General features: G+C 38.9%; 45 protein-coding genes and 2 pseudogenes. 17 read left to right on the top strand and 30 right to left on the bottom strand.

The window, feature by feature from the left end; translation table 11 throughout:
- Positions 1 to 1,561, bottom strand: a 1,561-nt coding sequence (locus AC1DDX_RS06935) for a glycoside hydrolase (protein ID WP_477621892.1), incomplete at its 3' end; no start/stop codon positions are given.
- A gap of 66 nt (positions 1,562 to 1,627) precedes the next feature.
- Between AC1DDX_RS06935 and AC1DDX_RS06930 the strand changes: the two genes are divergently transcribed.
- Complete coding sequence (locus AC1DDX_RS06930; protein WP_477621891.1) at positions 1,628 to 2,824, top strand: DUF4185 domain-containing protein; 1,197 nt, start codon at positions 1,628 to 1,630, stop codon at positions 2,822 to 2,824.
- Positions 2,825 to 2,845: 21 nt separating this feature from the next.
- A complete protein-coding gene (locus AC1DDX_RS06925; RefSeq protein WP_337717916.1) occupies positions 2,846 to 3,814 on the top strand; it encodes a FecR family protein in 969 nt (322 codons plus the stop codon).
- 209 nt (positions 3,815 to 4,023) lie between these two features.
- On the opposite strand, the gene cdaA is transcribed toward AC1DDX_RS06925, so the two are convergent.
- Positions 4,024 to 4,815: a diadenylate cyclase CdaA gene (gene cdaA, locus AC1DDX_RS06920; RefSeq protein ID WP_172659354.1), complete on the bottom strand. Its 792-nt coding sequence runs from the start codon at positions 4,813 to 4,815 to the stop codon at positions 4,024 to 4,026.
- A gap of 20 nt (positions 4,816 to 4,835) precedes the next feature.
- Positions 4,836 to 5,693 (bottom strand): dihydropteroate synthase, encoded by an 858-nt coding sequence (folP, locus tag AC1DDX_RS06915; protein WP_337717914.1) that lies wholly within the window; start codon positions 5,691 to 5,693, stop codon positions 4,836 to 4,838.
- Positions 5,694 to 5,786: 93 nt separating this feature from the next.
- Between folP and AC1DDX_RS06910 the strand changes: the two genes are divergently transcribed.
- Genes AC1DDX_RS06910 through AC1DDX_RS06895 form a run of 4 tightly spaced genes read left to right on the top strand, consistent with a single transcriptional unit; the run spans position 5,787 to position 9,057 of the window.
- On the top strand, positions 5,787 to 6,329 hold the full coding sequence (locus tag AC1DDX_RS06910) for a DUF1599 domain-containing protein (protein WP_477621890.1): 543 nt from the start codon (positions 5,787 to 5,789) through the stop codon (positions 6,327 to 6,329).
- A gap of 10 nt (positions 6,330 to 6,339) precedes the next feature.
- On the top strand, positions 6,340 to 7,491 hold the full coding sequence (locus AC1DDX_RS06905; RefSeq protein ID WP_337717912.1) for a BT_3928 family protein: 1,152 nt from the start codon (positions 6,340 to 6,342) through the stop codon (positions 7,489 to 7,491).
- Positions 7,492 to 7,493: 2 nt separating this feature from the next.
- Complete coding sequence (locus AC1DDX_RS06900) at positions 7,494 to 8,549, top strand: ABC transporter permease (protein ID WP_337717910.1); 1,056 nt, start codon at positions 7,494 to 7,496, stop codon at positions 8,547 to 8,549.
- 1 nt (position 8,550) lies between these two features.
- Positions 8,551 to 9,057, top strand: a complete 507-nt coding sequence (locus AC1DDX_RS06895) for a shikimate kinase (protein ID WP_288882546.1) — start codon at positions 8,551 to 8,553, stop codon at positions 9,055 to 9,057.
- Here AC1DDX_RS06895 and AC1DDX_RS06890 read toward each other — a convergent pair.
- The 16 genes and pseudogenes from AC1DDX_RS06890 to AC1DDX_RS06815 all read right to left on the bottom strand — a co-directional run bounded on the left by AC1DDX_RS06890 (position 9,040) and on the right by AC1DDX_RS06815 (position 26,972).
- The gene (locus AC1DDX_RS06890) at positions 9,040 to 10,749 is read right to left on the bottom strand and encodes a M28 family peptidase (protein ID WP_337717908.1); all 1,710 of its coding nucleotides are present in this window, start codon (positions 10,747 to 10,749) and stop codon (positions 9,040 to 9,042) included. The genes AC1DDX_RS06895 and AC1DDX_RS06890 overlap by 18 nt on opposite strands.
- 53 nt (positions 10,750 to 10,802) lie before the next feature.
- The gene (locus AC1DDX_RS06885; RefSeq protein WP_048903699.1) at positions 10,803 to 11,258 is read right to left on the bottom strand and encodes a DoxX family protein; all 456 of its coding nucleotides are present in this window, start codon (positions 11,256 to 11,258) and stop codon (positions 10,803 to 10,805) included.
- An 86-nt stretch (positions 11,259 to 11,344) separates the two neighbouring features.
- A complete protein-coding gene (locus tag AC1DDX_RS06880) occupies positions 11,345 to 12,154 on the bottom strand; it encodes a tRNA pseudouridine synthase A (protein ID WP_288882544.1) in 810 nt (269 codons plus the stop codon).
- 4 nt (positions 12,155 to 12,158) lie between these two features.
- Complete coding sequence (locus AC1DDX_RS06875; protein ID WP_337717906.1) at positions 12,159 to 14,120, bottom strand: beta-N-acetylhexosaminidase; 1,962 nt, start codon at positions 14,118 to 14,120, stop codon at positions 12,159 to 12,161.
- Between the two features lie 21 nt (positions 14,121 to 14,141).
- Positions 14,142 to 15,411 (bottom strand): annotated as a pseudogene (locus AC1DDX_RS06870) (D-alanyl-D-alanine carboxypeptidase/D-alanyl-D-alanine-endopeptidase).
- Between the two features lie 76 nt (positions 15,412 to 15,487).
- A pseudogene (locus tag AC1DDX_RS06865) lies at positions 15,488 to 16,377 on the bottom strand (aspartate-semialdehyde dehydrogenase).
- Positions 16,378 to 16,559: 182 nt separating this feature from the next.
- Positions 16,560 to 17,444 carry a sugar phosphate isomerase/epimerase family protein gene (locus AC1DDX_RS06860; protein ID WP_172659364.1) on the bottom strand — a complete coding sequence of 295 codons (885 nt, stop codon included), beginning with the start codon at positions 17,442 to 17,444 and terminating at the stop codon, positions 16,560 to 16,562.
- A 10-nt stretch (positions 17,445 to 17,454) separates the two neighbouring features.
- Positions 17,455 to 18,336: a hydroxypyruvate isomerase family protein gene (locus AC1DDX_RS06855; RefSeq protein WP_172659365.1), complete on the bottom strand. Its 882-nt coding sequence runs from the start codon at positions 18,334 to 18,336 to the stop codon at positions 17,455 to 17,457.
- Positions 18,337 to 18,374: 38 nt separating this feature from the next.
- Positions 18,375 to 19,616: an MFS transporter gene (locus tag AC1DDX_RS06850; protein WP_048903704.1), complete on the bottom strand. Its 1,242-nt coding sequence runs from the start codon at positions 19,614 to 19,616 to the stop codon at positions 18,375 to 18,377.
- A 32-nt stretch (positions 19,617 to 19,648) separates the two neighbouring features.
- Positions 19,649 to 20,341, bottom strand: a complete 693-nt coding sequence (locus AC1DDX_RS06845; protein ID WP_172659366.1) for a 3-keto-disaccharide hydrolase — start codon at positions 20,339 to 20,341, stop codon at positions 19,649 to 19,651.
- Between the two features lie 28 nt (positions 20,342 to 20,369).
- Positions 20,370 to 21,827 carry a Gfo/Idh/MocA family protein gene (locus AC1DDX_RS06840; protein WP_477621889.1) on the bottom strand — a complete coding sequence of 486 codons (1,458 nt, stop codon included), beginning with the start codon at positions 21,825 to 21,827 and terminating at the stop codon, positions 20,370 to 20,372.
- A gap of 26 nt (positions 21,828 to 21,853) precedes the next feature.
- Positions 21,854 to 22,339, bottom strand: coding sequence for a c-type cytochrome (locus AC1DDX_RS06835; RefSeq protein WP_288882541.1), 486 nt, complete (start codon positions 22,337 to 22,339; stop codon positions 21,854 to 21,856).
- Between the two features lie 12 nt (positions 22,340 to 22,351).
- Positions 22,352 to 23,410, bottom strand: a complete 1,059-nt coding sequence (locus AC1DDX_RS06830; protein ID WP_288882539.1) for a sugar phosphate isomerase/epimerase family protein — start codon at positions 23,408 to 23,410, stop codon at positions 22,352 to 22,354.
- An 8-nt stretch (positions 23,411 to 23,418) separates the two neighbouring features.
- Positions 23,419 to 24,579 (bottom strand): Gfo/Idh/MocA family protein, encoded by a 1,161-nt coding sequence (locus AC1DDX_RS06825; protein ID WP_172659370.1) that lies wholly within the window; start codon positions 24,577 to 24,579, stop codon positions 23,419 to 23,421.
- Positions 24,579 to 26,282, bottom strand: a complete 1,704-nt coding sequence (locus tag AC1DDX_RS06820) for a GMC family oxidoreductase (RefSeq protein WP_337717902.1) — start codon at positions 26,280 to 26,282, stop codon at positions 24,579 to 24,581. The genes AC1DDX_RS06825 and AC1DDX_RS06820 overlap by 1 nt, the downstream gene beginning before the upstream one ends.
- 18 nt (positions 26,283 to 26,300) lie before the next feature.
- Complete coding sequence (locus AC1DDX_RS06815) at positions 26,301 to 26,972, bottom strand: gluconate 2-dehydrogenase subunit 3 family protein (RefSeq protein WP_048903711.1); 672 nt, start codon at positions 26,970 to 26,972, stop codon at positions 26,301 to 26,303.
- 98 nt (positions 26,973 to 27,070) lie between these two features.
- On the opposite strand from AC1DDX_RS06815, the gene AC1DDX_RS06810 reads away from it, so the two are divergent.
- Positions 27,071 to 28,015 carry an NAD-dependent epimerase/dehydratase family protein gene (locus tag AC1DDX_RS06810; protein WP_172659372.1) on the top strand — a complete coding sequence of 315 codons (945 nt, stop codon included), beginning with the start codon at positions 27,071 to 27,073 and terminating at the stop codon, positions 28,013 to 28,015.
- 38 nt (positions 28,016 to 28,053) lie between these two features.
- Positions 28,054 to 28,779, top strand: coding sequence for a YebC/PmpR family DNA-binding transcriptional regulator (locus tag AC1DDX_RS06805; RefSeq protein ID WP_172659373.1), 726 nt, complete (start codon positions 28,054 to 28,056; stop codon positions 28,777 to 28,779).
- 21 nt (positions 28,780 to 28,800) lie between these two features.
- Here the strand turns inward: AC1DDX_RS06805 and AC1DDX_RS06800 are convergent, their stop codons facing one another.
- The 10 genes from AC1DDX_RS06800 to trhO form a co-directional block, all read right to left on the bottom strand.
- Positions 28,801 to 29,583: a carboxylesterase family protein gene (locus AC1DDX_RS06800; RefSeq protein ID WP_172659374.1), complete on the bottom strand. Its 783-nt coding sequence runs from the start codon at positions 29,581 to 29,583 to the stop codon at positions 28,801 to 28,803.
- Between the two features lie 229 nt (positions 29,584 to 29,812).
- Complete coding sequence (bglX, locus tag AC1DDX_RS06795) at positions 29,813 to 32,110, bottom strand: beta-glucosidase BglX (RefSeq protein WP_172659375.1); 2,298 nt, start codon at positions 32,108 to 32,110, stop codon at positions 29,813 to 29,815.
- 8 nt (positions 32,111 to 32,118) lie between these two features.
- Positions 32,119 to 32,781 carry a GDSL-type esterase/lipase family protein gene (locus tag AC1DDX_RS06790; RefSeq protein WP_288882533.1) on the bottom strand — a complete coding sequence of 221 codons (663 nt, stop codon included), beginning with the start codon at positions 32,779 to 32,781 and terminating at the stop codon, positions 32,119 to 32,121.
- A gap of 14 nt (positions 32,782 to 32,795) precedes the next feature.
- Positions 32,796 to 34,544, bottom strand: a complete 1,749-nt coding sequence (locus AC1DDX_RS06785; RefSeq protein WP_477621888.1) for a family 43 glycosylhydrolase — start codon at positions 34,542 to 34,544, stop codon at positions 32,796 to 32,798.
- Positions 34,545 to 34,547: 3 nt separating this feature from the next.
- Positions 34,548 to 35,828 carry a glucoamylase family protein gene (locus tag AC1DDX_RS06780; RefSeq protein WP_337717898.1) on the bottom strand — a complete coding sequence of 427 codons (1,281 nt, stop codon included), beginning with the start codon at positions 35,826 to 35,828 and terminating at the stop codon, positions 34,548 to 34,550.
- A 129-nt stretch (positions 35,829 to 35,957) separates the two neighbouring features.
- Positions 35,958 to 36,293 (bottom strand): RagB/SusD family nutrient uptake outer membrane protein, encoded by a 336-nt coding sequence (locus tag AC1DDX_RS06775; protein WP_477621887.1) that lies wholly within the window; start codon positions 36,291 to 36,293, stop codon positions 35,958 to 35,960.
- A 20-nt stretch (positions 36,294 to 36,313) separates the two neighbouring features.
- Positions 36,314 to 37,396 (bottom strand): RagB/SusD family nutrient uptake outer membrane protein, encoded by a 1,083-nt coding sequence (locus tag AC1DDX_RS06770; RefSeq protein ID WP_477621886.1) that lies wholly within the window; start codon positions 37,394 to 37,396, stop codon positions 36,314 to 36,316.
- A gap of 12 nt (positions 37,397 to 37,408) precedes the next feature.
- Positions 37,409 to 40,423 carry a SusC/RagA family TonB-linked outer membrane protein gene (locus tag AC1DDX_RS06765; RefSeq protein ID WP_337717896.1) on the bottom strand — a complete coding sequence of 1,005 codons (3,015 nt, stop codon included), beginning with the start codon at positions 40,421 to 40,423 and terminating at the stop codon, positions 37,409 to 37,411.
- 249 nt (positions 40,424 to 40,672) lie between these two features.
- Positions 40,673 to 43,564: a ligand-binding sensor domain-containing protein gene (locus AC1DDX_RS06760; RefSeq protein ID WP_337717894.1), complete on the bottom strand. Its 2,892-nt coding sequence runs from the start codon at positions 43,562 to 43,564 to the stop codon at positions 40,673 to 40,675.
- Between the two features lie 6 nt (positions 43,565 to 43,570).
- A complete protein-coding gene (gene trhO, locus AC1DDX_RS06755) occupies positions 43,571 to 44,518 on the bottom strand; it encodes an oxygen-dependent tRNA uridine(34) hydroxylase TrhO (protein WP_337717892.1) in 948 nt (315 codons plus the stop codon).
- Positions 44,519 to 44,825: 307 nt separating this feature from the next.
- On the opposite strand from trhO, the gene AC1DDX_RS06750 reads away from it, so the two are divergent.
- The 3 genes from AC1DDX_RS06750 to AC1DDX_RS06740 all read left to right on the top strand — a co-directional run bounded on the left by AC1DDX_RS06750 (position 44,826) and on the right by AC1DDX_RS06740 (position 47,349).
- Positions 44,826 to 46,004 (top strand): C1 family peptidase, encoded by a 1,179-nt coding sequence (locus AC1DDX_RS06750; protein WP_337717940.1) that lies wholly within the window; start codon positions 44,826 to 44,828, stop codon positions 46,002 to 46,004.
- 174 nt (positions 46,005 to 46,178) lie between these two features.
- Positions 46,179 to 46,691 (top strand): RNA polymerase sigma factor, encoded by a 513-nt coding sequence (locus AC1DDX_RS06745; protein WP_172659384.1) that lies wholly within the window; start codon positions 46,179 to 46,181, stop codon positions 46,689 to 46,691.
- Positions 46,692 to 46,701: 10 nt separating this feature from the next.
- Complete coding sequence (locus tag AC1DDX_RS06740) at positions 46,702 to 47,349, top strand: hypothetical protein (RefSeq protein WP_172659385.1); 648 nt, start codon at positions 46,702 to 46,704, stop codon at positions 47,347 to 47,349.
- 4 nt (positions 47,350 to 47,353) lie between these two features.
- Here AC1DDX_RS06740 and AC1DDX_RS06735 read toward each other — a convergent pair whose 3' ends face one another.
- Entirely contained in the window at positions 47,354 to 49,801 is a 2,448-nt protein-coding gene (locus tag AC1DDX_RS06735; protein ID WP_337717890.1) for a DUF5686 and carboxypeptidase regulatory-like domain-containing protein, read from the bottom strand.
- Between the two features lie 142 nt (positions 49,802 to 49,943).
- Between AC1DDX_RS06735 and kbl the strand changes: the two genes are divergently transcribed.
- The 6 genes from kbl to AC1DDX_RS06705 all read left to right on the top strand — a co-directional run.
- Positions 49,944 to 51,131 (top strand): glycine C-acetyltransferase, encoded by a 1,188-nt coding sequence (gene kbl / locus AC1DDX_RS06730; protein WP_337717888.1) that lies wholly within the window; start codon positions 49,944 to 49,946, stop codon positions 51,129 to 51,131.
- Positions 51,132 to 51,235: 104 nt separating this feature from the next.
- Positions 51,236 to 52,273 carry a phenylalanine--tRNA ligase subunit alpha gene (gene pheS / locus AC1DDX_RS06725; RefSeq protein WP_172659388.1) on the top strand — a complete coding sequence of 346 codons (1,038 nt, stop codon included), beginning with the start codon at positions 51,236 to 51,238 and terminating at the stop codon, positions 52,271 to 52,273.
- Positions 52,273 to 52,683, top strand: coding sequence for a hypothetical protein (locus tag AC1DDX_RS06720; RefSeq protein WP_172659389.1), 411 nt, complete (start codon positions 52,273 to 52,275; stop codon positions 52,681 to 52,683). The genes pheS and AC1DDX_RS06720 overlap by 1 nt, the downstream gene beginning before the upstream one ends.
- Complete coding sequence (locus AC1DDX_RS06715) at positions 52,683 to 53,258, top strand: TetR/AcrR family transcriptional regulator (RefSeq protein WP_048903726.1); 576 nt, start codon at positions 52,683 to 52,685, stop codon at positions 53,256 to 53,258. The genes AC1DDX_RS06720 and AC1DDX_RS06715 overlap by 1 nt, the downstream gene beginning before the upstream one ends.
- Before the next feature lie 82 nt (positions 53,259 to 53,340).
- The gene (locus tag AC1DDX_RS06710) at positions 53,341 to 53,451 is read left to right on the top strand and encodes a phenylalanyl-tRNA synthetase subunit alpha (RefSeq protein WP_172659390.1); all 111 of its coding nucleotides are present in this window, start codon (positions 53,341 to 53,343) and stop codon (positions 53,449 to 53,451) included.
- Between the two features lie 92 nt (positions 53,452 to 53,543).
- Positions 53,544 to 54,243, top strand: a 700-nt coding sequence (locus AC1DDX_RS06705) for a class I SAM-dependent RNA methyltransferase (protein WP_477621885.1), incomplete at its 3' end; no start/stop codon positions are given.

Raw genomic sequence — 54,243 nt, 5'->3', positions numbered from 1 at the left:
GTGGTAGGGCAGTATCTCCAATTGGATAAGGGCGAATATTGTCATCCTGCTTTTCAGAGGTTATATAATGCTTTTTAAGCTTTAAGGCCTGTCCTTTAAGTAGCCCTTTCAATACAAAATCAGTTTTTTTAGTTTCACTTGTGTAGTTAATTACATTTATTACAAGACTTTTTCCATTCGGGTCTTTAAATGCAGAAACCATTACCTGCTGGGCAACCTCCATGTCATTTAAGCTGTCGCTTCTTTGTGTTTCTATACGAACCATACCAGGGCGGATAAAAAGACTGTAATGTCCTAAGGCCCACAGATTTTTAGTAATGGTGTACTTGTTTTCAGGTTTGCTTGCTCTTTGCGGATTTAATGCGATAAGAAAGTAACGTGGATTTAACGGATTCCCGGGCTCGTATGCATTCCAGAAATGCCAGGCAGATGCATCCCCTACGGTAAAATCATGATTAATTACCTTTGCAAGGAATAATGCATGATCCATCTCGCTTGGCTTGCCTTCGATTTTATCTTTATAACCATTACCAAGCATAGAGTATTCTGATTGCCAATATTCCAGACCATTATATTTCTTTAAAGTATCTCTTAAAGATCTTCTTGTGTTTATTAGCGTACTGTCGCCGTTTTCTGTAAAATATCCATGGCCTTCAACAAACTTTGTACTATTGCTAAAACCGCCTATGTATAAAGGGCTTTTTGGATTCCAGAAGCTGTCTATCTGGCGTGATGTCCGTCCCTTGTCAGCATACAAAAAATCAAGCTGACCGGCTTCGGTGGTCAGGATTTTTGTACTAAGCTTTTGCTTCTGTAAACTGATATTTAAAGATTTAATGGTTTGATACATTTCCTCATTTGTCCATGGACTGCCTTCCTGATTAGATTGCTTTAACCAATCCCATTGGGGCTCATTTATTGGACTTATGTAGTTAAAACGAAGGCCCTCTTTATCATAATGCTTTATTACTTCGGTCAGGAAGTTTGCATAAGCATCATATTTATCGGGCCTTAAATTTGTAGAGCCATCTTTTTGCGACTTGTACCCACGGCCATTCTTGTTAAACTGTACCGGAGGGCTGTTTACAAATGCAATCAGGTCTTTTACTCCATAATTTTTTGCCTGCCGTAACATCCAGGTGTATCCTTGCTGTTTGCTCCAGTCGTAAGTTCCATCAGGAGATAAAAAACACTCTACTCTGCGCGAAGGATCTGCAATTCCACTGCTGTCGCCTTGTTCAGCAGTACCCCCGCCAATATTAAACCTCCAAGCAGATAAGCCGATCCCCTTTGGCCTGCCATCTTTTTCAAATCCCCTGCTAAATAACAATTCTGCAATGTGTTGTTTTTCGGCCAATGGCCATTGCTTGCCAATTTCCTCGGTATACCAGCAACCAGAACCGCCGATGTTGTGTATTTGTTGTGCAGTTTTGTTGAGCAGAAGGGTAAATTTAATTGGTTTCTGATCTTGCGAGAATGAACTTAGGGCACTGGCTAAAAGAAAAGTGCACAGGGTAATTTTCCTAATAAAGACACTGGAAAGGAGTAGCTTAATTTTCATAGATACAATATTAATAATTGACAGCTTAATATACATATAACTCTACTTTTAATATATTTATACCTGATGAATAGACTTAAATTTACCTCAGGCATAAAAGAAATCGTTTTGTTATGTTGTTTGGCCGGCTTTTTTAGCAATTCCAATGCTCAGGATTTGACGAATATAAAATTTACGKCTACGGAGGCTACAGAGTGGACAAATTTATTTGTAAGAAATAATGGATGGTTTGGCGGTGATGGTATCTATACTATTCCATTAAATGGGGTAGAATCAGGTAAACCAGAAGCTAAGAAAACCCTCTTCATTTTTAGTGATAGTATGATTGGGAACATTAAAGATGATAAAATGGAGCCCGGAGCTAAAATGATCCATAATAGCATAGCGATATTAAAAGGTACAAAACCTGTAAAGGACAACATAACTTTTTTTTGGAAAAACGACCAGAAGGATAACCCGGAAACTGTATTTGTGCCGAAAACTCCCCTAACAGGCCCTACAGATTATTATTGGCTTGGCGATGGTTTTGTAAACCAGGAGCAAAATAATGCCATCTATATTTTTGGTTACAGGGTTAAACAGGTAAGTGATGGCGCTTTTGGCTTTTCTGAGGTAGGTAATACGCTAATCAAAATCGCCGAAAAAGAAGAGCCTCCTTATAAAACCTTTGAACAGAAAGATACTCCATTTTATTTAAGCAGTAATGAAACCGAAAAGGAAATGGCATCTTTTGGTGCAGGTATATTCGTAAACACAGCCAAGGCCGGAGCGCCTGGGCCTGATGGATATGTTTACGTTTATGGGGTAAAAGGGATGGCTAAAAAATTGCTGGTAGCAAGGGTAAAACCTAAAGAATTTGATGATTACGCTAAGTGGAACTTCTGGGATGGGGCAACGTGGAATGCAGATATTAAGAAGGCTGAAGCAATAACAGATCAGGTTTCAAATGAGCTTAGTTTATCGGTATTGCCAGATGGGAGATATGCGTTAATTTTTCAGCAGGGTGGCATGGGAAGAGCAGTAGGGATGCGTTTAGGGAAAAGCCCTATCGGGCCTTTTGGGCCAATAATAAAATTGTGGGACAGCTCTGATGCGTTAAAAAAGAAAAGTTATTTTTCTTATAATGCTAAGGCTCATCCAGGTTTATCTGAAAAAGGAGAACTTTTAATTAGTTATAATGTTAATTCTTTTGATTTCTTTAAAGATCTTGAAACGGATCCTCAGTTGTACAGGCCCCGGTTCATTAAGATAAAATTTAACTAAAACTGAAAAGGAAGTGTAAAAATGAGTGAAGAACCAGAAAAGAAGCCAATATTTTACGACAGGTGGGCATTCAGATATTTAGCAATAGCCTGTTTGGCGTTAATAGCATGTGCGATTGGGGCAATTTTTTATAACCATCATCCAAAACCCTTAAAAGAAAACAGGTTTGCTAAGAGAGACATTCATGCAGGCAGCAGCAGGGCTATATTAACTTTGGCAAGCGGTAAAAAGATTAGTCTTGATGAAGCGCCTAATGGAGTTCTGGCTGAGGAGTCTGGAGCAAGTATTGTGAGGACAGGAAGCGGACAAATTACCTATGCTGTTCATGAAAAAGCGCTTAATTCTGATACGGTCAAAAATGCAGGGATTAATAGTCTTGAGACTCCCTTGGGTGGCCAATATCAGGTTCGTTTACCAGACGGCACTAAAGTGTGGTTAAATGCGGCCTCTAAATTAACTTATCCGGCATCATTTGATCCAGGTGCTGAGCGTAAAGTAGAGCTAAAGGGTGAAGCTTATTTTGAGATCGCTCAGATTGCCAATACGCCATTTGTGGTATTTTCTGGAAAGCAGCGCATTGAGGTTGAGGCTGCGCGACTTAACATTAGTAGCTATGTTAATGATGAGGCCATAAAAACTACGCTGTTGGAGGGGATGGGCAGAATTAATTCCGATAATATCATAAAGTCGGGCCAGCAGGCTATAAATAAAAAAGGCAATTTGGAAATCATTCCTGCAAATACCAAGGAAGCAGTTGCATGGAAAAACGAGCTCTTCTTATTTGAAGATGAAAGCCTGGAAACCATAATGAAAAGTATTTCCAGATGGTACAACGTTGAAATAATTTATGCTAACGAAAACGCACCTAAGGAATTATTTAGTTTATCTGTTTCAAGGTTTGATAACATCTCTTCTACTTTAAAATCTTTAGAGAATACAGGTTTTGTACGGTTCAAAATAAAGGGGAGAAAAATAACCGTTCTTCGCTAAGTCTGGCATATGTTGCGAAAAACAACAGCTGCTAGGCCTCATCGAAGAAGGTGATTTTTAAGGAAAGTAGGGGGCTATCTAGTATTGCCAGTTGAACAGACAGTATTAATTATCATCAATTTATATTAACATAAGAAGGTGGTTTGCCATGCTATTTTCCTTAAATTCAGTGTCAGAGATGGGGCCTAGGAACCATCTCTGACACTGAATTAAAAATCTTTATTTAGAAGTTTCTCCAACTCTCCAAAAGATACATTCATTCTTACACGGCCTTGTTTAGCATAGGCAATCTCTCCGGTTTCTTCTGAAACAATTACTGCAACGGCATCCGTAGTTTCAGACACGCCAATCCCGGCTCTATGACGAAGACCAAACTGAGGTGGTAATTTATCATTATCAGTTAAAGGGAGGATACAACTTGCACTTTTGATTTTGTTTTCGGCAATAACAACAGCTCCATCATGTAATGGGCTGTATTTTTGAAAGATGCTCTCCAGCAATCGTTTTGATATTTTTGAATCTATTAGCTCACAACTGTTGGCAAAAAGCTGATCGTCGTAAAACTTTACAAATACAATTAGTGCTCCGGTTCTTGATTTTTTCATGCTCTTGCAAGCGTCAATGATAGGTTTTATCCTTACTAAATTGTCGCGCTCAATATTTTTACTTCCAAATAAATAGCCCCACCAGGCTTTGTTTTGCTGTAGAAAAGTATTTTTCCCGATGAGTAATAAGAAGCGCCTGATCTCTGGCTGGAAAATAACAATTAGGGCTATTATCCCCACACTCATAAATTGGTTAATGATAGTGGATAGTAAATTCATTTTTAATGCATCTACAACCCAATGTATTACCAATATGATTACCATACCTAACAACAGGTTTACTGCGAGGGTGTTCTTAATCAGGTTGTAGATGTAATAGATAATTAAAGCGACAAGAATAATATCTACCGCATCTGTTACTGTTACCTTTAAGAAATCAAATTCTAAGCCTTTCATCACTGCCAAGTTATGGATTTTTATTGTTGCTGCGTCTTTTGAACTAAAGCTATACACTCTACTGCAGCTTTTACATCGTGAACACGCAATATGCTTGCTCCTTTTAATAGCGCTATAGTATTCAATACCGATGTTCCGTTAAGGGCTTCCTGCGGAGTTAAACCCAGAAATTTATAGATCATAGATTTTCTGGAAAAGCCGACAAGTAGGGGAAGCTCAAAAATGTTAAAGTCCTGAAGTTGATTTAGCAGCTGATAATTCTGGTCTAAAGTTTTTGCAAAACCGAAGCCGGGATCTAAAATAATATCTTTTACCCCCAGTTTCTGTAGTTCGGCAACTTTAAGGGAGAAGTAGTCCGTTATGTCCAATGCAAGATCTTTATATTCTGTTTGTTGTTGCATGGTTTGTGGCGTTCCCTTCATATGCATCGTAATGTAGGGAACCTGAAGGGCCGCAACTGTTTCAAACATGGCTTCATCCATGTCGCCCGAAGCGATATCATTTATGATATGAGCGCCGGCTTCTATGCTTTCTTTTGCTACTCTTGCTCTAAAAGTGTCTATAGAAATGATTACTTCAGGTAACTTTTTTGTGATAGCCTCTACAATCGGAACTATCCTTTTTAATTCTTCATCCGGACTCACTTCTGCTGCACCCGGACGAGAGGAGTATGCTCCTATATCTATAAACTTAGCCCCATCTTTCAGAAAGGCTTCCGTTCTTTGCAATGCATCGTCTAAAGAGCCGGCCCGGCTGTTACTGTAAAAGGAGTCTGGGGTCAGATTTAGGATGCCCATTACACATGGGGCACTGATATCTGTCAGTTTGCCTTTGACGTTTAGTGTAGTCTTTCGGTTTAAAAATGTATCTTTAGCCATTGTTTGAATACAAACTTAGATAAAATCTTTAAATGATTTTACTCAATTAGGATACAGTATTAAAACGGATGTAAACTTATTATTTTAATCGTTTTGGCAACAAACACTTCACAAGAATTTGACTCAGTAATAGCGGTTTGCAAATCGCTTTTTTTAAAKAAAACAAACGACTATGGAACAGCGTGGCGAATATTAAGGCCGGCTTCTATAACAGACCAGATCTTCATTAAAGCACAGCGGATCCGCACGCTTGAGGAAAAGAAAGTATCTAAAGTAGGAGAAGACATTGTTTCTGAGTATATAGGAATTATTAATTATTGTGCAATTGCCATGATGCAGCTTGAGCTTGGAGAAGATGATCCGTATGAGCTGGGTGTGGAAAGAGTAGAGAAGCTTTTTGACGAGAAGGTAAATGGGACTAAAGAACTTATGTTTGCCAAAAATCACGATTATGGTGAGGCCTGGAGAGACATGCGCATTAGCTCTTTAACAGATCTGATTTTAATGAAAATTTTAAGAGTAAAACAAATAGAAGACAATTCGGGGCACACCCTGGCCTCCGAAGGTGTAAATGCAAATTATCAGGATATGCTAAACTATGCTGTTTTTGCTTTAATTAAGTTGGGCGTAAAATAGCTGGTAAACAATGAAGAAAGCCGCATTAAACTTTTCCAGGATATTTGTTGGTATCCTCTTTATATTTTCAGGATTAATAAAAGCCAATGATCCGCTTGGATTTGGTTATAAATTGCAGGAGTACTTTGAAGTGTTCCATATGCCGTTTCTTAGTGGCATGGCTACAGGAATTGCCATATTGCTTTGTGTATTTGAAATTGTATTGGGTGCTTTACTGCTTTTTGGTTTTTGGCGCAAACAGGTAACAACTGGTTTACTGGTGGTTATTATTTTCTTTACATTTCTAACCTTTGTTTCGGCAGCGTTTAAAGTAGTAACCTCATGCGGATGTTTTGGAGATGCCATTCCTTTAACCCCTTGGCAATCTTTTTCTAAAGATCTGGTTTTATTGGCAATGATCGTTTACCTGTTCAAAAACAGGGATAGGATACACCCGGTTACTGAAAATGCCAGATGGCAAAGCGCTTTGTTTGCTATTGTACTTACTTTTTCATTAATGTTTAGTCAGTTCACCTATAGCAGATTGCCTGTGCTAGATTTTCTGCCTTATAAAGTTGGGGCTAGCTTGCCCGATTTGATGAAGATACCTGCCGGGGCACCGCCTGATGAGTATTTAATCATGTACAACATGAAGAATAAGGAAACAGGTGAAACCAAGGTGATGAGTGATAAAGATTATCTGAAAACTGAGATCTGGAAAGATGACAACTGGGAAATTATAGGTGATCCGGAGAGCAAGCTGATTAAAAAAGGCTATGAGCCTAAAATTAAAGATTTACAAATAACCGATGCTTCGGGCACCGATTATACAAAAGAACTAATAGAAAATCCATATTACAATCTGGTAATTGTAGCATACAATTTAAAAGACTCCAATGAGGAAGGTATAGCTAAGTTAAATGCGCTGGCATTAAATGCAACGGAACAATTTAATATCAGGTCCATAATGTTAACCTCCAGTTCAGCACAAGATGCAGATGCCTATAGCAAAAAAATGAAACTGTTTAGTGAAGTCTTTTATGCTGATGCTGTGCCTTTAAAAAGTATGGTGAGGGCAAATCCAGGTGTGCTTTTACTTAAGAACGGTGTTGTTATTAATAAATGGCATTATAATAATGTTCCTTCTTTTGACGAACTTACTAAAATGTATTTTGCTAAATAATCATGTTACAATACGCTTTTAAAAAATTCATCTATGGATTTGCCGTAATGGCAGGCGTAATTGTAGTCGTGTTTGTATTATTTAATGTATTGCCCGGAGATCCCGCAAGGATGACTTTAGGACAACGTTCTGATGTACAATCTTTAGAGGCTGTACGCAAAGAGTTTGGGTTAGATAGATCAAGACCTGTACAATTCTTCCTTTATTTAAATGACCTTTCGCCAATAGGGCTCCACGATAATAATAAGGAGACGAAGGACAAGTACCATTATGTAAAACTGTTTTCTGTTGGCAAAGATGTTATAGCGCTTAAATGGCCTTATTTACGCCGTTCTTATCAAACTAAACGCGATGTAACCACAATTCTTACTGAAACGGTTCCCAATACTTTCATTCTGGCACTTACAGCTATGATATTTGCTACTATAATAGGTGTTTTTTTAGGGGTACTGTCGGCTGTTCATAAAGATAGCTGGATTGATAAGACTGCAAATGCTTTTGCTATTTTGGGTATATCTGCACCTTCTTTTTTCGCCGGGATCATTATAGCATGGTTTTTTGGCTTTGTACTTAGCGATTACACCGGGTTAAATATGTCTGGCAGTTTGTATAGCTATGATCCTTTTGAGGGTGAGGTAACCACCTGGAAAAATCTGTGGTTACCAATGGTAACCCTGGGCTTAAGGCCACTGGCTATTATTGTACAGTTAACGCGCAGTGCGATGTTAGATGTTCTTGCACAGGATTACATTAGAACTGCACGGGCAAAAGGATTAGGGAGAAATGCAATAATTTACAAGCATGCACTTAGAAATGCCCTAAATCCCGTTATCACCGCTATTTCGGGATGGTTTGCTTCACTGCTGGCTGGTTCGTTTTTTGTAGAGTATATTTTTGGTTATAATGGTTTAGGGCGCACTACTGTAACTGCACTGGAGATGTCAGATTTTCCGGTAGTTATGGGGTCTATACTTTTTATTGCCTTTGTTTTTGTAGTAATTAATATTTTTGTAGATATTTTATATGCCTTTGTTGATCCAAGGGTAAAGTTGGCTTAAAATGATGATATTCCTGATTGGATTTATGGGTTGCGGCAAAAGTACTTTAGGTAAAAAATTAGCCACTAAATTAGGTTACGATTTTATAGATCTGGACCATGTACTGGAAGACAAGGTGGGTTCCAATATCGGAGACTATTTTGCGGCTAATGGAGAAGATGCTTTTAGAAGATTGGAAAGCAAATTACTGAAAGAACATAATTACCCTGCAAACTGTGTAGTAGCAACCGGTGGAGGCGCTCCATGTTATTTTGATAATATGGAATGGATGAACGACAACGGGGTTACCATGTATGTCGAAATGTCTCCAATTGCCCTGGCTAAGAGACTGGAAAAAGGTAAAGAAAAACGCCCCTTAATTAAAGATATGAATCATGAGCAGCTGATTGATTTTATTGAAACCAGGTTGGTTGAAAGGAACCGTTTCTATAAACGTGCTATTTTAAGTGTTGATGGAATAAACCTTACACCAGATAAGGCATTGGAGCATTTATCTCAGTTCATCTAAATACTGGTTGGTTTGTTTTTCTACTTCCAGAACTGCAAATTTAATTGCTGAACTTACTCGTTTTGTTTCTGTCTTTACCGGGATTGAAGAAATGGTTGCAAGGGCATCGGCATAGTATTTTCCCCAGGTTGATAGGATGTGCTTTTCCTGCTCGATAGTAGACTTTCCGCTCATAATGGCTTGTTTGCTCAAGCTAAATTCTGTTTTTAATCGAATTAAAGCAGCCGCTTTTACTTCATTAACGGTAAATAATGCGGTGTTTTCATCTGCCGTTACCAGTGTGTAGGCAGTGGTTAGGGCGCTGATACCAACGTTTTTCATAGTTGTTGCTGATACTTTGTCTAGCCGGTCATTATCGGTATGGTAAAAAACATCTGTAAAATGCCACATTAATAAACCCGGGATTTTGTTTTTCAGGAAAGGTGTATGATCGCTACCTCCTTCAAAGGGGTTATAGTTAACCTTCCAGTTTGCATGTTTGCCCTGGTCATTACAAATTTTCATGACCAGATCGTTATAGTAATGAGGGAAAAGATTCTCCTCCTTTACATCTCCGGATCCCCATTCTGAATGTTTATCTGTACCTCTTGTCCATATGGCCGAAGGATCGGGCATTTTTTCTATGAGGAAAGATCCTCCGGTTTTCTCTGTGTTTTCTCCAACCATATCCAGGCTCATTCCCCACATAATTCCCTTTGCCCTTTCGTTATTCTCTTTGATGTACCGCTGGGTAGAAACAATTTCATCACCCCATAAAAAGGTTAGTGTTCTTTGAGGTATAAGTTTCCCTGATTTTACCAGCGATGCAGTAAGTCTTGCCATTTCAGCTAAGGTACCTACCCCAGATGCATTGTCGTTTGCACCAGGTTCCTGTACATGAGCACTATATACAAAACGCTCATTAGGCTTAATGTTCCCTTTTATGTTGGCAATTATAGTTAATTCTTCTGAAGGATAGGTGTTTGTTGCTACAGTAACATTTAGTTTAACAGGACCTTTTGCTATTGCTTTCTTTAGGCGCTCTTTGGCCTTGTATGAAAGATTGATTGCCCAGCCCTTACCATCTGGATTATTAATTCCAGAAAATTGAATAGATGTTTGATACTTCTCGGGTTGGGTATAATCAGGCATTGCATATCCTAAAACTCCCAGAGCCCCCGCATTGATGGCAACATTGAAAAGCCTCCCTGTTCCAATTTCTGAAAATACAATTTTGCCTTTGATGTCCTTATCATCTATGGTGCTGATATCTGCTGGATTTACGTAAATCACCTCAGCTGTAGTACCTCCTATAGGGGTTGAAGAAGAGTTTATCGTAATCATATTGCGATTTGTTTTAAACTCTAATAGAGGCTCATGCTCAACTTCAATGCCTACTGTGGCATTAACCGGCTCCCATGTATTTTGTTTCATCGGACGTTTTTCGATGCGGTAGGTTAATAGGCCTTCCGATTCATCTTTCTGTTCCGCTACGAACCCTGCTTTTTTTAATAGACCTTCTACATAATAAATGCTCTCATTAAAACCCTTGTTGCCAGGCAAACGCCAGTGCTGTTCCACAAAAGATGTAGTTTCAAAGGCGTTTTTTTCATTGAACCCATTGCGGGTAATGTCGAAATAGGATAACGTAGGGTCTTGCGCAAAACTATGCGAAGCATATAATAGCAATCCGGCAAGCAACAGTTTTTTCATGCATATAAAATATGCCGAAAGATACTAAGAATCGCAGAATCGTTATAGGCTATCTACCTGTTAATATCTTGCCTTTTTTTCATAGAGTAATCTACCGAGTATGGTCCAGATCCAATAACCCAAAATAAGACTAATAACAGCAGTACAATAATTGAAAGCCACAATTCAGAATTCAAAGCTGAAAAGCCATGTGACAGGTTGACGAAAAAAACAGCACACAATAATATTGGAATCTGTATCACAGATGCAAACCGTGTAAGCAAGCCTATAGCAATTAAAAGACCTCCTACCAGATGTACAAATCCGACAATGTGAACGGCTACGCTTGCCATCATTCCAGAAAAACCAAATACATTATTCTGTAATAATAGATCTTGAAGCACTGCCGTGTTGCTAACTATTGCAATACCCTTGCTAAAAATGAGAATACCTAAAGCAATACGGATGATGTCTAGCCATTTGGCATGATGTAGATCGCCCCAACGCTCGATTTTTTGAATAACAGTCATGATAATGCCTCCTATTTTATAATGGTCTATTAAAGCTAACTAATTTTGATTAAATAACCAATAGCAAGATATTAACAATCAATATATTATAATGTTTTCCAGGAAAGGTCTGTTTGCTTCTGAAGTATAGATGAAAAAGCGGTTCTGGGAGGTAAATTTAAATATGGATAAGTCACTTTTGACAGGTATAATCCTTGAGGGTGCGCAGGTGTAATTAATGCCGGGGTCTGTTTGTTGACCAGGTAACTCTCAAATTCGTCTACACTTAAAACTCCTTTCCCGATTTTTAAAACCTGACCCATGATAATCCTGATCATCTTGCTTAGGAAGCGATTTGAAGCGATTTGGAAGCGTAACTTGTCGCCGGTGGAGTCTACCGCCAGATTTGCAGACATGACATTACAGATGGTGTGTTCGTATTTATCAGGGCTGGTACAAAAGGGTCTGTAATCTTTATAATTCGGAAGTATTTCAACCGCCTGTTTCATTCTATCAAAATGAAGGTCTTCAAGCAAATAAAAGGAACTGAGGCCACTTAGAAAAGGATCTTTATAAGTGTGGATAAAGTAGTCATAGGACCTTTGTACGGCGTCAAATCGGGCATGTTGCAAGCCATCCATTGCAATGATATCAAATATGGCAATGTTTGCAGGCAAGAGCTTATTTAACCTGAACAAGAGATCAAAATCCCAGGTTTGTTCTATATCCATGTGAAAAAAGAACTGACTGGCGTGTACATGTGCATCAGTACGCCCGCAACCGATAATAAATACAGGAGTCTTTAATACTTGAGTAAGTGCTTTCTCAAGCACACCTTGTACGTTTAGTACTCCGGGTTGTTTTTGCCATCCGTTATAGTGTAAGCCGTTGTAGCCAATGTGAACAAAGTATCTCAATGTCTTATTTTCTAGATCTTCTGCTTAACTCGTCTACAGGCATAGACAACATTCTGCCTACTGGTTGTTTTCCTTTGTAAGTAATCACTTTAAGTGTAGTAGCGTCTTTTGGCGGTGCTAACTTTTCTGTGTACTTAGGGTAAAAACGATCGGGAAATGAATTATCGAAACTGTAATAAATATCAAGCCCAGGTACCTCTGTACTCAATTCGATCATAAGCTGCTTATCTGCCGATCTGCTTACACTAAATATAGGGTCATAAACACTTGGGGCATATTTTGTTTCAGCTACGTCGAGCCTTTTAAAATGCTGCTCAACCCGATTAAAGAAATTGTTCCAGTTTTTCTTTTCAATAGGCGACCATACGGACTCCGCTATGGCCAGCCCTCTTGGCCAGGTCATATATTCTGCCTGGCGGATATTGTAAACTTGTTCAGTCCATAAGTTGGCCTGTCCGCCTTTAATGTATTTTTTGTCAACACCAGCCGGGATAGGATCGAACTCATATGATTTACTTAGTCTTAATGAGGCATATACCTTGGGTTCTGTAATGGGGTCAGCCTGCATATAATCTAGGTAAGCATAAGTAGTTGGACTCATCACTACTTCGTGTTTTCTTTTGGCTGCTTCAATCCCGTATTTCATACCCCGCCAGCTCATCACGCTAGTGTTTGGTGGCATATCTCCATCCAGAATCTCATCCCAACCCATAAATTTCTTACCTTTTGATTCAACGATCTTTTGTGCCCGCTTTTCAAAATAGCCCTGAACCTGATGCATATTTTTTAAGCCTTCCTTTTTCATTAGGGCTTTAATGCTATCACTCTTTTCCCAAAAGTTAAACGGAGCCTCATCACCACCCATATGAATGTATTCGAATGGGAATAATTGGGCTACCTGTGTAATTACAGTATCTAAAAAAGTGTACACTTTTTCATTGGCAGGACAAAGCGTGTTGTCTACTAGAGCAATAGGAGGGGCGCCTCTCGACCAATCCATAATTCGTTCACCAGAACGTACACGGTAGTTCTCGGCACCAGGGGTACATGATAATTCGGGATACGAAGCAATCGCAGCTAAACTATGACCGGGAACATCTATTTCTGGTAGTATATCTACAAATCTTTCTTTAGCATATTGCACCAGATCTCTTATGTCATCCTGGGTGTAAAAACCTCCATAGTTTCGGGGCTCATCAGCGGCAGGAGGGAAGAAGTTTCCGAATTCACCTATCTTTTTAACATTCCATGCACCTACTTCAGTTAATTTTGGCAAACCTTTTATTTCTATTCTCCATCCCTCATCATCAGTTAGATGTAGATGCAGGATATTGTATTTGTATCTTACCATTGCATCTATGTATTGTTTCACTTCTGCTTTGGTGAAAAAATGACGTGCGACATCAAACATTAATCCTCTCCACCCCACTCGTGGATAATCTATTATTTCTACACAAGGAGCTTTCCATTCTATATTTTCAACAGCTTCTTTACTTTCAATTTCTTTAGGAAACAACTGGATAAGACTCTGAACACCATAAAATAAGCCTGCTGGTTTGTTTGCTTTAATGGTAATATGATTAGGTGTTACCGACAATTGATACCCCTCTTTACCTAACGCCGAATTTGCTTTTTCATTTAGGATGAGGTTAATGGTTGATTTTGCAGACGGAGTGCTCACCTCAGCAACGTAACTTCCTGTTGGAATAGAAAGTCTTTCTTGTAAAAAAGCCACCACCTGCTTAATTTCTGCCACTGCCGGAGCTTGTATAACCACATTTGAAGGAAGCAAAAAATACCCCTCACTTTTTATAACTGATACCGGTTCTGGTATAATTGCAATATCCGGTGCATTGTTTACTATAGCAACAGTTTCTGTTGTAGCTTCGGTATTGGGAATAGCATACTGACCGAAGGCAGGAATACTTAAAAGACTTAAACAGAGCAGGTAAAAGGTGTTTTTCATAATTGCCGCAATTTATCAATTTTACTTAAGGGCATCCAAAACCCGGAACAGTTTTTTGCTGATCCCGGAACCAGAATAGTTGTTTATGTTAATTACTATGATATATTTATTGCCGTTCTTGTCGGTGTAATAGCCGGCATAGGCTGATACGTCATTAATACTTCCGCTTTTAAGTCTCATGCCATTGTTTTCCGGCAGGGATTCGTAATAAGCAGGGAACCAGCTTTCCTTTTGACTTTGAAAAAGAACGCTTGCCATTGCTGCGGTTGTTACTCGGGTGCCAGGCGATAAGCCACTGCCATCCAAAATGTTTAACGCGCGACTATCTATGCCTTTTGCGGACCAGTAATTAATTACAGTAGCAGCTCCGTTTTGTGTGGTAGCTTCTTTTCCCGATTTCCAGGCAATGGTTTTTAATAAGTGTTCTCCATATAGGTTCACACTTTTTTTATTGAACCAGTATACAATTTCGCTAAGAGCAGGGGAGCTTATTGTTGTTAATTTTTGGGTTACTACCGGCATTGGTTTTTGTTCTGCCGTCAACTGTCTGGCTGTAGTAGGTGTTTCTGTAGCGCTTATGCCTATACGATGTAAAGTGTCTTGTAATCTAAATGCCGCATCAAAAGCCGGATCAGGCAGTGCTGCCGAAACTCCCGATTTTGAAATGCCAATAGCCCAGCTTCCTCTTAAATACGCAGTAGTGCCAAGTGGAGGTAAATAGGCATAAACCCTGTCTCCTGTGCCCTCAGCGCCCGCCTTCAATTCATTTACAAACTTAATGTAAGGCATTTCAGGGACGGCTTTTAATACTGTTACAGTCCGCTCAGCTTTATTTGCCTTTAAATGAAGATCAAATTGGTTCTCTCTCCAACTCAGTGCCGAAGCCCCTGCACCATAGTAATTACCTATATCTTGCCAAATCCAACCAACCCAATGTAGGGTCTCCGCCGCCAACAATAATCAGGTTTCCTTTTAATGTCCCTTCTGAATTGATGGTGCCGCTGTAGGCTAATGTTGTCTGGTATTGAAAATCTTTACCTAGTAATCCAAATGCAGTTGCTGAGGTGATGGTTTTCAATGTCGACGCAGTAGCCACGCCTATATTCTCATTTTTGGCGAAGATCGTTTGTCCAGTTTTTGCATCCAGTACACATAAAGAGGTTAGTGCATATTTTGCCTGCGGGTCGGCAAGTAAATTATTAAAGGCCTGTTCCAGTTTCTGCACAGGCGCCTGTGCGTAAACAAGACTTTGAGACAATAAGAACAGTAAAAGGAAAAATTTCTTTAACATAGGCATTTTAAAAAAAAAGTGATGTAAAAATAGCAATCGAGCTATTTCTACATCACTAACGTTTTTTACAGATATTTTATATCAGCTCATTTCTTACCAGGAACTCTGCAATCTGTACAGCGTTGGTAGCAGCACCTTTACGCAGGTTATCGGCAACAATCCACATGTTTAATGTGTTTGGCAACGATTCATCACGTCTGATCCTTCCTACAAATACTTCATCTTTTTCATGAGCATCTTTAGGCATCGGGTATTTAAGGTTCGCTGTATCATCAACAACAATGATTCCTTCAGTTTTAGTAAGCAAATCTCTTACATCAGCAAGGTCAAAATCATTCTCAAACTCTATGTTCACTGATTCAGAGTGCCCCCCCATAACCGGGATACGTACTGTAGTAGCAGTAACCCTGATGCTGTCATCGCCCATGATCTTGCGTGTTTCAAGTATCATTTTCATTTCCTCTTTAGTATATCCGTTTTCAGTGAATACATCAATTTGAGGAATAACATTTAAATCAATAGGATATGCGTAAGCCATAGGGCCGTCTGTAATACCTTTACGCTCATTCATTAGTTGTTCTACAGCTTTTACACCAGTACCGGTAACAGACTGGTAGGTAGAAACCACAACGCGTTTGATTCTATATTTATCGTGAAGTGGTTTTAAAGCCACTACCATTTGTATGGTTGAACAGTTAGGGTTTGCAATGATCTTATCATCGATAGATAATTCATTTGCATTAACTTCAGGAACGATCAGTTTTTTTGAAGGATCCATACGCCATGCCGACGAATTATCGATTACTGTTGTACCAGCCTCTGCAAAAAGAGGAGCATATGTTAATGAGGTACCACCACCTGCAATGCTACAGGGATCAATTCAGTTAACGGGAAGTTACGCTCTTCTAATACTTTTAACATTACGGTGCCTACCAGACCGGTGGCGCCAACTACTGCAATTTTCATTTTTTTCTAATTGTTTTTTACTTGTTTTTAATTAATTATAAAGGTTTTATGTTTAATAAGTCCCCAAAGATGTGAAATATTTCAGCATTAAGTAAATGTTTCTGCAAACCAGGGTACTTATAAACAAAAAAGGGAAGTGATTTTTGTAAACCACTTCCCTTTTGTTGTTAAGATATATCTTCTTAAACCAGTTCGCGATTTACGTAATCAAAGCTTTGCTTAATGCTTACAAAAGGATCCTTTGAGAAATTCTCCTGCTCAACAATTAAGTGTTTAAGGCCTGATTCCTTGGCGTGCTTATAAATGCTCTTAAAGTCGATTTTTCCACTTCCTACTTCTGTATTAATCGTATTGTTCGCTTTATCCATATCCTTCACATGCCACATCACAAAACGACCAGGATGTTTCGCAAATAATGCAAGTGGATCGTTCCCGGATCTTACAACCCAGTATAAATCCATCTCAAACTGAACATTTTTCTTGTCGGTTTCCTGAAGCAATATGTCGTATCCGGTAGTATCTCCGTATTTTTTAAACTCAAAATCGTGATTATGGTATGCTAGCTGTAATCCAGATTTAGCACACAGTTCTGCTGCTTCATTTAATCTTGCCGCTACCTTTTTAAAAGCATCAAGATCGGGTCTTAATGATTCATCAAGATATGGACAGGTTAGATATTCCATATTTAAAGTTAAAGCACCTTCAATTAAAGGTTTAACTTCGTCCAGATTGCCGCTTTTAATAAAGCCATCTAAGCCAAAGTGGCCACTAGGAGCTTTTAATCCATTCGCATCAAGCAAACCTTTAAATGTTTTGGCATCTAAACCCCAAAATCCTGCATCAGCAGTATAACCATAGGTTTCAACTTCTTTGTAACCGGCTTTTGCTACCTTTTCTATTACACCTTTAACATCTTTAGGTAGTAATTCTCTTAAGGTATAAAGTTGTAGCCCAATTGGATGCGCACCACCTGCAGCAGGCGTGCTGCTGCAGGCAAAAGATGGTAATAACGCTGCACCTGCAACGGCAATACCTGCCTGCTTAATAAAATTTCTTCTAGAATTCATAGTTTTTGAATTATACATCACAAATATTTACTGCTTCTCTTAATGACTTCATACCGTCTTTACTCTTTGGAATAAATTCCTGGGCAAGATAGCCTTTGAAACCAGTTGCTACAATAGCTTTAATAATAGCAGGATAAAATAGTTCCTGAGTATCATCAATCTCATTTCTTCCGGGTACTCCGGCCGTGTGATAATGAGAAATGTATTGGTGGTTATTTGTTATTGTACTGATAACATTCCCCTCGTCAATTTGCATATGGTAAATGTCATAAAGCAATTTAAAGTTTTCAGAGCCTAACCTTTTACATAGTTCGACACCCCAAGGGGTATTATCGCACTGATAATCTCCATGGTTAACTTTACTGTTAAGTAGCTCCATAACCACTACTACATTATGCTTTTCAGCAATTGGAAGTATTTGTTTTAAGCCTTCAACACAGTTTTTTAATCCTGTCTCATCGTCTTTACCCCTACGGTTTCCGCTGAAGCAGATCAATTGCTTGTAGCCCGCTTCGGCAACCTTCGGAATCATTTCTGAATAGTTTTTAATCAGTGTTGCATGAAATTTAGGATCATTCCACCCGTCCGGGATACTGATTTCTGCACCATTACACATTGAAGAGTATAAGCCATGTTTCTTTAACGTAGCCCAATCATTAGGGCCAACAAGGTCTATCGCTTTAATGCCGATTTTTTTTGCCTCAATACATAAAGTATCAAGATCTACGCTTCCAAAGCACCAACGGCAAACAGAATGATTTACATTTCCTTTTAACATAGTTGACTTATATGGGTCAAGAGCAAAAGCGGGCAAAGCTGCCGAAACACCTAATGCGGCGGTTCCGGCAACGATATTTTTCAGTGCAGTTCTCCTGCTTAATTCTGATTCCATTTTTTTAAATATCTAAATTTTGATTTGGTTCAAATAGATTAATGGGCAATAGCTTCTTCTTCAATTTTCTTCTTGTCATTGAAAGTTAGTGCAAACAATAAGAAAACTACAAATGCAATACCAGATGGGATTAGCCACACCATTTTCCAGTCGGCAGCTCCGTTGGCACCTTTGTAAGTATCTGTAATCCATCCTGCAACTTCAAATCCAATAAGCATACCAACACCATATGTTGCTAACGTGATTAATCCCTGAGCAGCACTTTTATATCTTTCACCAGCTTTTGAATTGGTGTAGATCTGTCCTGATACAAAAAAGAAATCATAGCAAATACCATGTAATGCAATGCCAATCAGAATCATAAAGCTAAGCTCTCCTGCATTTCCATAGGCAAATAATAAATACCTAACAGACCATGCCAGCATACCCACAAGAATGGTTTTTTTGAATCCATATTTTTTGAAAAAGAATGGAATCAATAGTAAAAATAGCGCCTCTGAAATTTGTCCTATTGCCATTTTACCGGTAGGCCCTTCAACACCGATATTAGATAAGAAAGGGTGGGCATTTTGGTAATAGAATGCCAGAGGGATACAGATTAGGATAGCAGAAACAAAGAATATAGCAAAGTTTTTATCCTTTAATAGTTTCAAAGCGTCAAGACCTAAAATATCACCGATCTTTACTTTTTCACCTGCAGCTACTTTTGGTGGCGTTTTAGGTAATGTGAAACTAAATAAGCCTAAGCCTAATGAGGCAATACCAGCCATAAGGAAAGTATTTTTCAATAAACCTGCAGACAAGGCCTCAGGTGAATCCCAAATGAATACATAACTGATAATTAGTCCAGCTGTAATCCAACCGATAGTTCCCCAAATCCTGATAGGAGAGAACTCTTTCTCCGGATCTTTCATCTGGTTAAAGGATACTGAATTCACCAATGCAAGTGTTGGCATATAAAGGATCATATAGCCTAATACGTATGGATAAAAAACAGATATATCTGCAGCAGTATACATTTGGTACATTAAAGCAGCACCAAGAAGGTGTAAAACACCAAGGATTTTTTCTGCATTGAAAAATCTATCGGCAATTAAGCCGATAATAAAAGGGGCAACTATTGCTCCCCATGATTGGGTTGAAAAAACAGCGGCAGTTTCTGAGCCAGAAGCAGAAAGGTTCTTGTCCAGAAAAGTACCTAAGGTAACAAACCATGATCCCCAGATAAAAAATTCTAGGAACATCATGATTGATAATTTAACACGGTTAGTCGTATTCATATTCGGGTTTTCGTTATTCTTTAAAAGTTAAATTATAGTTCTTTAATCATAATGTTACGGTACCAAACAGCATCTCCATGATCCTGAAGAGCTATTTTGCCTGATTTAAAAGTTCCAAATCCTTCCCAGCCAGCAAACTTGCTTTTTGAAACAAGATTTTTCCAGTTTTCATCCCAGAGTGTAGTAGTTACCACTTTAACGCCATTTAATCTTAATTCAAGGGCTCCATTGTTACTGATTACTTCAGCTGTATTCCATTCTCCAACAGGTTTTACCGGTTCAGAGTTACTTTTAACAAGATCATACAAATCTCCCGCTCTGTGCTTGGTTATCTTTCCGTCCGGATGACCATCGTTGTCCAGCACCTGCATTTCTAAACCTGTACTGTATGTAGCACCATATTTCGGGTCTTCGTGTACATAGAAAATTATACCGCTATTCGCTTTAGGAGCTACTTTCCATTCCAGTTTTAAATGGAAATTGCTGTATTCCTTATCTGTCACTAAATCACCTCCACCATCATTTTGGCCGTTTGGATCAAAGTGGAGTGTTCCATCTTCTACTTTCCATTTACTGCCGGCGGTTGTTTTTCCATATGTATGCCATCCGGCAGTGGATTCACCATTAAATAGTTTGGTGAATCCTTTGGTGCCTTTTTGACTTTTTGTACTACTGCAGCTCATTATTGTTGTTAAGATCAGCGCAGAGAAAATGTATTTTTTCATTATGTGGTTTAAAATTGTTCTTTATTTTTTATGCGCCCAAAGTCCAGCCTTTGYGATACTCACGTTTCACATATTGGTTCACATCATCAAGGTTAGTAACCTTCATCAGGTCGTTATCCCAAAGTAATTTAATATTACGGCCAGGATAAGAGATTTTTCCTTCACTGTTTTTACGTTGAACATCTACACCACGTATAGCAAGGTTTGCCATTAACAAGGCTTCTGTAAGCGGGCCTGCAATTTCAAAAGGAGAACTTACTTCCTGCTTGCCATAACCGGCAATAGCAGCTTCAACCCATTGTTTGTAGTGGCCACCTGCGCCACCTTGTACGCGGGCAAATTTTTGCGCTACCTTGATGTCTTTGTTTTTAGTTAAAGGAAGTAATTTCGGATTTGCGCTATAAGTTTCGCTCATCATTTTACCTTTTGTACCAATAAATAAGGTACCATTACCACCGTCTCCAAAGGTTTCGTTTGCTTGTAATTCTTCTGGTCTTTCAGGTTGGATACCACCATCCATCCAGTGTACAGTAACATCGCCCTTGGTCTTAGTTGTTTTAGGGAATTTTAATGTAACGTGACTTGATGGAGGACAACTATCAGGGAAATATCCTCTTTTGAATTCATCAACATATACAGAACCAACACTCGCCTGAACTTCGCTTGCATATTTTAAATTCAATACGCTAAACGGAGCTTCTAGTAGGTGACAGCCCATATCTCCAAGAGCACCAGTACCATAATCCCACCAGCCACGCCAGTTAAACGGAACCAATTTATCTACATAGTCTTTGTATGGGGCAGTACCTAACCAAAGATCCCAATCAAGATCTGATGGCACCTGAGCTTTGTTAGCCGACCATGGAATACCTTGAGGCCATACCGGACGATCTGTCCATGCATAAACCGTGTGTACATCTCCAATCAATCCTGCGTCATACCATTCTTTCATTTGTCTTGGGCCATCATTTGAAGCACCCTGATTTCCCATTTGGGTAACCACTTTATATTTTTTAGCAGCAGCTGTTAAAGCTCTTGCCTCATAAATATCATGAGTTAAAGGTTTTTGCACATACACATGCTTACCCAATTGCATTGCTGCAAGGGCAATAATGGCATGGTTATGATCTGGAGTAGAAACAGAAACAGCATCAAAATTTTTAGCTTCTTTATCCATCAATTCGCGCCAATCTCTATAATATTTAGCTTTAGGGAAAGCTTTTACACTATTCGCAGCTCTTGAATCATGCACATCGCATAAAAAACCAATATCGGCTTTTCCACTTTTTGCAAATTCAGCAATATCAGATTGACCTTTTCCGCCTGCACCAATTCCCGCTACAATTAATCTGTCGCTAGGAGCTAAAAATCCTTTTCCGCCCAAAACGTGACGCGGAACTATCATAAATGCAGATGCAGCAATAGCTGATGTTTTTAGAAAACTACGTCTGTTGGTAGCATTCTGATCTTTTTTTGTTTCTTCCATGGTTCTATTTGGTTAGGTAGGTTGAATTATTTTTTAAGTGATAAAATATATTTTACCATTTCTTTTGCATCGTCTTTACTTAATGTTGGGTGCGGAGTCATTGGAATTGCACCCCAAACACCTTGTCCACCTGCAATGATCTTATCAGCCAGATGGTCAATGTTCTCTTCAGTTGCAGGATATTTACCAGCCACATTTACATAAGCAGGTCCAACAAGTTTTTGAGTTTTGCTATGACATGCAAGGCAGTCAGACTTAGAAATAAGTGCTTCGCCTTTTCCCTTTTCTGCAGTGGCAGCTGGAGCTGCCGGTGTAGTTGCAGCTGGTGCAGGTGCTGCTGCTTCCTTTGCAGCCGTATCAGTAGCGGCAGGGGTTGTAGCTTCAGTTGCAGGAGTCGATGCTGATGTGTTAGCTGAATCTGCAGCTTTATTTGCTGCGGCTCTTTCTTCCGGACTTGCACATGAGGCCATAAAGATTGCTAAACAGCCTAAAACTAATAATGTTCTTTTCATTGTTGTGTTGTATTATTTATCTAAACCTAAAATTCTGTTATTGAAATCATCGTCACCACCAGAAGCAGCAAAATCATCGAATGCTTTAGTGGTTACTTTAATGATATTCTTTTTAATGAATTCCGCGCCTTCTCTGGCGCCAACTTCAGCATCCTTAATGCAGCATTCCCATTCCATTACCGCCCATCCTTTGTAATCATATTGCGCAAGCTTACTGAATATGGTTTTGAAATCTACTTGTCCATCACCAGGAGAACGATATCTTCCGGCACGATTCGCCCAGCTTTGGTAACCACCAAATGTTCCTTGTTTACCTGTTGCATTAAATTCAGAATCTTTAACATGGAATGCCTTTATGCGCTCATGATAAAAATCAATATACTGAATATAATCAAGCTGTTGTAAAACAAAGTGTGAAGGATCGTAAAGCAAGCACGCACGAGGGTGATTGTTTACTTTTTCAAGGAACATCTCATAAGTGATGCCATCAAAGAGGTCTTCGCCTGGGTGTATCTCGTAACATACATCTACACCACAGGTATCAAACTCATTTAATATTGGAGTCCATCTTTTTGCAAGCTCGGTAAAAGCTGCATCAACAAGTCCTTCCGGACGTTGAGGCCACGGATGGAACATATGCCATAACAATGAACCACTAAATGTAGCATGTGCATTTAAACCAAGATTCTGAGAAGCTTTTGCAGCATATTTTAATTGCTGTACTGCCCATTCTGTTCTTGCTTTTGGATTGTTTTTATACTGATCAGGAGCAAAGGCATCAAATGCAAGGTCATATGCCGGATGTACAGCAACCAGCTGACCTTGTAAATGTGTCGACAATTCCGTGATTTCCAAACCGTATGATCTAACCTTACCGGTTAATTCATCAGCATAAGTTTTGCTTTCTGCTGCTTTTTGAAGGTCAATAAACCTTGCGTCAAGCGTGGGTACCTGGATACCCTTAAAGCCTAAGCTTGCCGCCCATTCACAAATAGCATCTAAAGAATTAAAAGGAGCCTCATCACCAATAAATTGAGCAAGGAAAACTCCGGGACCTTTAAGTGTTGTCATGATATTTTTTATATTTTAAAATCTGTCCATTTTTGATCAGACTGACTTGAAGCTACTACTGTATCAATAAATGCCATACCTCTTACACCATCTTCAACCCTTGGGAAATCCAGCATGGCTTCTGTAGGAGTTGTTCCATGGATTTTAGCCGAAACCGTAAGTGCAAAATTTCTATAAATGTTTGCAAAAGCTTCCAGGTAGCCTTCCGGATGTCCGCCTGGAACACGTAAGTTGTGTTTTGCAATATCTGAAAGATAAGCTTGTCCTGCGCGGTAAATCTGAGCTGGTTCATTAAGCCATTTTAAAGTAAGCGTATTTGGCTCTTGCTGGTTCCACTCTAATCCGCCTTTTTCTCCATATACTCTAATTTTTAAAGCATTTTCTTCACCTGCAGCTACCTGAGATGCTGATAATACACCGCTTGCGCCATTGTCAAATTTCAAAAGTACGTTACCGTCGTCATCAAGTGCCCTTCCCTGAACTACAACGTTCAGATCGGCACATAGCTTAGTGATTTTTAAGCCTGAAATATACTCTGCTAATTGCGCAGCGTGTGTTCCTATATCTCCCATACAACCGCTTTTTCCACTTTTGGTTGGGTCAGTGCGCCATGCGGCCTGGGCATTTCCTTCTCTTTCGGTAAGGGTGCTTAGCCATCCCTGAGGATACTCAACCATGATTTTTCTAATGGCACCAAGTTTTCCTTCTTTTACCATTTGTCTGGCTTGTTTTACCATTGGATAACCAGAGTAGGTATGAGTTAAGCATAGAATTAAGCCAGTTTCCTGTACTTTTTGCTGTAATAACTTAGCTTCTTCAAGAGATAATGCAATTGGTTTTTCAATTACCACGTTAAACCCATGATCCAAGGCCATCATTGCAGGAGCAAAGTGGGCAAAATTTGGGGTAACAATAGTTACAAAGTCGATACGTTTGTCAGCAGGTAATTTGCTTTCTTTCTCAATCATTTCCTCAAAGTTCATATAAACCCTGTCTTCCGGAAGGAATAACATTTCACCAGATTCTCTGGCAATTTCGGGGTGTATACTCAATGCTCCGCAGCAAAACTCTACCTGGCCGTCAATGTTAGCGGCAATACGATGAACTGCACCGATAAACGCGTCTTTACCGCCGCCTACCATGCCCATTCTAATTTTTCTTGTCTTCATTAAATGTTACCTTTTTTTAATTCACTAACTGCAAAATCACAAGCTCTTGCTGTTAAAGCCATATATGTTAATGATGGATTCTGGCATGCAGCTGAAGTCATGCAAGAACCATCTGTTACAAATACATTTTTTACTTCATGCATCTGATTCCATTTATTTAATACCGAAGTTTTAGGGTCATGTCCCATGCGGGCAGTTCCCATTTCGTGTATTGCCATACCTGGAGCAGATCCGTTGTCATAAGTTTTTACGTCTTTAATTCCTGATGCTTCAAGCATTTCTGCAGCATCATTCATCATGTCAACGCGCATTTTTTGTTCATTATCTTTAAACTCACAATCAATAGCCAATACAGGTTGACCCCATTTGTCTTTTTTGCTTTTGTCTATATAAACACGGTTTTCGAAATATGGGAGAGACTCACCGAAACCTCCTAATCCCATGTTCCATGCACCTGGTGTAGTCATTTGATCTTTAAATTCAGCACCAAATGCCATTTCAGCAACATCAGCATGCCAGTTACCTCTGCTTGCACCACCCTGATAGCCGAAACCTCTTACGTAGTCGCGTTTATCATTGCCCATGTTCCTATATCTAGGTATATAGATTCCGTTTGCTCTGCGGCCATAAGTATATTTGTCGTCAAAACCTTCAGCTCTTCCAGATGCACCACAACGGAAGTGGTGATCCATTAAGTTATGTCCCAATTGTCCACTGCCATTACCTAATCCATCAGGGAACTCAGCAGATGTAGAGTTAAGCAATAGGAAAGTTGAGCCTAAAGTTGATCCGTTTACAAAAACGATCTTTGCAAAATATTCTATAGTTTCTTTTGTTTCTGAGTCTATTACTACAACACCTTTTGCTTTTTTGGTTTCTTTATCATAGATAATGGTGTTTACTAATGAAAAAGGACGTAAAGTAAGGTTTCCTGTAGCTACAGCTGCAGGTAGGGTAGATGACTGAGTGCTAAAATAAGCTCCAAACGGACAACCTCTGCTGCAAAGATTACGGTATTGGCAAGATCCTCTTCCTCCATGAGGGACAGTTAAATTGGCTGTACGGCCAATTGTCATGATTCTCGATTTTTTCCACTTATCTTCAATACGTTTCTTTACATCTTTTTCAACGCAGTTCATCTCCATTGGGGGTAGGAATTGACCATCAGGTAATGCCGGCCAGCCTTCTACTTGTCCGCTGATACCTGCAAATTTCTCTACATAGTCATACCATGGAGCAATATCTTTATATCTGATTGGCCAGTCAACACCATGCCCATCTTTAAGGTTGTCTTCAAAGTTAAGATCGCTAAAACGGTAACTCTGTCTGCCCCACATCAGTGATTTTCCACCAACATGAAATCCGCGGTACCAGTCAAAACGTTTAATTTCTGTATACGGGCAATCGTGGTCATTTACCCAATAACTCTCGTTGAATTCCGAGTATGGATAATCTCTCTTTTGCACCGGATGCGCTTCTTTTTGTGCTTCGGTTATTCTTCCACGGTGTTCAAACTCCCATGGTTTCTTTGTAGCGGTAGTATAGTCTTTTATGTGCTCAATGTTTCTTCCTCTTTCAAGTAATAGAACTTTTAAGCCCTTTTCTGTTAGTTCCTTTGCTGCCCAGCCACCACTAATTCCAGATCCTACAACAATGGCGTCATATGTATTGTTAGCTGTCGCTTTCGTATTTAAATTGCTCATTTTAATGCTATAAAAGGTTTATGCCCAAACTTTTTGACCAGGTTTCAAATCCACACAGCCATCATAGCGGCCAGGGATATCAACATAAGCCATTGCTTTTGTTGCTCCAATCTCAGAGGTGAAATAACCTAGTAAGGTTAGATCTCTAATGATAGAAAAGAAACGTGGTTCTGTTTTCGGCTTGTCCTTTGGTAGTATTGATGCGAAGCCGGCATTTTCGGTTTGAGACTTTGCCTTATCAGGGTCAGTTTTTTGAGCGTCTGCCTCTTTTTGTTTATCCTGTTCAGCTTTGGTAGCAGCAATAGTCTCTTCTCTGAGTTTACTAAGCAATTGTGTGCGCTCGGCCGGAGAAATTTCCAGGAAAGATTTTTTAAACTGGTCTTTAGATTGCTCTTCAAGAGCATCAAGTCCTTTCACAAATGCCTTTTGAGCATCCTCGGGATAACAATCTTTTACCATTAAGGCTATAAACGGGCCTACTCCTGCAGCCTTTGCACCCGGCGAGCTCGTTGTAGGGATAATGATGTCGGCAACTTCGGTAATCAGTTTAAGCTGGTTATCATCAAATAATTTGCCATTGGTTTTAGTAGATGGTGAGTTACAACTATCAAGAAATACTCCTATCGTAGTTGCAGATAAAGCTCCTCCCATTAGGAAGGCCATATTCCTCACTGCTTCTCGTCTGTCCATATTTGGTGTTTTAGGTGTTTTGGTGTATTGTTGGTTGCACTAAAGATTTTTGAATAGGTTCGTTCATTTATTTATTTTTGTGGAAATCCAAATCAGTCATGATTGAGAATATAGTAGTTTTAGGCTCTAACGGCCAGATAGGCACAGAGCTGGTAACGGCTTTACGTAAAGTGTATGGAGAGTCAAATGTTATTGCGTGTGACATTCGCCGGCCCGATTATGACATCAAGAATTCGGGGCCTTTTGAATTTGTAAATGTTCTGGAAAAAGATACTTTAAACAGTATTTTTCAGAAATATCAGCCAACACAGGTTTATTTACTGGCTGCCTTATTATCTGCAACAGGCGAGCAAAATCCTAAGCTTGCCTGGGACCTTAACATGAATGGCTTACTTAATATCTTAGATTTGGCAATTACTTATAAAACAGCAAAAGTATACTGGCCAAGTTCCATAGCTGTTTTTGGTCCAAATTCGCCTAAAGATCATACCCCTCAGTTTTGTGTGATGGATCCCAATACCGTTTATGGAATTAGTAAACTGGCAGGTGAACGTTGGTGTGAATATTATAACCAAAAGTACAATTTAGATGTACGAAGTATCCGTTACCCAGGCCTAATAAGCTGGAAAGCTGCACCGGGTGGAGGAACTACAGATTATGCCATCCATATTTTTCATGATGCGTTAAAAAAAGGAACGTATGCATCGTTTTTAAATGCCGCAACAGAATTACCAATGATGTATATGGATGATGCCATCCGTGGTACTATAGAATTGATGGATGCTGAGGCATCAAAAATTACTATCCGTTCCAGTTATAATTTTGCGGGGGTAAGCTTTACTCCGGAGATTTTAGCAGCGGAGATCAGAAAGCATATTCCGGAATTTACATTAACTTACACCGAAAATGACCCCCGCCAAAACATCGCAGATAGTTGGCCAAGGTCCATTGACGACAGTTTCGCTGTGAAAGAATGGGGATGGAAGCCAGAGTTTGACCTTTCAAAACTTACGCTTGACATGATTAAGAATTTAAAGAAATAGTATTTACTAACTACTAAATAACCACCAAAGAGAATAAAATGGGAAGAGCATTTGAGTTCAGAAAAGAAAGAAAATTTAAACGTTGGGCCAAAATGGCCGTACAATTTACCAGGATAGGTAAAGAGATAGTAATGGCCGTTAAAGATGGCGGACCAAGTCCTGATACCAACTCTCGTTTGCGTACAGCTATACAAAATGCCAAGGCAGTAAACATGCCTAAAGATAGAGTTGATGCGGCAATTAAACGTGCTTCAAATAAAGATGAGAATGGGTATGAAGAGTATGTTTACGAAGGCTATGCACAGCATGGTGTTGCTGTTTTAATTGAAACTGCAACAGACAATACAAACAGAACTGTTGCTAACGTACGTAGTTATTTTAATAAAACAGGTGGTACTTTAGGCAAAACGGGATCTCTTGATTTTATTTTTAATCGTAAATCAATATTCAGATTCTTACCTGGAGAAAAAGACCTGGAAGAACTGGAATTTGAATTAATTGATTCAGGACTGGAAGAACTATATCTTGAGGCTGATGAAGAAGGGAACGATATTGCTGTAGTTCAAACCGCTTTCGAAGATTTCGGTAAAATGCAGAAAGCACTTGAAGATCTGGCTGTTGAAATGAAAAGTGCTAAGCTTGAGCGCATTTCTCTTTCAACTACCGCAGTTACAGAAGAGCAGGCTGCAGATGTATTTAAACTAATAGATAAGCTTGAAGAGGACGACGACGTTCAGGCGGTTTATCACAATATGGCAGAATAAGTTCTGCCATATAAAAACCCATTATTTCTGATTGGAAAATAGCCATGGCAACAGTTCCGGCTCTGCAAAGGCAGAGTCCCAGCTGTTGTGATTGGCTTCGGGATAAAGCGTTATTTTCGGAGTTTTTCCCAATACTTGAAGCTGATCAGCAATGGATGTAGAAAGCACTACAGGCACTACATCATCTTTTTCTCCATGAAAAATCCATAGTGGAACCTTTTTATACTTCTGAACATTTGCAATGTTATCGCCACCGCAGATAGCAAAAGCAGCTGCAAATGTTTTGCGCTTACGTCGTAATAATTCATAAGTACCCATTCCTCCCATAGATAAGCCACCTATGTAAACTTTTTTCTTATCCACAAAGGGCTTATCCAAAAAATTATCTATCATACCCAGTAGTGCATGCATGGCTTTTGTGGGTTTACCTCCTGTTTGGAAATTAAATTCCCGCTTGCCATCTTCATTATTTTTGAATTCGACATTTGCCCAGAAACTATCATTGCTACATTGTGGGAATACGATTATTGCCGGAAATTTTTTACGAACACTGTCTTTTAAAAACAACTTGCCTCCATGGGTAAGCTGTTTCTCATTATCGTTTCCTCTTTCTCCACTTCCATGTAAGAAAAACAGTATTGGATATTTTTGATTTGGATCAAAGTTTTCGGGAAACAGAACCCTGTAATAAATGCTGTCTTTTCCTTCAATGAAATTCCCTGAATCATATTTCTTGAAGTCCTGGGCCATACCATTTAATCCTAATAGCAAGACCATAAAAGCCGTTAATTTAATCCTGTTCATATTACTAAACTAAACAAAATTGTAATCTTTTAAAAATGAGGGGATATAGGAATGACGATTGCTTTAAGCAGTCGTCCTCTCGACGATAGGAGAGATCTCTTGAACTGGCATAACCAAGGGATCTCTCACGATGCTCGAGATGACGAGGCGTGCTATAGGATGGCGATCAATTACATAAAAAAGGCTGATCATGTTATGATACAGCCTTATATACTCTAAACTTAATCTGCTAAAGCAGCGTAAACTGATTAGTCTTAACATCTCTTGAATTTGTACCAATGAACACTTTAAAATCTCCTGGTTCTGCTACATATTTAAGTTCCGAGTTGAAGAATTTTAAATCATCAACAGTGATTTTGAAATTAACTGTTTTGCTTTCTCCCGCCTTTAAATCAATTTTTTCAAAGTGTTTTAATTCTTTAACAGGACGTGTAGAACTGCCTACAAGATCTCTGATGTAAAGCTGAACTACTTCTTTGCCTTCCCTTGATCCGGTATTCTTTACAATAACACTCGCATTGATCGTTTCGCCGGATTTAAATTTATCCTTGTCTAGCTTTATATCACTATAATCAAAGGTTGTATAGCTTAATCCGTATCCAAATGGATACAAGGGATCGTTGCTTACATCAATGTAATTAGAACGGAATTTAGAAAACCATTTGCCATCTTCTAATGGACGGCCTGTATTTTTATGACTGTAATACAATGGTATCTGACCCACATTTTGTGGGAATGTTGTGGTTAGTTTTCCTGATGGATTTACATCGCCGAATAATACATCAGTAATTGCTTTTGCCGCTTCGGTACCACCAAACCAAACATTAAGTATCGCCGGAACATTCTCGTTTTCCCAATTTAAAACTAATGGCCTACCACTAAACAAAACTAAAACAACTGGTTTGCCAGTTTTAAGTAAGGCCTGTAATAAGCGTTTTTGAACTTCAGGGATTTCCAGATTGGTACGGCTTGAGCTTTCACCACTCATTTCAGAACCTTCTCCCAAAGCTGCAATAACTACATCCGACTGTTTTGCAATGTCTACTGCTTCTTTGATCACTTCTTCTTCCGGGCGATTATCTCTTGGAATATCACGAGCAAACATAGTTGCTCTTTTTTGATACGCTTCATCCGCCAATAAGTTCGAACCTAAGCTATGTAATACTTTAACGTTTGATCCTAAAGCAGCTTTCATACCTGCAAGAAGAGAAGATGTATTGGCTAAATCACTATTTACACTCCATGTGCCCGGCATATTGGATCCAGTGTTGGCCAAAGGGCCTATCAATGCAACGGTGCCTGTTTTTTTGAGTGGTAATGTCTGTTTGTCGTTTTTTAACAAGACAAAAGATTGAGTTGCCGCTTCACGCGCAAATTGTAAATGTTCAGGTTTAAGTATTTCAGTTTTTGCACGTTCTTCATTGCAATAACGATATGGATCCTCAAACAAACCTAGCTTATATTTAGCCTCCAACACAAGGCGGCAGGCATTGTCAATTTGTTGTGTTTTTACTTTACCTTCCTGTACCGATTTTTTTAGGGTGGTTAGAAACCCTTCACCCACCATATCCATATCAACTCCGGCATTCAATGATAAGGCAGAGACTGTCTGCAAATCGCCCAGGCCATGATCGATCAGTTCGTTCACAGCGGTGTAGTCAGTAACAACGAAACCCTTAAAGCCCCATTGTTTACGTAGCAAATCTGTCATTAACCATTTGTTAGCGGTGGCAGGAACACCATTAATATCATTAAAAGATGTCATTACACTTCCGGCACCGGCATCAATAGCAGCCTTGTAAGGAGGCAGGTATTCATTATACATCCTGTCCAGACTCATATCTGTAGTGTTATAGTCTCTTCCAGCTTCGGCAGCGCCATATAACGCAAAGTGTTTAACGCAGGCCATCATGGTGTTGTATTTAGAAAGATCATCGCCCTGGTAACCTTTAATCATTGCTTTGGCAATTTGACTTCCTAAATAAGTATCTTCTCCTGATCCTTCAGATATTCTTCCCCACCTCGGGTCTCTTGATATATCAACCATTGGAGAGAAAGTCCAGTTAAGTCCGTCAGCAGTAGCTTCAACCGCTGCTATACGTGCCGTTTTCTGGATAAGAGACATATCCCATGTACAAGATAAGGCCAATGGAATAGGGAAGGTGGTTTTATACCCATGGATTACATCCTGCCCAAAAATGATAGGGATTTTAAGTCTGCTTTCGTTTACAGCGATTTCTTGTGCCTTACGGATTTTTTGAGGTGTTGTAAAGCTAAACATGCCGCCTACCTGACCTTTTTTGATCTTACTTTCAACATCTGTACTTACTACCGATCCTGTAGTTGCTTCGCCGCCGGTTAGCAAATTGAGTTGCCCTATCTTTTCATCTAAAGTCATTTTAGATAATAGGTTGCCGATAAAAGCATTCATCTTTTGATCAGCTGCGGGAACTTTTTTTTTCTGTTGCGCAGATGTTGCGCCGATGCAGAAAAACATAGACAAGAATAGTAAGTGAGATATTTTCATTTTTTGTGTTATTTTTTTAAATAGGGTGTTATTTCTTTGATCCAGATGGCATAGCCTTCTGGCTTCATATGTAGCATATCTTCTACAAACAGTTCTGGTCTTGGAGCACCGTTGCTGTCGAGCATTTTGGAGTTTACATCAATAAAAACTGCATTTTTTTGCTTACTGATATACTCTTTTATCATGGTGTTTGCTTTGGTCACATTATCAGCAAACTTCATTCTTGAAGGACTCTGCTTCATAGAGATATACACTATGTTTGCTTTGGGAAGACCTTTACGAAGGTTATTATAAAACGTTACAAATCTGTTGTACGTTTGCTCTGCACTTGTGCCTGTTGCAATGTCGTTTTCTCCACTGTAAATTACAACCTGCTTAGGCTTATAAGCAAACACAAGCTCGTTGATATACTCATTCGCCTGTTCAAGCGTAGAGCCTCCAAAACCACGGTTAATGGCATGATAATCTTTAAAAACTGTCTCCAGTTCATTCCAGCGTGTGAATGAAGAACTGCCCACAAATACAACTTTGTTTTTGGCAGGCATTGATACACTATCCTGATGTTTAAATTTCTGGATATCGTTCCAGAAAGGTTTCTCCTGCGCATGTGAGTTAACAGACAGACTTACCAGTAATACAAAAAGCAGACGGAAATAGAAGTGATGTTTCATGATTTTTTAAATTTCTAATTAACTTTGGCAACCTCTGTTTTAGGAGCGACTCCGCTCTCATTGATTGCTTCTATGCTAAAATAGTAAGTTTTATTTTTGTCCATCCCTTTATACCAGTATTCATTAGTATTATACACCATAATGCAGTTGTACAACTTGTCGGGTTCAGTGCCTATGTAAATGTTGTAAGCATAAGCATCTTCTACAGGTGCCCATTTTAACCATGCACTGCGTTTGTCTTTTTCGGTTCTTAGTACTACAAAATCTTTGACGCTTTTTGGTGTCGACTGATTGCCATTACCAAAAACCCGTAGGCCGCTAATAGCGAACTTACCTGTAGGCATATGTATGTTTTCCAGTTTTATAAATCGTGCCTTAACCGGTTGTTCAAGCTCAATATAATCATGAGGAACATCAGTTTTATTTGTGCCTTTATCCTTTAAGATTTTCCATTTAACACCATCTGTAGAATACCACAGCTTGTATTGATGATAAATATCCTGGCGTTTGCCAAGGAACTCGGCATCCTGATCTGCATAGTTAATCTGTACTGCATTTACTGTCGACACGCCACCGAGATCAGTTTGGATCCATTCGCCTTTATTTCCTGTTTTTGCACTCCAATAAGTTTTAATGCTTTCATCAACAGCATTGTTGGCATAGTATGATCCAAGTGTCGATGATACAGCTACAGGCTTGTTATAATTTAACAACATCCATCCGGTAAAACCGCTTTTTAAGTGATCCTGGGCTTCAGTAGGTAAGTAATGAGGATAATCGCCGAAGGCAGCATCCATATACATTACATCGTCATTATCGAATCCGGCTGGCCAAATACCAAGGCGACGTTCAAAGTTGTTTTTTACGGAGATGGCTATTGTAGAAACATGCCAGTAGTTCTTCCATTTATCCTGATAAGTAGCACCATGGCCTGCACCACGGGCAAAGCCACCTGGTTTCCATGAAAAAGGATTAGACTGGTGTTCAAATGGTCCCAAAGGAGTAGGCCCAACAGCAACACCATCGGCATAGCCGCTAAATTCCGTGCCTGGTGCGCCATATTGAAGGTAGTACTTACTGTTGTGCTTTGTTACCCAGGCACCCTCCATAAATGGATCTAAAAAGGTGTTGTCCAAATATTCTCCAAACCGTTGCCATCCATAGCGCTCCGGATTTAACAGGAGTAATTCTTTACGGGTGCCTATGGGATCAAAAGTTTTTCGGTTTAACTCAATACCATATAGCGGGTAGCTATTGCTGCTACCATTGTACATGTACAATTTGCCGTCGTCATCAACAAAATGAGCAGGATCCCATCCACCAATCTCAAATTCATGAACAGCTTCTTTCCATTCATTGTTTTTAGGATCTGTGCTCATCCATATCGGGAAATTTTTAGAATAAGTAGAGCCGAAAACAAGCATCGTGTCTCCCTGCACCCATACAGACGGGGCGCAAAGATCATCGTAAACCTTATGCTCAGGTCTTAAGAAGTTTTTAGAAACGAATTTCCAGTTATACATATCGCTGCTCCACCAATAACCCCATTGGTTGGTAGAAAACAGATAATAATCACCTTTGTAGGTTACAATAACAGGATCGGCTGTAGCCCTGTGTTTTCCTTGCTCCGCAAAATTAGGAATAGGAGTATAGCCGTAATCCAGATTAATTGGATTACAATAAGTAAGTTGTTTTTTTTGAGCAAATGCGCCCATGCTTACAATAAGCATTAACAACATTGAAATATATATATTCTTCGTCATCATCTACAAATTGGGACTCGTGAATCCTAAGGTTTTAAGACCTCTTTTTACATCAGGGCTGCTCATAAATAATTTCCACAATAAGCCGCTGCGGTAGTTTTCAATCATTACAATGATTGGCCCCTGATCTATAGCAAGGTGAGATTTTGCATACCAGTTTTTTTCTTCACTAAAAGCATCCACAAAACCATATTCACTCCATAGTTTGTCTCCTTTATCATAATAAAAATGTTTTAGCGCTTCCATTGAATATTCTGGGGTATAAGGGAAGGCAGATAAAGCTGCAGTTGGTGTAATTACACCAAGGTCTTCGCTTGGCGAATGGGCAGCATAACCACCCCAGCTATCACTGGCAGTTAAGCCCCAGCTGTTGGCACCATAGCCTTTATATTTTTTTGGGTTTTCTATACAATAAGCCCTATTAATAAGTGTATGATTTTTATTTTGTTCCCAATAATCTGCATTGTTGTCTTTTAAACCACGTGGATCTAAGCCCATGAATGAGTAATGCGAAAAGAATAACGGGCCTCCGTAATCAAAGCCTAATGGTAGCGTAATGCCATTAAATTTACGACCATTGAAGTAGGTGTTGTTATTTGCGTAACCATCGTCGTAAACGCGTTTGTTGATAGGGAATTTTGGAGATGATGCTGCCATCACATAGGTAATCAAACACTCGTTCCATCCTTTAATCTGATGGTTCATGCTCCAGCCGTTGTTTGGACTCCAGTGCCAGTAAAGAACATTTTGATTTTGAGTGAACCAATTCCATTCAATACCTTCCCACATCCATAATATTTTATTTCTGATGTCGTTTTCGACAGGATTATCTTCAGTATAATACTGACGGGCAGTTAATAAACCTTGAAACAATAAAGAAGTTTCAACGATATCTGCACCATCATCTTTTGGGCTAAAGCGGATTACTTTTCCGGTTTCGCCATTTAACCAATGAGGGAAAGCACCATGAAACATATCGGCCTTCCATAAAAAGTCTACTATTTTTTTTGTGCGTTCAGCAGCTTGTTCACGAGTGATAAATTTACGCTCTGAGGCTACTATCATAGCCATAACACCAAAGCCGGTACCTCCCGTTGTAACTACCTCATCGCCGTAGTCAAAAGATCGGTTACTTCGTTCGCGTGCCATGCCGCTAACAGGGTGTCCAAAATCCCAGAAGTATCTGAAAGTTTGTTTTTGTACCAGATCAAGAAGCTGATCGTCGGTAAGGTTTTTTTTAATGGAGAGGTCAGCCGTTATTTTATTGCTTTTTTTTTGCCCCATTACAAGATTTGTAAATAGAACAAAAACTAATGAAAATATTAGGAGTATTGAAGAATGACTGATTTTTATCATGTGCTTGTTAACTAAAAAAGGTTGCTGCTTTAACAGGAGCAACCTTTTAAAAGTGAATTAATTATAGCCGGGGTTTTGCTTTAATAAACCACCACTTTGGTCTATCTCTGTTGAAGGAATTGGCCAAACTTCATTTTTGTTAGCTTTCCATCCTTTTGGACCAAACACTTGAAGTGCACGGCCCTGACGAATTACGTCGAAGTAACGATCACTTTCCATTGCCAACTCCACTTGTCGTTCGTGCCAGATTGCTTCTTTTAATGCTGCCTTATCGCTGGTTGTCACGTCTGGTAGAATCGCCGCATTAGTTCCTCGCGCACGTTTTCTTACACGATTTAATGATGTCTTGGCAAGTGTTGGGTTTCCAAGTTCATTGGCGGCTTCTGCGTTCATCAAGAGTATGTCTGCAAATCTCAGCACACGAATATTCTGCTGGATGATTTTTGATTATATCTCTCATTTGGTACTGTGTTAGGAATCACATCTCCCTGAGGAGTAGTCTCGCCTTTAAAAATAATGGTTGCATCTCTTCTTGGATCGCCGGTTTCAAAGGCATTAGCCAAAACTTCTGAAGGCGTATTGAATCCCCATCCGCCCCCGGCAACACCGGCAACACCCTGTACCTGACTGTATTGTGAATTTGATGCTGCAGAGTTGCCAGGCAACAATTCACATTGGATCTCAAATAGAGATTCAACGTTGTTCTCGTTTTGTGTTCTGAATCCTTTTTCAAAATCTGGAAAAAGATCATAGCCTAATCCCATAACCTGGTTGGTTAGCGATAACACCTGATCCCATTTTTGCTGGTACATTGCTGCTTTGGCCATCATTCCTAAAGCGGCACCCTTTGTTGCTCTGCCAAGCTCGGCTGCCCCGTAAGTAGTTGGCAGAACTGCAGCCGCTTCTGTCAGATCTTTTTCGATTTGAGCATATACCTCTTCTTTGGTGGATTGAGGCATGTTGTATTCCGTAGCGTCTTTAGGAACATGAAGCCTTAAAACCACATTTCCATAGGCACGTACAAGTCTGAAATAAGAGTATGCCCGTATAAATTTGGCTTCGGCCAGATAACGTTCTTTTAAGTTAGCGTCCATTTCTATGTTTGGCACATTGTCTAATACCTGATTGCATAGATTGATGTTTTGATACTGCCCAGTCCAGAAATCCTGTAGGGAACCTTGTGTAGAGGTTACGGTAAAATTATCATAAAGATTAAAAAACGTTGCATCAGTAGGTGTACTTCCTTTATCAGCTTCATCAGAGCCAGTGCTCTCTATAACAATGGCATTAAATGCCACGCTGTTCCAGCTGCGCAATTGTGCATAAATCGCATTTACCCCTTTTAAGGCATCTTCCGATGTTTTCCAGAATTGAATAGCCGGCTGCTGAGCCTGTGGCGGAACATTTAGGAACTCTTTTTTACAGGAGGCCGTAAACAGCATTACACTTAAAGCTGCCGCTGCGAAGCAGGACTGTATATTTATATGTGTTTTCATATTCAAAGTCAGTTAGAATGTTAAATTAACACCGAAATTATAAGTAGCAAATAATGGATAGACATTGGTGTCTATTCCTGCATTTGTAGGGGTGCCGCCTACCTCAGGACTGAATCCTTTGTAACCAAATAGGTTTACAGCATTTTGTGCATTTATAAAGACCCTTAGACTCCTTGCTTTCCATTTAGTAGTTAAAGATTGAGGTAGGGTATAGCCCAGCTGTATGTTTCTCAAGCGGATATAATCACCACTTTCCACATAAAAAGAGCTGGGAGCTTTGTTAAGCTCATTAGCAAGATTTGCTGATGGATAAGTGTTGGATGATCCAGGACCAGTCCAACGGTGGTCAAAAAAATCTTTGGTATAATTCTCATTACCAAAACGATTAGCCAGATTGGCGTTTAACACATCTACTCCGGCAACACCCTGAATGTCCACAGTAAGATCAAAGCTTTTGTAAGCGAAATTGGTATTTACACCGTAGCTAAACTTAGGATTAGGATTACCCAACACTACCCTGTCTCTGTCATCGATAGTGCCGTCATTATTAATGTCTGCAAATTTGAAGTCACCTATTGAAAATTTATTGTTTTTCCATTCAGCAACTTCCTCGGCTGTTTGGAAAATACCTGCAACCTGATAACCAAAGAACTCACCAATAGGTCTGTTGTTAACAGTCCTTGTAGATCTGTAACCACTGGTCAGTCCTACTCCGCCTTGATAAACCGGATTGTCTCCTGAACTTACATTCAATACTTTATTATTATTGATACCTAGATTGGCACTGATCGTATAAGTTAATCCGCCTTGAGTTTTGTCAGCCCATGTAGTTAAAAATTCAACTCCACTATTTTTAATGTCGGCCTGGTTACCTAAGATTGTACTGTTAGTCGTTCCTAGACTTCCAAGGATTGGAATATTAAAAATGGCCTGTTCAGTTTTTCGTGTGTAATAATCAGTCTCTATTTTTAATCGATTTTCCATAAAACCCATTTCCAGGCCTACGTTTGTTCCGGCACTGCGTTCCCAAAGTAATGATGGGGGAACAATTGATCTGATGCTGGCACCAGTTTGAGGGTTGCCACCAAAAAATGCAATCAATGCTGCACTTTGGTCAACAGTTAATGTAGAAGGATTAAAAGGTACCCCGGCATTCCCTACTTTACCCCAGCTTCCACGAAGTTTTAAATTGCTAAATACCTTCTGATCTTTCATAAAATCTTCGTTGGTGATTACCCAACCTGCACCGACAGAAGGGAAGTTGCCCCATGGATTCGAATCAAAGCCATAGAATTGAGAAGCACCGTCTCTCCTGAAGGAAGCATTCAATAAGTATTTGTTCTTGTAGGCATAGTTTACCCTTGCAAAATATGAAGAAAAGGTACTGAGCTCACCTTCATCCCGAATTGATCGTGACGCTGCATCGCCAAGTGCCAGATATAGGTCACTTTCTGAGCTGTAAGGCACATTCTGAGCTTCGGCAAAGGTTTTGTATGTTTTTACACGTTGTGCTGTTTGGCCTGCAAGTACCGTTAATCTATGGTCATCCCATTGTTTATCATAAGTTAATGTATTTTCTATTATCCAGTTTCTATTTTCAACCCTGTCTATGTTTAACTTACTGATAGTGTTGTTCTGTGCAGTAGTAGCTTCGTATTTTGGTACATAACCTCTTACTTCCTCCTGACCGAAATCACCGCCCACGCTTGTTTTAAAGGTAAAGTCTTTTAGTAATTTCAGCTCGGCAAACACGTTTCCTGTAACTTTATATTTGGTTGTTCTTTGGTTAAAGAAATCCATTGTTACCTGAGGGTTTATATTACTTCCATTTCCTAAATTAAAATCATTAGGATCGCCGTAAGAACCATCAGGATTAAATACAGGCACTACGGGAGAAGCCGCATAAAGCCCTCTGAATAGTGCGGTTGGTGCATCCTTCGATTTGCTGGAATTAGCTGCTACGTTATATCCGATTTTCAATGCCTCAAAAATCTGAATGTCATTAGATAACCTTGCGGTGTAACGCTGATAGTTGTTGTTTTTTACAATCCCATCCTGATTAAGGTACCCAAGCGAAAGGTTGTAAGTTGATTTTTCCGTACCACCGTTAATAGAGATCTGATGATTTGTCACCATCGCATCTCTCAGCATTAGACCGTACCAGTCGGTTCCTTTACCAAGATCAGTACTAGCAAACAATGCTGGCTGACCAAGGAGCGCATATGCCTCATTAACTGCTGTTGCATATTCCGACGCATTGGCCATCTCCACTTTATTGGTAACTCTTTGGAATCCTACAGATCCATTGTAGTTAATAATGGGATCTCCTTTTTTGCCTTTGGTAGTAGTTACCAGTACAACCCCATTGGCACCGCGTATACCAAAAATAGATTGTGCCGATGCATCCTTTAAGATACTTATGTCAGCAATGTCTGCAGGATTAAGAAAGTTAATATCATCATACCAAACCCCGTCTACTACATATAAAGCTCCGGTTTTACCGTAAATTGTACTTGTACCACGTATGGTTAGTTGCGGAGTCCCACCGGGTGCACCCACATTGGTAATGGTTACACCTGCTACCTTACCTTGCAGTGAACTTACAGGATTCACGGATGCCTGCTTGGCGATGTCCTCACCTTTTACATTTCCTACCGACCCGGTAACATCAATTTTTTTCTGAGTACCATAACCAACTACTACAACTTGCTCTAATTGTTGCGAGGATGAGGCAAGTTCCACGTTGATCACTGTTCTGTTGTTCACTTGCATCTCTGTTGGATTATATCCAATGTAAGAGAATACAAGAGTCGCATTGGCCGGAGCACTTATTGCGTATTTTCCCGTTGCATCTGTTTGTGTCCCAATTTGTGTTCCCTTTACTAAAACGCTTACACCTGGAAGAGTGGTTTTATCTGCACCGTCACTTACTACACCTCGTATAGTAATATCTTGCGCAGAAGCTGCGTTGATAAAAAGAAAACATAAAAAAGTTAAAACAGAAAGTTTTGTAAAGATTCTTTTCATGCTGTTTAAAATTTAGTTGTTAGTTGTATAAATCTCCGAGAGTATTTGAGTTAAAACAAATAAAACGCCTCAACATTAATACATCATCATAGAAATCTGTACTTTCTCAAACAATCGAAATAGGCCTCTTGTTTCGCTAAAAACAGTGTTCTATGCCGACATAACAAAATTTAGACCTACAACAAGAGGTCAAAAGAATTTTATAAAATCAATCTTAAAAAAAAGGATATGAGAGGTAATGATGTAGTGCTATAGCTCCATTAGAAACTCCACGAGGTTCTTGTCGTGCGGTACATCAAGCTTTTTTCGAAGTCTGTAGCGGCGTATTTCTACACCTCGTAACGAAATGTTCAGTAATGATGCCATTTCTTTGCTACTCATATTCATGTGCAGGTATGCGCAAAGTTTTAAATCGTTAGGTACAAGATCGGGGTGATTGGCTTTAAGTTTTTTGAAGAAACTCTCATGCGCCTCGTTAAAACTGCTCTCGAATAAATTCCAGTCGCGCTCATCGTTCATGCCTTCATCAATTACTTTTTGGATTTTTCTTAGCTGTTCTTCTGCCAAAGGTTTTCCGCTCGAATCCTTAAGCTTCAGCATCTCCTGACTAAGCTTTTGCAGCAGCTCATTTTTGTAAACCAAACTCATGGCTGAGTTGGCAAGTTCCCGGTTCTTACCTGCAAGTTCTACCTGCAGTTTCTCTGTTTGCAATTTGATGATTTGCCTTTCAGTTGCCTCAGCTTCTTTTTTAAGAAATTCCTCCTTTTCAACCTGCAACTTATCAGAAATGGCTTGCTGATCTTTCATCAGCTTTCTTTCGTAAAAGCGCTTAGAAGCAATTAGTAAAAAGACAATGCCAACCAGGTATAAAACGAAAGCCCAGTTGCTGGCATAAAAAGGAGGGAGGATCGTAAACTCAAACTCTGTATCCTTGCTTATGGTCTCATCATTAATCTTAGCCCTAACCAGAAAGGTATAAGTTCCTGCACTAAGGTTAGTGAAATCTTTTTGCGAAGCAGAACTCCAGTCAGACCATTGTTTAGAATAGCCTTTCAGGAAGTACTGAAACTTGATACTGCTTTGTCTGTAATAAGGAAGCGCGTACGAGATCCTGATGTTGTTTCTGCTAAACGGTATTTCAATTTCCGAATCTGAATTTCCTACCTCACTGATAATGGAATAGGTGTCTGTAATATCTTCTATTTTTCTAATTAATACAGATGGGAGTGCTATTTTTTTGCGCTTTAGTGAATCTAGCTCATTGTAAATAACAAAGCCATCATCAACACTGATCAGATAAATATGGTCGCTGATCTTACTGATGTTTTCATAGTACTGAACCATTCTGCCATCTAAAACACTGAAACGATTGGAGTCTATTTCTATTTTTCCTGGCTGCGAAAAATTGATCAGCGCCATTTTTCCATGGTTAATAAACCAATATTTCTTATGGTCGGCCTTAATGATCTTATTGGATTGAGAAAAAGATCCAAGTTCCTTATTCAGAGTGGTATATTTGCTGAAATTGTTGCTGATCTCGTCGTAAGTTAAAAAGCCCTCATTGGACGAATAGATCAGTTTATTTTCAAGAGTGAAGAGGTTAATGCCATATGTACTTGGCAACCCATTCCGTTCGTCGTAATACTTAACGTTTGTAACTGTTTTGAAATCGGGACTCAATACCAATTTATATAAGCCTCTGTAGGCATGGCTTACCCAGATATCGCCTTTGGAATCCTGTTCTACATATCTTGATGGTTCATCGAAACCTTTAATTTTGGAATCAAATTTCCACTGACCGGCCGGGTCCTTTTTGAATAATACCAGTCCATTATAAGTACCTTGAATAAGATAATTGTCGTTCAGTTTCTTGATAACCCAACCTCCGCTTATACCGGTAACTTTTTCAATTGTGTTTCCGGTAACGCTAAAAGTACCATCATTATGTCCACAAAGAAGCTGTCCGTCAATCATCCTTAAGTCCCAAACCTGTCCCTGCGATTTGGGTATCAGTTTGAAATCAAAAGAACTGAAAGTGTTGTCTTTACCACCAACCCATGGGCTGTAAAAAAGACCCTGGTTGGTTCCTAAATAAATTATGTTTTTATAAATAATGCTCGAATACACGGTGCCAAAAAGGCCGGTCTTATCAAAATAAAAGTAAAGAGGAGAATTTAATTCTATGCGGTCTATCCCGTTATCGAGACCAGTCCATAAGTTCTGATCGTCATCTGCATAAATACTAAGTACCGTATTGTTCTGTAAACCACTTGACTTATTGATCCTCTGTACAATATTTCCATCCTCATCAATAATAATCAAGCCGTTTAAAATTGTTCCGTAAGCATAGTATTTTCCTAATACTTTAACCCCGTTATTTAATTGATAGGTTTGCAGAAAGGTATTTGCAGGCGTATTAAAGGGAGTGTATTTTTCGCCATCGTATAGAAACAAACCATCTTTGCTGGTACCAATTAATAAACTGCCGTTTTTATAAGGAAGGATCGAAAGCACGCTTCCAGGTAGTGGGGTGCCAATATTTTTAAGGGGAACAAGTTTATCGCCGGTTAGCTCAAACAAGCCTTTCCCTAAAGCTTCGATAATGAAGCGTTTATCTACTTTATGCAGAAACAGAAAGAATGCAGGTATTTTTACAACATTTATTTTCTGGTCATTGTAAATATATATGCTCGAAAAAGACTGAAAGATAATGCGTTTGCCATCTACATAGATTTTCCATATCTCATCGGTCATTTTATGTTCCTTCGGAATAAGATTGATGAGGGAAGTATATTTTAAACGCTTATGGTCTATTTTCCAATATCCGAATTCACCAAAGCTTCCGGTATAAATTATACCGTTATCATCTGTAGCTACCGAACGAACAATCTGGCGGTTTGGCATTTCATATTGTTGCCAGTATTTGCCATCGTAAGTTAAAAGACCCTGGGTATTACCAAAATACATAATGCCATTTTTGCCTTTGGCAATAGACCAGTTTTGGTTACCGGAAAGGTAAACTGATTTAGGATAATTTTGAATGTAAGGCACCCCAATACTTTTGATGTCATCTGCCAGAGCAGAAACAGATACAAAACAAAAGATTAAAAATATAAAGTATTTAAAGGGTCCGTTGCTCATCAACAGCTAAGATAGTTGTTTACTTGAAACGTTTACCTGCTGTGGTACTTTTACGTAATACCCTGTTCCATCATAAGTGCGCTTACGAGGATTTGTAGTACACTCAACAGAGCAGCATCCTTGTAAAGTCTCTCCGCATTCATCACATTGAGTGAAATGTTCATTACATTCCGGATTGGCACAATTGATCATTTTTGGGGTAGTTTTGCCGCAATTATAGCATTTAGACACTATTGTTGGGTTTACGGTATTAACGTCAACTGCAATACGGTTGTCAAAAACGTAACATTTACCTTCAAAATCTTCACCTCCGGCTTCTTTACCATACTTGATAATGCCGCCATGCAGTTGGTAAACATCATTAAATCCATGGTGTAATAGCAAAGCCGATGCTTTTTCGCATTTTATACCTCCTGTACAGTAGGTAAGTACTTTTTTGTCTTTGTACTTAGCAAGCTCATTTATTTTATCAGGAAAATCTCTGAAATTCTCAATATCGAGGGTTACTGCATTTTTAAATTTCCCTAAATTGTGCTCATAGTTTGAACGTACATCAAGTATTACCACATCTTCCTGATCTATCATTTTTTGAAAATCAGCAGGTTCAAGGTGTTTGCCGGTTTGCTTGTTTGGGTCTATAATATTCGGATCTCTTAATCCTGAGTGGACAATTTCGGCTTTGTAACGACAGTGCATTTTGATGAATGAAGGCTCTTCAACATCATCAATTTTAAAATCAGTTTTTGCAAAACGTTCATCAGCTTTTATAGCTGCCATGTAGGCTTCGCAGGATTCTTTTGTTCCTGAAACGGTACCGTTTAAACCCTCATTAGCAACAATGATGCGACCAACAAGATTTAAAGATTTACAAAATGTAAGATGATCAGCAGCAAATTGTTCTGCCTCGGCTATGTGACTATAGCAATAGTAAAGTAGTGTCTGGAATTTTCTCATAATTCATTGATACCGATGCAAACGGCGTTTAATGCGGTGCAAAGCTAAGAAAAATATGTGAATTTGCATCAGATTGTGATCGTATGCTCAGGCTTTATTAGGGCTATGTTACGTTGTTGGTAGGACAATCAGCCCTTTCAAGGCCCTAGCAACGCCTTGGCAACAATAGTTCTTTATGTTAAAGCAGTATTGTTTGTAACATTATTGTAAACCTACCACCTTAGTTAGATTATTGTTAAGTTTGTATGCGTTATTTAAAAACACAAATAAAACTAACTTATTATTTATAAAAATGACTAACACTACGATGAGATCATTGTGGTTGACCACAAGTCTTCTACTTGGATCAACAGTTGGATTTGCGCAAGACAACCTTGTAAATTCATTAAAAAACAACCAAAGCGAAAACAGCGCAACCAGCTTTAAATTTACTCCGGTTATCAATACTGAAGCTACTTCTGTTAAAAATCAAAAATCATCCGGTACTTGCTGGAGCTACAGCACCAACTCTTTTTTAGAGTCGGAAATGATTAGAATGGGTAAAAAACCTGTGGATCTTGCAGATTTATTTACTGCCCGTAATGCGTATGTTGAAAAAGGAATTAACTATGTGCGTATGCACGGTGCCTTAACATTAGGCGATGGGGGTGCATGCCATGATGTAATTAATATGTTTGCTAAATATGGCGCTTTACCTCAAGAGGTTTATAGTGGTAATGACTATGGCGCTCCTGGCTCATCAGATAGAATGAATAGCCTTACAAAAGCCATTCTGGAAAATGCAGTAAAAGCACCAGATGGTAAGCTTGATCCTAACTGGAAAACTAAATATATAGCCACTATTGATTCTTGTATGGGGGCTGTTCCAGAAAAATTCACTTACGAAGGAAAAGAATACACGCCAAAAACCTTTGCTAAAGAGGTTGTAGGTATCAATCCTGAAGATTATGTTGAACTTTCATCTTTCAATACTTCGCCTTATTATAAAAAAGCAGTTTTGATGGTGCCTGATAACTGGTCATATGATCAGGTATACAACGTACAAATGGACGATATCACTAAAATTATCGATAATGCTTTAAAAGGCGGTTATAGCGTTGCATGGGCAACAGATGTTAGCGAAAAAGGCTTTAGCTGGAAAAATGGTGTTGCTTACGTTCCTGAAAAGAATTTTGATAGCATGACGGACGAAGAGAAAAAAGCAATGTTCAATGGTCCGAAAGCTGAAAAAGAAATCACAGTTGATTTACGTCAGGCAGCATTTGATGATTATCAAACTACTGATGATCATGGTATGCAAATTACAGGATTAGCAAAAGATCAAAACGGCAAAGAATATTACATTGTTAAAAACTCTTGGGGTGCTACTAACGATTATAACGGCTATTTATATGTGACCAAAAACTTTGTGAAATATAAAACCACAGCGTTTTTATTGCATAAAAAAGGTATTCCTTCAGATATCCGTAAGAAGCTAGACATATAACAGCAAAGGATTTTATTAAAAAGGGGCCTGTATCTTGAAATGCAGGCCCCTTTTTATTTAGGGTTTTTATGGATGCTGCAATATCTTTTAATCATACTGTGATATTTCTATACTTGAAACGAATAATTGAGTGAGTTAAAAAAGTATAACTTTATTCTAAGCATATGCCTTACAATGGATACACTTAAACAGAAGGAGCAGTTTGTATCAGTAATTGAACAGAACAAGGGGATAATTTACAAAATAGCCAATTCATTTAACAGGGATGAGGAGGATAGAAAAGATCTGGTTCAGGAAATTATATTTCAGTTGTGGCGTTCGTTTCCGGGTTATGACAACAAAAGCAAGTTCACTACATGGATGTATCGGGTTGCTTTAAATGTTGCCATTACCTCATACAGAAAGGAAAGAAAAAAATCGGCGCTGATTAGCCCCATTTCCGAAAATGTAATTGAGTTTATAGAGGATGATGTGCCAATTGATAATGAAGCCAATTTAAAACTTTTGCAACAGTTTATAAATGAATTAAAAGAGCTCGACAGAGCATTGATGCTGCTTTACCTGGAAGAAAAGAGCCAAAAGGAAATGGCTGAGATTCTTGGGCTTTCAGAATCAAACATTGGCACTAAAGTGAATAGGATTAAAGAGAAATTAAAGCAAAGATTTTTAAAGATTAACAACAATTAATAAACCGAAAATGGAAGAGCAAGATATAAAACGACTTTGGAGTAGTTTTGATGCGCAACTGGAAAGATCATTAGCACTTAATTTAAAAATGTTAAAAGAATTGCAGACCCAAAAAGCTGAACATAAGCTTCGTTCTTTTCGTAGAAATCAGGTAACAGGTGTAGTCCTTGGTGTAATATGGATTGCTTTTTTAGTTTTTTTACTGGTCAATACCTTGCACAATATTTACTTTGTAATATCTGTAGGCTTTATCATATTGTTTAATGTGTTTGCCACGGCTGCCTACATTAGGCATCTTGTAATGCTCTCTGAGGTAAATATAGAAGACAGTGTTACGGAATCTCAGAGAAAGATAACCAAAATCCAGTCGTCGTTTAATAATATCGGCAGAATACTAATTTTACAAACGCCATTCTACTGTACCTTTTGGTACAATGATGATCTGGTTGCAAATGCAGGACCAGGCTTTTGGTTAATTCAGCTCGTAATCGTTTCATTTTTTACCTTTATATCAGTATTCTTATTTAAAAAGCTGACATATAAAAATGTGCATATTAAATGGGTAAAAGCGGCTTTGGAAAGTTTTGGTGGTAAAACTTTAACTAAAGCCATGGAGTTTTTGGATGAAATAGAAGCTTATAAAACTGAACGATCATAAAAGACTAGAATCCATAATACAATCTAAACCCATGATTTACTCTTCTGTTTCCATCATAAGCAAAGCCATATGTGGCTTTGAAAATCAATCTTTGTAAGCCAAAGTAGAACTCTGTGTAATTTCTCTTTACTGGCTGACTCAAATAGTTAACCCCAACAAGTTCTTCCAGCTTTAATTTACGCAGCAGCGGAACTTTATTTGTTAAAAGGCCAGAGAAATTGTGTTCAAAGTGCGCTTCAAGATATTGACGGTCCGTACTGAAAAGATAGAAATCGAGGAATAAGAACTTTCTTAAGTTCGGAAGCCCAAGTAAAGAGTTATTACCTCTGAAATGTTTCGCCTCAGGATAGTAAACCGTGTTATTATTGATGAACTTACCAGCGCCAACAACGAATGATGAGTAACCCCATAAACCAGCGCTAATGCGGTTTTGGGAAACTTCTAATGATACCAGGTCGTAATCTACATCACTATTGAATAATCCTTTTATGCCTTTTTTATAGGTAAGGTTAATTACCGGATATTTTGATCCCTGGTAAAATTTACCATCAGGGCGGGTTATATATTGCTGATCAATGGTGTAATTTAATGATGCCGTAATTGCTAACGATTTATATGTTGGAAACAATGGTGTTTCTGTATCAGGTGTAAAAGGGTTGTTTGATGTAAAAGTTTCGCCTTTTAGATCTTTTATTTTGAAGGTTGTCGAGTTTTCAAGATTAGTATGGCGAGCATAATCAGCAGTCAACGATGCCTGAAGTCCATTTGTCAGTTCCCTTGTGGTTCCAATGTTCGCAAATTCCTTTTTATAGAATTTGGAAAAGTTGGTTTCGAACAATAAAGAGTTAATGGAGTTGCCCAAAAGACTCATTGTTCCAAGGTCGTTTAAGTCGTAAATGCCAGAACCGCCACTTATACTAATGTTTGCTCGTTTTACCGGGTTGTAGTAATAATTTGCAGATATGTTCCCGGTTAGGGTTTTATTAGAAAATCCGTATCTCACCTCCGGTCGGATACTGTAATAACGGCTGTCCTGAAGTCGCTTCACATAAGTTACCCCGTATTTAAGTGCGAAACCTTCAACGGTGTTATAAAATATAGAACGATATATGGGGTCAAAACTATAATATTTCTGGGTGTACCTGTTGTTTATGGTGTATCCTGTTATAGCGGCCTTTACAATTCCAAATTTATTGTTTTCACGTTCTAATGAATCAAGATAATGCTTTGAAACTTTAAGCGCAGCAATGCTATCCTTTCTCACATAATCCCGGCTTTCTTCCTTTGTAAGCGGAATTGGTCTGTTATTAAGCCAAAACAAAGAATCTTTTTTATTTACCGCTTTGGTTATCTTGAGGATTTCGCCAGTGAAATAGTTTTTCGGAAAGTTTGGGTGGAGATTGTAATTGCTGTAAACCCCAACATAATAACCCTCGAACTTAAAGCCAAGCACATTCCCGTTAAACTGGAAATTGATATTTGAAGGCATATAAGTATTCTCGGTTTTAATAAACTGTTGTGAGATATTTAAAGTATCAAGAAGATTGATGCCTGAATTGCTGGTTAGGTACACATCGGCATTAAAAAGATGCCAGCTATCGTCTGTAATATATATAGTTCCCCTGAAAACAGGATCGTGTTCCCGGCGGGGGATGATCTGGATTTTGTTAATCGTTGCTCCGTTTTCTGTAGAAACACCTAGTAATTTGTATCTGTAATAGAGAAAAGCATTGTCGGAAATTGGTGATACAAAGCCGCGGGCACTTAGTTTATCCTCTAATAAAATGTTGTCGTAAAAATTTATAATCAGGTCTGATGCTTTATTGAAGCTAAATGCATTGTTACGGCCAGCAATTTTTGAAGACACCATTTCTTCGTGAATCTTATTTGGGCGCTCATATGAAAATGTAGAGGTCGACTCTGATAAATATAAAATCCCTTTTCTGTTGGTATCCAGATCAAGCGTTTTTTGAATGTCTTTTCCAAAGAACTTTTTTGGGGCACCTACAAGTTTTTGTACTCCTTTAATATATACATCGGCTTTATATGCCTTTACTTCGGTAAGGTGTTCTTTCCTTTTTTTAATGGCTTGCCTGATGATTTCGTAGGCAGGATCTTCTGCATTGCCATCTATGGTAACTCCGGCCAGGCTATAAGTTTCCGGCGTTATCACTACATCTTCAGTTAGGTTATCATTAATAGTGATTTCTTTCTCTAATGCTTTATAGCCAATTGCTTTATAAATAATGGTAAAAGTTCCCTTTTCAATGCTTAATGAATAAACACCATCCACATTTGCTGAAGTTCCAATCGTTGTGTTTTTTATATAAACAGAAGCAAATGGAACGGATTGTCCTTCTGTATCTTTTATTGTGCCACCAAGTTTAAGCTGTTGTGCTGATAGGCTAAGGGCGCTTACAAAAAGAAATAGCGTTAAAAAAATCTTCTTCATTAAATGGATTTAAGGCTTAAATATCGGATTAGTTGTGAATACTAAACAGTTTTTTTGTGTTAAAGTTTGCAACCATCGTTTAATTGCCTTACCACCACAAGACGATATTTTTATAACTTTGGTTGCATTAATTATTATAAATATGTACAAAACCTTAAAACCCGTTCTAGAACAAGAACTGGAGCAAATAGAAAAAGACGGTTTATTTAAACGTGAACGTATTATTGTAACCCCTCAGGGAGCCGATATTAAGATCAGCACCGGGCAGGAGGTGATCAACTTTTGTGCAAATAATTATTTGGGACTATCGTCTCATCCGGCAGTTATTGAAGCGGCAAAAAAAGCTATAGATAAATATGGTTACGGAATGTCCTCAGTACGTTTTATATGTGGTACACAGGATGTCCATAAAGAACTGGAATCAAAACTTTCCAAATTTTTAGGTACAGAAGATACAATTTTATATGCTGCAGCATTTGATGCTAACGGTGGTGTTTTTGAACCTTTGTTTAATGATCAGGACGCTATTATTTCTGATGAATTAAACCATGCATCTATTATAGATGGAGTGCGCTTGTGTAAAGCAAAGCGTTTTAGATATAAAAATGCGGATATGGCAGATTTGGAACAGCAATTAATTGCTGCTAAGGATTCCAGACATCGCATTGTTGTTACAGATGGGGCATTTTCTATGGATGGAGTTGTGGCTCCATTAGATGAAATTTGTGATTTAGCAGATAAATATGAAGCGCTTGTAATGATTGATGAGTCGCATTGCACTGGTTTTATGGGTAAGACAGGTCGCGGTACTCATGAGCATTTCAATGTGATAGATAGGGTTGACATTATTACAGGTACCTTGGGTAAAGCGCTTGGCGGTGCATCTGGAGGGTTTACTTCGGGTAAGAAAGAAATTATTGACATGTTGCGCCAAAGATCTCGCCCTTATTTATTCTCAAATACACTTGCCCCTGCAATTACAGGAGCATCTGTAGCGGTTCTGGATCTTTTAAGTGAAACTACTGATTTAAGGGATAAACTGGAGCGTAATACTGCTTACTTCCGTACAAAAATGACTGAAGCTGGTTTTGACATTAAAGAGGGGGTACACCCGATAGTTCCTGTTATGCTTTATGATGCTAAGCTTGCCCAGGAATTTGCGGCTAAAATGCTCGAGGAAGGAATTTATGTAATCGGGTTTTATTATCCGGTGGTTGGACAAGGCAAGGCTAGAATTCGTGTGCAATTATCTGCGGCACATGAGCAGCACCATTTAGATAAGGCCATAGCAGCATTTACTAAAGTTGGTAAAGCGTTGGGCGTAATATAAAACTAAGCGGCTGAGTCTATTTTCTTTATGGAGTGATGCTTCATGACGATTTTTGGACTCAGCCGTTATAAATATATTGCATAAATAGCTGTATATTTGTTGCCATGTTACAAGACAAGATAACACAGTATACAGCAGAAATAAATGCTTTCTCAACTGATAAAGCAGATGAATTAGAACAATTCCGTATAAAATTCCTTGGTACTAAAGGAATTATCAAAGATATTTTCGATGAATTTAAGGCCGTTTCACCAGAAGAAAAAAGAACTCTGGGAAAGGTTTTAAATGAATTTAAACAGCTCGCAGAAGCAAAATATCAAACACTGAAAGATCAGGGTGGGGTAGCAGAAGTTTCAGCAAGTGCTGATATAGATTTAACCTTACCTGGTGAAGGGTTTGAAGTTGGCGCCCGCCACCCATTGGCTTTGGTTAGACGAGAAATCATCGAGATTTTTAATAAACTTGGTTTTATTGTAGCAGAAGGTCCGGAGATTGAGGATGACTGGCACAATTTCTCTGCTTTAAACTTCCCGGAAGAACACCCTGCTAGAGATATGCAGGATACTTTCTTTATTAAAAAAGGAGGCGAAAAAGGCGATATTGCCTTGCGTACGCATACTTCTTCTGTTCAGGTAAGAATGATGGAGGCTGGTAAGCCACCATTCAGAGCAATTATGCCGGGTCGTGTTTATCGTAACGAGGCCATTTCTGCTAGGGCGCATTGCTTTTTCCACCAGGTAGAGGGTTTGTATATTGATGAAAATGTTTCATTTGCAGATCTAAAGCAAACGCTGTTCTATTTTGTACAGGAACTTTATGGAGAAGGTACAAAGGTTCGTTTCCGCCCTTCTTATTTCCCTTTTACAGAGCCGTCAGCTGAAATGGATATTTCTTGTACTATCTGCAAAGGCGCAGGTTGTCAGATGTGTAAGTATAGCGGCTGGGTTGAAATTTTAGGATGTGGCATGGTTGATCCTAACGTTTTGGAAAATTGTAATATCGACAGCAAGAAATATAGCGGCTTTGCATTCGGAATGGGTATTGAGCGTATTGCCAACCTTAAATTCGAAATCAAAGACTTGCGTTTATTTTCTGAAAATGATGCTCGCTTTTTAAAGCAATATAAAACGTCATTAATATAATGATTAAAAAAATAGTCGGATTATTTCTGTTGGTGATCACTTTTGGAGGATGTGGAAAAGAAAGTGAAATGATTCCTAATGTTTTTGTGGAATACAATGTGACCGTTCAGGAATTTAAGATTAAAGCCAAGAACAATGTATTACTGGTAGATAATCAGGGCGTTAAAGGTCTGATGATTGTTGCAATTGGTGGTGGCTACAGGACATTCGATAGAGCCAGTTCAGTAAACCCTCAAAATGGTGGTTGTGCAGTTGTTCCGGACTCGACCGGAATTACAGCTACTGATCCGTGTACAGGAGCTAAATTTTTGCTGCTTGACGGAACTCCGCAAAAAGCGCCGGCTGTACGTAATTTAAAATCTTATACTACATCACTTCGTGGTGGCCTGACTATAAATGTAAGTAACTAATGGAACCAGAGAAAATAAAGGAAAGTATAATCAGGTCTGCAAAAGAGCTATTCAGAAAGTACGGCTATCATAAAACAAGTGTTAATGAGATCGCCAGAAAAGCCAGAATAGCTAAAGCAACTATATATAAGTATTTTGAAAGCAAAGAACAGATTTTGGATGCTATCCTGATGAATTATCTGGACCTGAACCTTCATGAAATTTTAAAAAATAAAGCTCAGTTTGCTGATGAAGAAGAGCACCTTAAGGCGCTTGTAATGAAAACATGCAGACTTACTTATACCGTTTGTAATGAGTTTATCGGCTGGGATTTTGTTAGGGAAAATGCAAACTCGCAAGATTTTTTAAAGCATTTATCTGATCAGTTAGAGTCTTTATTGCTTTCTGCCTATTTAGAGCTCGACCATTTTAAAAATAACCCATCTCGTAAAGAAGGCCTGGCATTTTTATTAAAAGCAAGCAAGAGCATTGTATTCTCATTCGCCTTCACTTCTGTTAGTGATTCTGATGTTCGCAAGAACTTTGTTAGTTTTCAGAAAGAACTTCTTCCCTTCCTGGTAAAGGCCGCTTTGTAGGTTTCTTTACAAAACCTTAACATGTACCGTTTTGGTATTCGGTATAAAAACATCTATATTTGACTGTATACGTCAATATATTATGAGTAAAGAGGTTTTAGAGATTTCTGTAATGGTTGATGAGAAATTTGATATGAGCTTTAATATGGTTGAAGGCTTTTTCGGTTTAATCCTTAAAGTTTTTGGTAAGTAGAGTTTGATATTGCATTTTCTTTTCTTTTAAAGGTGTTTTGAATGCCTTATGGAGATTAGTATGTCTGAAATTTTATCTAATTTTGCGGCATAATGAGTAGAAATAGAAAAGCCGGAACAGTAACCATCATCCCTAATCTAAGTATTATTGACATTGCCGAAGAGGGCAAAGGAGTTGGCAAAGCAGATGAACTAGTTATATTTGTGGATAAAGCCGTGCCGGGCGATGTGGTTGATGTCCGCATAGTAAAGAAAAAGAAAAATTTTGCAGAAGCAGTAATTGAAAGCTTAAATAAAGCTTCTGATTTAAGAGTTGACCCTTTTTGTCAGCACTTTGGTACCTGTGGTGGTTGTAAATGGCAACACATGGGCTATGATGCTCAACTAAAATTTAAACATAAAAATGTAGAGGCTGCTTTACAGCGCCTTGCAAAAATTGATACCTCTGCAATGGAGCCAATTTTGGGTTCTGCAGAAAATAAATACTATCGCAATAAGCTTGAATACACGTTTTCTAATAAACGCTGGTTGAATAAGCAAGATATGGCAGATAGGCCAGAGGATTTAACTGGTCCGAATGAGGATCTGGAAATGAATGCGCTGGGTTTTCACGTTCCGCTAAGGTTTGATAAAATTCTGGACATCCAGCATTGTTACCTGCAGGCTGAGCCTTCTAATACATTAAGGAATAGTGTTAGGGCTTATGCTTTGGAAAACGGTTTAACTTTTTATGATCTGCGCAATCACGAAGGTAATTTAAGAAATCTGATTATACGTACTTCATCTACTGGTG

The organism is Pedobacter sp. 10L46_2 (assembly GCF_056395165.1).
This window is presented reverse-complemented; position numbering and strand designations above follow the sequence as displayed.

What these genes read in the sequence shown, in the direction of transcription:
- AC1DDX_RS06925 (WP_337717916.1), top strand. Translation starts at nt 2,846, where the DNA reads ATGAGTGAAGAACCAGAAAAGAAGCCAATATTTTACGACAGGTGGGCA.
- cdaA (WP_172659354.1), bottom strand. Translation starts at nt 4,815, where the DNA reads ATGAAAGGCTTAGAATTTGATTTCTTAAAGGTAACAGTAACAGATGCG.
- folP (WP_337717914.1), bottom strand. Translation starts at nt 5,693, where the DNA reads ATGGCTAAAGATACATTTTTAAACCGAAAGACTACACTAAACGTCAAA.
- AC1DDX_RS06905 (WP_337717912.1), top strand. Translation starts at nt 6,340, where the DNA reads ATGAAGAAAGCCGCATTAAACTTTTCCAGGATATTTGTTGGTATCCTC.
- AC1DDX_RS06900 (WP_337717910.1), top strand. Translation starts at nt 7,494, where the DNA reads ATGTTACAATACGCTTTTAAAAAATTCATCTATGGATTTGCCGTAATG.
- AC1DDX_RS06895 (WP_288882546.1), top strand. Translation starts at nt 8,551, where the DNA reads ATGATGATATTCCTGATTGGATTTATGGGTTGCGGCAAAAGTACTTTA.
- AC1DDX_RS06890 (WP_337717908.1), bottom strand. Translation starts at nt 10,749, where the DNA reads ATGAAAAAACTGTTGCTTGCCGGATTGCTATTATATGCTTCGCATAGT.
- AC1DDX_RS06885 (WP_048903699.1), bottom strand. Translation starts at nt 11,258, where the DNA reads ATGACTGTTATTCAAAAAATCGAGCGTTGGGGCGATCTACATCATGCC.
- AC1DDX_RS06875 (WP_337717906.1), bottom strand. Translation starts at nt 14,120, where the DNA reads ATGAAAAACACCTTTTACCTGCTCTGTTTAAGTCTTTTAAGTATTCCT.
- AC1DDX_RS06860 (WP_172659364.1), bottom strand. Translation starts at nt 17,444, where the DNA reads ATGAATTCTAGAAGAAATTTTATTAAGCAGGCAGGTATTGCCGTTGCA.
- AC1DDX_RS06855 (WP_172659365.1), bottom strand. Translation starts at nt 18,336, where the DNA reads ATGGAATCAGAATTAAGCAGGAGAACTGCACTGAAAAATATCGTTGCC.
- AC1DDX_RS06850 (WP_048903704.1), bottom strand. Translation starts at nt 19,616, where the DNA reads ATGAATACGACTAACCGTGTTAAATTATCAATCATGATGTTCCTAGAA.
- AC1DDX_RS06845 (WP_172659366.1), bottom strand. Translation starts at nt 20,341, where the DNA reads ATGAAAAAATACATTTTCTCTGCGCTGATCTTAACAACAATAATGAGC.
- AC1DDX_RS06835 (WP_288882541.1), bottom strand. Translation starts at nt 22,339, where the DNA reads ATGAAAAGAACATTATTAGTTTTAGGCTGTTTAGCAATCTTTATGGCC.
- AC1DDX_RS06830 (WP_288882539.1), bottom strand. Translation starts at nt 23,410, where the DNA reads ATGACAACACTTAAAGGTCCCGGAGTTTTCCTTGCTCAATTTATTGGT.
- AC1DDX_RS06825 (WP_172659370.1), bottom strand. Translation starts at nt 24,579, where the DNA reads ATGAAGACAAGAAAAATTAGAATGGGCATGGTAGGCGGCGGTAAAGAC.
- AC1DDX_RS06820 (WP_337717902.1), bottom strand. Translation starts at nt 26,282, where the DNA reads ATGAGCAATTTAAATACGAAAGCGACAGCTAACAATACATATGACGCC.
- AC1DDX_RS06815 (WP_048903711.1), bottom strand. Translation starts at nt 26,972, where the DNA reads ATGGACAGACGAGAAGCAGTGAGGAATATGGCCTTCCTAATGGGAGGA.
- AC1DDX_RS06810 (WP_172659372.1), top strand. Translation starts at nt 27,071, where the DNA reads ATGATTGAGAATATAGTAGTTTTAGGCTCTAACGGCCAGATAGGCACA.
- AC1DDX_RS06805 (WP_172659373.1), top strand. Translation starts at nt 28,054, where the DNA reads ATGGGAAGAGCATTTGAGTTCAGAAAAGAAAGAAAATTTAAACGTTGG.
- AC1DDX_RS06800 (WP_172659374.1), bottom strand. Translation starts at nt 29,583, where the DNA reads ATGAACAGGATTAAATTAACGGCTTTTATGGTCTTGCTATTAGGATTA.
- bglX (WP_172659375.1), bottom strand. Translation starts at nt 32,110, where the DNA reads ATGAAAATATCTCACTTACTATTCTTGTCTATGTTTTTCTGCATCGGC.
- AC1DDX_RS06790 (WP_288882533.1), bottom strand. Translation starts at nt 32,781, where the DNA reads ATGAAACATCACTTCTATTTCCGTCTGCTTTTTGTATTACTGGTAAGT.
- AC1DDX_RS06785 (WP_477621888.1), bottom strand. Translation starts at nt 34,544, where the DNA reads ATGACGAAGAATATATATATTTCAATGTTGTTAATGCTTATTGTAAGC.
- AC1DDX_RS06780 (WP_337717898.1), bottom strand. Translation starts at nt 35,828, where the DNA reads ATGGGGCAAAAAAAAAGCAATAAAATAACGGCTGACCTCTCCATTAAA.
- AC1DDX_RS06775 (WP_477621887.1), bottom strand. Translation starts at nt 36,293, where the DNA reads ATGAACGCAGAAGCCGCCAATGAACTTGGAAACCCAACACTTGCCAAG.
- AC1DDX_RS06770 (WP_477621886.1), bottom strand. Translation starts at nt 37,396, where the DNA reads ATGAAAACACATATAAATATACAGTCCTGCTTCGCAGCGGCAGCTTTA.
- AC1DDX_RS06765 (WP_337717896.1), bottom strand. Translation starts at nt 40,423, where the DNA reads ATGAAAAGAATCTTTACAAAACTTTCTGTTTTAACTTTTTTATGTTTT.
- AC1DDX_RS06760 (WP_337717894.1), bottom strand. Translation starts at nt 43,564, where the DNA reads ATGAGCAACGGACCCTTTAAATACTTTATATTTTTAATCTTTTGTTTT.
- trhO (WP_337717892.1), bottom strand. Translation starts at nt 44,518, where the DNA reads ATGAGAAAATTCCAGACACTACTTTACTATTGCTATAGTCACATAGCC.
- AC1DDX_RS06750 (WP_337717940.1), top strand. Translation starts at nt 44,826, where the DNA reads ATGAGATCATTGTGGTTGACCACAAGTCTTCTACTTGGATCAACAGTT.
- AC1DDX_RS06745 (WP_172659384.1), top strand. Translation starts at nt 46,179, where the DNA reads ATGGATACACTTAAACAGAAGGAGCAGTTTGTATCAGTAATTGAACAG.
- AC1DDX_RS06740 (WP_172659385.1), top strand. Translation starts at nt 46,702, where the DNA reads ATGGAAGAGCAAGATATAAAACGACTTTGGAGTAGTTTTGATGCGCAA.
- AC1DDX_RS06735 (WP_337717890.1), bottom strand. Translation starts at nt 49,801, where the DNA reads ATGAAGAAGATTTTTTTAACGCTATTTCTTTTTGTAAGCGCCCTTAGC.
- kbl (WP_337717888.1), top strand. Translation starts at nt 49,944, where the DNA reads ATGTACAAAACCTTAAAACCCGTTCTAGAACAAGAACTGGAGCAAATA.
- pheS (WP_172659388.1), top strand. Translation starts at nt 51,236, where the DNA reads ATGTTACAAGACAAGATAACACAGTATACAGCAGAAATAAATGCTTTC.
- AC1DDX_RS06720 (WP_172659389.1), top strand. Translation starts at nt 52,273, where the DNA reads ATGATTAAAAAAATAGTCGGATTATTTCTGTTGGTGATCACTTTTGGA.
- AC1DDX_RS06715 (WP_048903726.1), top strand. Translation starts at nt 52,683, where the DNA reads ATGGAACCAGAGAAAATAAAGGAAAGTATAATCAGGTCTGCAAAAGAG.
- AC1DDX_RS06710 (WP_172659390.1), top strand. Translation starts at nt 53,341, where the DNA reads ATGAGTAAAGAGGTTTTAGAGATTTCTGTAATGGTTGATGAGAAATTT.